This is a genomic window from Streptomyces saintjeani, assembly GCF_055409605.1.
Window position 1 is genome coordinate 2327780 of sequence record NZ_CP189624.1, and the last position, 55276, is coordinate 2383055.

The 55276-nt window shown below is 72.3% G+C and carries 54 protein-coding genes (2 of these 54 cut by a window edge); 21 read left to right on the forward strand and 33 right to left on the reverse strand.

What is annotated here, in order from left to right:
• Positions 1 to 174, forward strand: the final stretch of a protein-coding gene (locus ACQCO7_RS10360) for a S66 family peptidase (protein ID WP_464071544.1). The gene continues 873 nt to the left of window position 1, outside the view; 174 of the gene's 1047 nt are visible here — the last part of the coding sequence; its start codon lies beyond the left edge, outside the window; the stop codon is at positions 172 to 174.
• A gap of 113 nt (positions 175 to 287) precedes the next feature.
• Complete coding sequence (locus ACQCO7_RS10365) at positions 288 to 1568, forward strand: MFS transporter (protein ID WP_464071545.1); 1281 nt, start codon at positions 288 to 290, stop codon at positions 1566 to 1568.
• Positions 1569 to 1589: 21 nt separating this feature from the next.
• Here the strand turns inward: ACQCO7_RS10365 and ACQCO7_RS10370 are convergent, their stop codons facing one another.
• The 6 genes from ACQCO7_RS10370 to ACQCO7_RS10395 form a co-directional block, all read right to left on the reverse strand.
• Positions 1590 to 2690: a calcium:cation antiporter gene (locus tag ACQCO7_RS10370; protein WP_464071546.1), complete on the reverse strand. Its 1101-nt coding sequence runs from the start codon at positions 2688 to 2690 to the stop codon at positions 1590 to 1592.
• A 128-nt stretch (positions 2691 to 2818) separates the two neighbouring features.
• Complete coding sequence (locus ACQCO7_RS10375; RefSeq protein ID WP_464071547.1) at positions 2819 to 3799, reverse strand: TerC family protein; 981 nt, start codon at positions 3797 to 3799, stop codon at positions 2819 to 2821.
• A gap of 235 nt (positions 3800 to 4034) precedes the next feature.
• Complete coding sequence (locus tag ACQCO7_RS10380; protein WP_464071548.1) at positions 4035 to 5945, reverse strand: TerD family protein; 1911 nt, start codon at positions 5943 to 5945, stop codon at positions 4035 to 4037.
• A gap of 49 nt (positions 5946 to 5994) precedes the next feature.
• Positions 5995 to 6573, reverse strand: a complete 579-nt coding sequence (locus ACQCO7_RS10385; RefSeq protein ID WP_010352498.1) for a TerD family protein — start codon at positions 6571 to 6573, stop codon at positions 5995 to 5997.
• Positions 6574 to 6728: 155 nt separating this feature from the next.
• A complete protein-coding gene (gene uvrB, locus ACQCO7_RS10390) occupies positions 6729 to 8870 on the reverse strand; it encodes an excinuclease ABC subunit UvrB (protein ID WP_464071549.1) in 2142 nt (713 codons plus the stop codon).
• A 56-nt stretch (positions 8871 to 8926) separates the two neighbouring features.
• Positions 8927 to 9787, reverse strand: a complete 861-nt coding sequence (locus tag ACQCO7_RS10395) for an MHYT domain-containing protein (RefSeq protein WP_010352500.1) — start codon at positions 9785 to 9787, stop codon at positions 8927 to 8929.
• A 276-nt stretch (positions 9788 to 10063) separates the two neighbouring features.
• Here ACQCO7_RS10395 and ACQCO7_RS10400 point away from each other — a divergent pair, with 276 nt between their 5' ends.
• Together ACQCO7_RS10400 and ACQCO7_RS10405 are read left to right on the forward strand one after the other, a co-directional pair.
• Positions 10064 to 10933 (forward strand): glycerophosphodiester phosphodiesterase, encoded by an 870-nt coding sequence (locus ACQCO7_RS10400; protein WP_464071550.1) that lies wholly within the window; start codon positions 10064 to 10066, stop codon positions 10931 to 10933.
• A 59-nt stretch (positions 10934 to 10992) separates the two neighbouring features.
• Positions 10993 to 11547 (forward strand): methylated-DNA--[protein]-cysteine S-methyltransferase, encoded by a 555-nt coding sequence (locus tag ACQCO7_RS10405; protein WP_464071551.1) that lies wholly within the window; start codon positions 10993 to 10995, stop codon positions 11545 to 11547.
• 32 nt (positions 11548 to 11579) lie between these two features.
• On the opposite strand, the gene ACQCO7_RS10410 is transcribed toward ACQCO7_RS10405, so the two are convergent.
• On the reverse strand, positions 11580 to 12008 hold the full coding sequence (locus tag ACQCO7_RS10410; protein WP_464071552.1) for a VOC family protein: 429 nt from the start codon (positions 12006 to 12008) through the stop codon (positions 11580 to 11582).
• 100 nt (positions 12009 to 12108) lie between these two features.
• Here ACQCO7_RS10410 and ACQCO7_RS10415 point away from each other — a divergent pair, with 100 nt between their 5' ends.
• Both ACQCO7_RS10415 and ACQCO7_RS10420 read left to right on the forward strand, forming a co-directional pair.
• Positions 12109 to 13017: a pseudouridine-5'-phosphate glycosidase gene (locus tag ACQCO7_RS10415; protein ID WP_464071553.1), complete on the forward strand. Its 909-nt coding sequence runs from the start codon at positions 12109 to 12111 to the stop codon at positions 13015 to 13017.
• 65 nt (positions 13018 to 13082) lie between these two features.
• Entirely contained in the window at positions 13083 to 13973 is an 891-nt protein-coding gene (locus ACQCO7_RS10420) for a carbohydrate kinase family protein (RefSeq protein WP_464077188.1), read from the forward strand.
• A 770-nt stretch (positions 13974 to 14743) separates the two neighbouring features.
• On the opposite strand, the gene ACQCO7_RS10425 is transcribed toward ACQCO7_RS10420, so the two are convergent.
• Complete coding sequence (locus ACQCO7_RS10425; protein WP_464071554.1) at positions 14744 to 15538, reverse strand: methyltransferase domain-containing protein; 795 nt, start codon at positions 15536 to 15538, stop codon at positions 14744 to 14746.
• A gap of 222 nt (positions 15539 to 15760) precedes the next feature.
• Here ACQCO7_RS10425 and ACQCO7_RS10430 point away from each other — a divergent pair, with 222 nt between their 5' ends.
• On the forward strand, positions 15761 to 16888 hold the full coding sequence (locus tag ACQCO7_RS10430) for a magnesium and cobalt transport protein CorA (protein WP_464071555.1): 1128 nt from the start codon (positions 15761 to 15763) through the stop codon (positions 16886 to 16888).
• Positions 16889 to 17030: 142 nt separating this feature from the next.
• Here ACQCO7_RS10430 and ACQCO7_RS10435 read toward each other — a convergent pair whose 3' ends face one another.
• The 4 genes from ACQCO7_RS10435 to ACQCO7_RS10450 all read right to left on the reverse strand — a co-directional run bounded on the left by ACQCO7_RS10435 (position 17031) and on the right by ACQCO7_RS10450 (position 19058).
• Positions 17031 to 17450 carry a CBS domain-containing protein gene (locus ACQCO7_RS10435; protein WP_464071556.1) on the reverse strand — a complete coding sequence of 140 codons (420 nt, stop codon included), beginning with the start codon at positions 17448 to 17450 and terminating at the stop codon, positions 17031 to 17033.
• A gap of 145 nt (positions 17451 to 17595) precedes the next feature.
• Positions 17596 to 17991: a PPOX class F420-dependent oxidoreductase gene (locus ACQCO7_RS10440; RefSeq protein ID WP_464071557.1), complete on the reverse strand. Its 396-nt coding sequence runs from the start codon at positions 17989 to 17991 to the stop codon at positions 17596 to 17598.
• A 69-nt stretch (positions 17992 to 18060) separates the two neighbouring features.
• A complete protein-coding gene (locus ACQCO7_RS10445; protein ID WP_464071558.1) occupies positions 18061 to 18702 on the reverse strand; it encodes a nucleoside/nucleotide kinase family protein in 642 nt (213 codons plus the stop codon).
• Positions 18699 to 19058: a winged helix-turn-helix transcriptional regulator gene (locus ACQCO7_RS10450; protein ID WP_464071559.1), complete on the reverse strand. Its 360-nt coding sequence runs from the start codon at positions 19056 to 19058 to the stop codon at positions 18699 to 18701. The genes ACQCO7_RS10445 and ACQCO7_RS10450 overlap by 4 nt, the downstream gene beginning before the upstream one ends.
• Positions 19059 to 19159: 101 nt before the next feature.
• On the opposite strand from ACQCO7_RS10450, the gene ACQCO7_RS10455 reads away from it, so the two are divergent.
• The 3 genes from ACQCO7_RS10455 to ACQCO7_RS10465 all read left to right on the forward strand — a co-directional run bounded on the left by ACQCO7_RS10455 (position 19160) and on the right by ACQCO7_RS10465 (position 22381).
• Positions 19160 to 20341, forward strand: coding sequence for an NAD(P)-dependent oxidoreductase (locus ACQCO7_RS10455; protein ID WP_464071560.1), 1182 nt, complete (start codon positions 19160 to 19162; stop codon positions 20339 to 20341).
• Positions 20293 to 20772: an anthrone oxygenase family protein gene (locus tag ACQCO7_RS10460; RefSeq protein ID WP_464071561.1), complete on the forward strand. Its 480-nt coding sequence runs from the start codon at positions 20293 to 20295 to the stop codon at positions 20770 to 20772. Before ACQCO7_RS10455 ends, ACQCO7_RS10460 begins: the two co-directional genes overlap by 49 nt.
• 121 nt (positions 20773 to 20893) lie before the next feature.
• Entirely contained in the window at positions 20894 to 22381 is a 1488-nt protein-coding gene (locus ACQCO7_RS10465) for a glutamate synthase subunit beta (RefSeq protein WP_464071562.1), read from the forward strand.
• A 664-nt stretch (positions 22382 to 23045) separates the two neighbouring features.
• On the opposite strand, the gene ACQCO7_RS10470 is transcribed toward ACQCO7_RS10465, so the two are convergent.
• Entirely contained in the window at positions 23046 to 23582 is a 537-nt protein-coding gene (locus ACQCO7_RS10470) for a carboxymuconolactone decarboxylase family protein (RefSeq protein ID WP_464071563.1), read from the reverse strand.
• Between the two features lie 46 nt (positions 23583 to 23628).
• Between ACQCO7_RS10470 and pdxR the strand changes: the two genes are divergently transcribed.
• Positions 23629 to 25050: a MocR-like pyridoxine biosynthesis transcription factor PdxR gene (pdxR, locus tag ACQCO7_RS10475; RefSeq protein WP_464071564.1), complete on the forward strand. Its 1422-nt coding sequence runs from the start codon at positions 23629 to 23631 to the stop codon at positions 25048 to 25050.
• A 186-nt stretch (positions 25051 to 25236) separates the two neighbouring features.
• On the opposite strand, the gene ACQCO7_RS10480 is transcribed toward pdxR, so the two are convergent.
• Both ACQCO7_RS10480 and ACQCO7_RS10485 read right to left on the reverse strand, forming a co-directional pair.
• A complete protein-coding gene (locus ACQCO7_RS10480; protein WP_010352518.1) occupies positions 25237 to 25497 on the reverse strand; it encodes a DUF397 domain-containing protein in 261 nt (86 codons plus the stop codon).
• On the reverse strand, positions 25498 to 26358 hold the full coding sequence (locus ACQCO7_RS10485) for a helix-turn-helix domain-containing protein (RefSeq protein WP_050369890.1): 861 nt from the start codon (positions 26356 to 26358) through the stop codon (positions 25498 to 25500).
• A gap of 491 nt (positions 26359 to 26849) precedes the next feature.
• Here ACQCO7_RS10485 and ACQCO7_RS10490 point away from each other — a divergent pair, with 491 nt between their 5' ends.
• The 3 genes from ACQCO7_RS10490 to ACQCO7_RS10500 all read left to right on the forward strand — a co-directional run bounded on the left by ACQCO7_RS10490 (position 26850) and on the right by ACQCO7_RS10500 (position 30241).
• Positions 26850 to 27623, forward strand: a complete 774-nt coding sequence (locus ACQCO7_RS10490) for an ATP-binding protein (RefSeq protein WP_464071565.1) — start codon at positions 26850 to 26852, stop codon at positions 27621 to 27623.
• A 32-nt stretch (positions 27624 to 27655) separates the two neighbouring features.
• Positions 27656 to 28060 carry a hypothetical protein gene (locus tag ACQCO7_RS10495; protein WP_050369994.1) on the forward strand — a complete coding sequence of 135 codons (405 nt, stop codon included), beginning with the start codon at positions 27656 to 27658 and terminating at the stop codon, positions 28058 to 28060.
• Between the two features lie 309 nt (positions 28061 to 28369).
• A complete protein-coding gene (locus tag ACQCO7_RS10500) occupies positions 28370 to 30241 on the forward strand; it encodes an ABC transporter ATP-binding protein (protein WP_464077189.1) in 1872 nt (623 codons plus the stop codon).
• Here the strand turns inward: ACQCO7_RS10500 and ACQCO7_RS10505 are convergent.
• From ACQCO7_RS10505 to ACQCO7_RS10515, 3 genes are all read right to left on the reverse strand, one after another.
• Positions 30226 to 30399 carry a hypothetical protein gene (locus ACQCO7_RS10505; RefSeq protein WP_010352523.1) on the reverse strand — a complete coding sequence of 58 codons (174 nt, stop codon included), beginning with the start codon at positions 30397 to 30399 and terminating at the stop codon, positions 30226 to 30228. The two genes, ACQCO7_RS10500 and ACQCO7_RS10505, sit on opposite strands and share 16 nt — an antisense overlap.
• Positions 30400 to 30541: 142 nt before the next feature.
• Positions 30542 to 31183 (reverse strand): DUF899 domain-containing protein, encoded by a 642-nt coding sequence (locus ACQCO7_RS10510; protein ID WP_464071566.1) that lies wholly within the window; start codon positions 31181 to 31183, stop codon positions 30542 to 30544.
• A 133-nt stretch (positions 31184 to 31316) separates the two neighbouring features.
• Positions 31317 to 32645 (reverse strand): amidohydrolase, encoded by a 1329-nt coding sequence (locus ACQCO7_RS10515; RefSeq protein ID WP_464071567.1) that lies wholly within the window; start codon positions 32643 to 32645, stop codon positions 31317 to 31319.
• Positions 32646 to 32775: 130 nt separating this feature from the next.
• Here ACQCO7_RS10515 and ACQCO7_RS10520 point away from each other — a divergent pair, with 130 nt between their 5' ends.
• A complete protein-coding gene (locus ACQCO7_RS10520; protein ID WP_464071568.1) occupies positions 32776 to 33717 on the forward strand; it encodes an endonuclease/exonuclease/phosphatase family protein in 942 nt (313 codons plus the stop codon).
• 20 nt (positions 33718 to 33737) lie between these two features.
• Here ACQCO7_RS10520 and ACQCO7_RS10525 read toward each other — a convergent pair whose 3' ends face one another.
• From ACQCO7_RS10525 to ACQCO7_RS10535, 3 genes are all read right to left on the reverse strand, one after another.
• Positions 33738 to 35723, reverse strand: a complete 1986-nt coding sequence (locus ACQCO7_RS10525; protein ID WP_464071569.1) for an FUSC family protein — start codon at positions 35721 to 35723, stop codon at positions 33738 to 33740.
• A 135-nt stretch (positions 35724 to 35858) separates the two neighbouring features.
• Entirely contained in the window at positions 35859 to 36635 is a 777-nt protein-coding gene (locus tag ACQCO7_RS10530; RefSeq protein ID WP_464071570.1) for a nucleotidyltransferase domain-containing protein, read from the reverse strand.
• A gap of 42 nt (positions 36636 to 36677) precedes the next feature.
• Positions 36678 to 38561 carry a toll/interleukin-1 receptor domain-containing protein gene (locus ACQCO7_RS10535; protein ID WP_464071571.1) on the reverse strand — a complete coding sequence of 628 codons (1884 nt, stop codon included), beginning with the start codon at positions 38559 to 38561 and terminating at the stop codon, positions 36678 to 36680.
• Between the two features lie 37 nt (positions 38562 to 38598).
• Between ACQCO7_RS10535 and ACQCO7_RS10540 the strand changes: the two genes are divergently transcribed.
• Together ACQCO7_RS10540 and ACQCO7_RS10545 are read left to right on the forward strand one after the other, a co-directional pair.
• A complete protein-coding gene (locus ACQCO7_RS10540) occupies positions 38599 to 39297 on the forward strand; it encodes a hypothetical protein (protein WP_464071572.1) in 699 nt (232 codons plus the stop codon).
• A gap of 30 nt (positions 39298 to 39327) precedes the next feature.
• A complete protein-coding gene (locus tag ACQCO7_RS10545) occupies positions 39328 to 39729 on the forward strand; it encodes a RidA family protein (RefSeq protein WP_464071573.1) in 402 nt (133 codons plus the stop codon).
• A gap of 66 nt (positions 39730 to 39795) precedes the next feature.
• Here ACQCO7_RS10545 and ACQCO7_RS10550 read toward each other — a convergent pair whose 3' ends face one another.
• Positions 39796 to 40512 carry an aspartate/glutamate racemase family protein gene (locus ACQCO7_RS10550; RefSeq protein WP_464071574.1) on the reverse strand — a complete coding sequence of 239 codons (717 nt, stop codon included), beginning with the start codon at positions 40510 to 40512 and terminating at the stop codon, positions 39796 to 39798.
• Between the two features lie 5 nt (positions 40513 to 40517).
• Complete coding sequence (locus ACQCO7_RS10555) at positions 40518 to 41960, reverse strand: NCS1 family nucleobase:cation symporter-1 (protein ID WP_464071575.1); 1443 nt, start codon at positions 41958 to 41960, stop codon at positions 40518 to 40520.
• Between the two features lie 147 nt (positions 41961 to 42107).
• On the opposite strand from ACQCO7_RS10555, the gene ACQCO7_RS10560 reads away from it, so the two are divergent.
• Complete coding sequence (locus tag ACQCO7_RS10560; protein WP_464071576.1) at positions 42108 to 42794, forward strand: GntR family transcriptional regulator; 687 nt, start codon at positions 42108 to 42110, stop codon at positions 42792 to 42794.
• A gap of 7 nt (positions 42795 to 42801) precedes the next feature.
• On the opposite strand, the gene pip is transcribed toward ACQCO7_RS10560, so the two are convergent.
• From pip to ACQCO7_RS10585, 5 genes are all read right to left on the reverse strand, one after another.
• The gene (gene pip / locus ACQCO7_RS10565) at positions 42802 to 43752 is read right to left on the reverse strand and encodes a prolyl aminopeptidase (RefSeq protein WP_464071577.1); all 951 of its coding nucleotides are present in this window, start codon (positions 43750 to 43752) and stop codon (positions 42802 to 42804) included.
• A 37-nt stretch (positions 43753 to 43789) separates the two neighbouring features.
• On the reverse strand, positions 43790 to 44515 hold the full coding sequence (locus ACQCO7_RS10570) for a uracil-DNA glycosylase (RefSeq protein ID WP_464071578.1): 726 nt from the start codon (positions 44513 to 44515) through the stop codon (positions 43790 to 43792).
• A 108-nt stretch (positions 44516 to 44623) separates the two neighbouring features.
• Positions 44624 to 45064, reverse strand: a complete 441-nt coding sequence (locus tag ACQCO7_RS10575; protein WP_464071579.1) for a DoxX family protein — start codon at positions 45062 to 45064, stop codon at positions 44624 to 44626.
• A gap of 143 nt (positions 45065 to 45207) precedes the next feature.
• Positions 45208 to 45885, reverse strand: a complete 678-nt coding sequence (locus ACQCO7_RS10580; protein ID WP_464071580.1) for a class I SAM-dependent methyltransferase — start codon at positions 45883 to 45885, stop codon at positions 45208 to 45210.
• Between the two features lie 92 nt (positions 45886 to 45977).
• Positions 45978 to 46898 carry an acyltransferase domain-containing protein gene (locus ACQCO7_RS10585; protein WP_464071581.1) on the reverse strand — a complete coding sequence of 307 codons (921 nt, stop codon included), beginning with the start codon at positions 46896 to 46898 and terminating at the stop codon, positions 45978 to 45980.
• 89 nt (positions 46899 to 46987) lie between these two features.
• On the opposite strand from ACQCO7_RS10585, the gene ACQCO7_RS10590 reads away from it, so the two are divergent.
• A complete protein-coding gene (locus tag ACQCO7_RS10590) occupies positions 46988 to 47245 on the forward strand; it encodes a DUF6343 family protein (RefSeq protein WP_464071582.1) in 258 nt (85 codons plus the stop codon).
• 51 nt (positions 47246 to 47296) lie between these two features.
• Here the strand turns inward: ACQCO7_RS10590 and ACQCO7_RS10595 are convergent, their stop codons facing one another.
• The 5 genes from ACQCO7_RS10595 to rpsA all read right to left on the reverse strand — a co-directional run bounded on the left by ACQCO7_RS10595 (position 47297) and on the right by rpsA (position 52752).
• A complete protein-coding gene (locus ACQCO7_RS10595; RefSeq protein WP_464071583.1) occupies positions 47297 to 47683 on the reverse strand; it encodes a tetratricopeptide repeat protein in 387 nt (128 codons plus the stop codon).
• A 56-nt stretch (positions 47684 to 47739) separates the two neighbouring features.
• On the reverse strand, positions 47740 to 48339 hold the full coding sequence (gene coaE, locus ACQCO7_RS10600; RefSeq protein WP_464071584.1) for a dephospho-CoA kinase: 600 nt from the start codon (positions 48337 to 48339) through the stop codon (positions 47740 to 47742).
• An 80-nt stretch (positions 48340 to 48419) separates the two neighbouring features.
• Positions 48420 to 49358, reverse strand: a complete 939-nt coding sequence (locus ACQCO7_RS10605; RefSeq protein ID WP_464071585.1) for a PAC2 family protein — start codon at positions 49356 to 49358, stop codon at positions 48420 to 48422.
• 90 nt (positions 49359 to 49448) lie between these two features.
• The gene (locus tag ACQCO7_RS10610) at positions 49449 to 51029 is read right to left on the reverse strand and encodes a flavin monoamine oxidase family protein (protein ID WP_464071586.1); all 1581 of its coding nucleotides are present in this window, start codon (positions 51027 to 51029) and stop codon (positions 49449 to 49451) included.
• 217 nt (positions 51030 to 51246) lie between these two features.
• Positions 51247 to 52752, reverse strand: a complete 1506-nt coding sequence (gene rpsA / locus ACQCO7_RS10615; protein WP_409114537.1) for a 30S ribosomal protein S1 — start codon at positions 52750 to 52752, stop codon at positions 51247 to 51249.
• A gap of 402 nt (positions 52753 to 53154) precedes the next feature.
• Between rpsA and ACQCO7_RS10620 the strand changes: the two genes are divergently transcribed.
• Positions 53155 to 53973 carry a class I SAM-dependent methyltransferase gene (locus ACQCO7_RS10620; protein WP_464071587.1) on the forward strand — a complete coding sequence of 273 codons (819 nt, stop codon included), beginning with the start codon at positions 53155 to 53157 and terminating at the stop codon, positions 53971 to 53973.
• A gap of 6 nt (positions 53974 to 53979) precedes the next feature.
• Positions 53980 to 55276: the 5' portion of an ATP-dependent helicase HrpB gene (gene hrpB, locus ACQCO7_RS10625; RefSeq protein WP_464071588.1), read on the forward strand. Its footprint extends 1268 nt past the window's final position; the window shows 1297 of its 2565 coding nt (coding positions 1–1297); its start codon is at positions 53980 to 53982; its stop codon lies beyond the right edge, outside the window.

Sequence of the window (55276 nt, forward strand, 5' to 3'; positions counted from 1 at the left end):
CAGCACGCCGCCGACCAGCGCGCGGCGGTCGAGCGGGCGCTGAAGACGTACGCCCCGGACACGATGGCCGTCTTCGACGTCGACCTCGGCCACACGAACCCCCAAGTCGTCGTCCCTTACGGCGGTGTCGTACGGGTCGACGGCCTCGCGCGGCGCATCGTCGTGCACTACTGAGCCGCCGGGGCGCGCCCCCGATGCTCCGTGCGCCGCCGTGACGCACGGTGGTCACGGCTGGTTGACGCGGTATGCAGCCTGTACGCGCGGTGACATCACCGGCATCACCCTCCATGCCCCGGCTCGCCGCCGCCTCCCTCGCGGGGACGGCCATCGAGTTCTACGACTTCTCCGTCTACGCGACGGCGGCGGCGCTCGTCCTGGGGCCCCTGTTCTTCCCGACGTTCTCGCCCCTCGCGGGCGCGCTGGCGGCCTTCGGGACCTTCGGGGTCGGGTTCGTCGCACGTCCCCTGGGGTCGATGCTGTTCGGACACGTCGGCGACCGCCACGGACGGCGTCCGGTGCTGGTCGTGTCGCTGCTCCTGACGGGTGCGTCGACGGTCGCCGTCGGCTGCGTCCCGTCGTACGCCTCGATCGGGGTGGCCGCGCCGGTGCTGCTGCTCGTGCTGCGGTTCCTCCAGGGACTGGGGCTCGGCGGCGAGTGGGGTGGCGCGGTGCTGCTGACGGCGGAGCACGCGCCGGCCGGACGGCGCGCTCTCTGGTCGAGCTTTCCTCCGGTGGGAGGCGCTGTGGGGTTCGTGCTCGCCAACGGGGTGATGCTGGGACTGTCGGCGGGACTCTCGCAGGAGCAGTTCGCGTCCTGGGGATGGCGGGTGCCGTTCTGGGCCGCGGGGGTGCTCGCGCTCGCGGGACTGTGGCTGCGGTCGTCCCTCACGGAGAGTCCCCGCTTCCTGGAGATCGACGACCACGCGCGCGTGCCGCTCGTCGAGGTGTTCGTCCACCACTGGCGGCTCCTTGCGCTGACGGCCGGAGCGCTGGCCGCAGGGTACGCGGTCTTCTACACGGTGACGACCTGGTCGCTCGCCTACGCGACGGAACGGCTCGGCGTGAGCCGTACGGTCATGCTGACGTGCGTCATGGCCGCCGTCGTCGTGCAGGGGGCGCTCACCCCGTTCGCGGCTCACCTGGGAGACCGGTTCGGGAGGCGGCCGATGTGCCTGACCGGGTGCGTGCTGACGGTGCTGTGGATGTTCCCGGCGGTCGCGCTCCTGGCGACCGGTGAGCCGCTGCTGATGTTCCTCGGGGTGCTGGGAGCGCTGCTCGCGTTCACCGTGATGTTCGCCGTGATCGGCGCATATCTCCCGGAACTCTACGAACCGCGCGTCCGTTGTACGGGTGCGGCGGTCGGCTACAACCTCGGCGGGGTCCTCGGAGGCGCCCTCACCCCCCTCGTCGCGACGACCCTGGCCGAGGGCTCCGGCCGGGTGCCGTGGGGCGTGGCGGCGTACCTGACGGCGGTGGCGCTGGTGAGCCTGGGCTGCTTCGCCCTGCTGCCGGAGACACGGCCGGTGGCGGTCGTACGAGGGGCTGCGGTGGACCGCGTCACAGGTTGACCGCGTTACGGGCCGACCGCGTCACGGATTGACCGCCAGCTCCAGATACGCGGCGAACAGCACGAGGTGCACGCCCCCTTGCAGAGGCGTCGCCCGCCCCGGCACCACCGTCAGGGAGCCGACGACGACGGTCAGCGCGAGCAGGACCATGTGGGTCGAGCCGAGGCCGAGGACGAGCGGTCCGGAGAGCCACACGGAGGCCAGCGCGACCGCCGGGATCGTCAGGCCGATGCTCGCCATGGCCGAGCCGAGGGCGAGGTTGAGGCTGGTCTGGACGCGGTCGCGGCGGGCGGCCCGCAGGGCGGCGATGGTCTCGGGGAGCAGGACGAGCAGGGCGATGACGACGCCGACGACCGCGTGGTGCAGTCCGGCCGACTCGACGCCCGACTCGATCGTCGGGGAGACCCCTTTGGCGAGGCCGACCACGCCGATCAGGGCGAGGCCGAGGAGGCCGAGGCTGACGTACGTGGTGCGCGGGGACGGCAGGTCGGCGTGGTCGTCGGCGTCCAGGACGTCGCCGTCGTGGGTGACCGGCAGGAAGTAGTCGCGGTGCCGTACGGTCTGGGTCGCCACGAACAGGCCGTACAGGACGAGCGACGACAGCGCCGCGAAGGTGAGCTGGACCGTGGAGAACTCCGGCCCCGGTTTGCTGGTCGTGAACGTCGGCAGGACCAGGCTGAGCACGGCCAGCGTCGCGACCGTCGCGAGCGCCGCGCCGGTGCCCTCCGGGTTGAAGACGGCCGTGCCGTGCCGCAGCGAGGCGACGAGCAGGCAGACGCCGAGGATGCCGTTGCAGGTGATCATCACGGCGGCGAAGACGGTGTCCCGCGCGAGCGTGGAGCTCTTGTCGCCGCCGTCCACCATCAGGGTGACGATCAGGGCGACCTCGATGATCGTGACGGCGACCGCGAGGACCAGTGAGCCGAAGGGTTCGCCGACCCGGTGGGCGATGACCTCGGCGTGGTGGACGGCCGCGAGGACGGCTCCGGCGAGGACCAGGGTGACCAGCGCGACGACCGCGCCGGGCAGGTCACGGCCCCACGTGAACACCAGGAGGACGACCGCGAGGACCGGCACGACCGTCGTCCACCGGGCGGTGAGTGCCCGAAGCCCAGTGATCATGCGGCGATCGTCGCAGACGGGGTGAGGAGTCGCATGTGGAGGTTCCCAGGGGTCGGTCTCGCGTGGACGTCCGGACATGGAGCGGTGCCCGGCGTCGTCGCCGGGCACCGCTCACCGCCGTACGGGGATCAGCTGGTGACGCTGTCCTTCTCGGCCGCCTCGGCCGCCGCCTGCTTCTTGGAGGCCCGCAGGCTCGTGATCGTCGTGACGACCAGGACCCCGCAGATGACGCCCAGGGAGACCGGGATGCTGATCACCGGGACGTGGACCCCCGACTCGTGCAGCGCGTGCAGGACGAGCTTGACGCCGATGAAGCCGAGGATGACGGAGAGGCCGTAGCTGAGGTGGACCAGCTTGCGCAGCAGCCCGCCGAGGAGGAAGTACAGCTGACGCAGGCCCATGAGGGCGAACGCGTTGGCGGTGAAGACGATGTACGGGTCCTGGGTGAGGCCGAAGATCGCGGGGATCGAGTCGAGCGCGAACAGGACGTCCGTGGTGCCGATCGCGAGGATGACGACCAGCATCGGGGTCATGACCCGCTTGCCGTTCTCCTGGACCCACAGCTTCGTGCCGTGGTAGCGGTCGGCGACGCCGAAGCGCTTCTCGGCGGCCTTGAGGAGCTTGTTCTCCTCGAACTCCTCGTCCTCCTCGTCGGCGCGCGCCTCCTGGATGAGCTTCCAGGCGGTCCAGATGAGGAAGGCGCCGAAGATGTAGAAGACCCAGGAGAAGTTGGCGATGATCGCGGCGCCGGCGGCGATGAAGATCGCCCGCAGGACCAGGGCGATGAGGACGCCGATGAGCAGGACCCGCTGCTGGTACTGCGAGGGGACCGAGAACTTCGCCATGATCAGGATGAAGACGAAGAGGTTGTCGACGCTCAGCGACTTCTCGGTGATGAACCCGGCGAAGAACTCCCCGGAGGGCTCACCGCCGCCGAATATCGCGAGGCCGAGGCCGAAGAGCCCGGCGAGGGCGATCCAGACGACCGTCCAGATCCCCGCCTCCTTGATGGACACGTCGTGCGGTTTGCGGCCGATGAAGAAGTCGACCGCGATGAGGGCGCTGAGGCCCACGATCGTCAGGACCCACAGGGTCAAGGAAACATCCACTGCTGTGCCTCCGGCAGTACGTAACGGCAGATACTCAGCGTCGCGTCGCGCTGCCGGAGGTCTCTTCCACCCACTTGTGGGCCGACGCCCCGGGATCTGGCCTGATCCGTATTGACGGGTACGCCGCAGTTGTCAGGGAGTACTCCCCTCCGTACGGAAAACAGTACCCCAATCACCAAGGAAAGGTAAAGCGATTGGCAAAAGAAAGATCAAAAACGCAGGTCAGGGTGCTTTACTAGGGCTTGGTACGAGCTGCCGCGACCTGCGCGAGCACCTGCTGGAGCACCCCGCTGCCGGGCGGCACGAGCGCCGGTTCGTACGTCCACGCGTGCCCCACCCACGGGTCGGCGAGGTAGTCGTCCGGCACCGGCGTCAGCCGCAGCAGGGACCGCCACAGCGGGTCGAGCAGCGGGCCGTACGCGGTCGCGTCCTCCCGGTCGGCGACCATCATCAGGTGCACGCCGACGCCCGGGCCCTCGTCCGCGAGGTAGCGCAGCTGTGTCACCGCGCGGTCGTCGAAGCCGTGCGGGAAGTCGTTCACGACGAGCAGCTGGTGCGCGGGGTCGAAGTCCGGCGGCAGCGCGTCCGGGGCGCCGCCGCGCACCGCCATCTGCACCAGGTCGACGCGCTGTGTGAGCCGCCCGAGGACGTCCGCCACCCCGGCGGCGCCCACGGCGGGCGGCCCGGCCAGCACGCCCGCCCCGGCCAGCGGGGCCAGGGACGACGCCGCCGAACCGGCCGCGTCCACGACGTGCACCGTGAACGCGCCCGCCGGGTGCGCCGCGAGCAGCCGGGCCACGTGCGCGACGGCCATGTCCAGCGCGAGCCGCCGTACGTCGTACGCGTCGACGACCGCGCCGTCCGCCGCGCCGACCGCCCCGCTGTCGATCCACAGCCCCCGCTCCAGCGGCAGCCTGACCAGCATCGGGATACGCAGTTGCTCGCTCTCCGGGAGCCGCAGGTCGCCCAGGCGCAGGGCCATGGGGAGTTCCTCGGGGACCCGGTAGGCGTGCCAGACCGGGTTGTCCCAGCCCGCGTAGGACGGCGGCAGCGCGGGTTCGACGACCTCGGACTCGGCGACGAGCTGCGTCAGGTCCCGGTCGAGCACCTCGCGCGCCTGGTCCATCAGCTGCGTGTGCTTCGCGCGCGCCGCCTCCCGCGCGGCGTCGGCCTGCCCGCCCATACGCGCGCGCGGGTCAGCGAGCGCCTCGTCCAGCTCGCGCTCCATGCGCGCGTCCGCGAAGTCGACGGCACTGCGGTAGGCGGCCGTCGTGCGCGCGTAGTCCTCGAACATGCCCCACACCTGGTTGTAGAGCCGCTCCTCCATCGACCACCCGGTCGCGTCCCCCGCGACGGGCCGCGCGGGCTGTCCCGGCGAGGCCGGGGGCGCGGTCGGCGGGGGTGGCGGAGGGGTCGTACGGCGACGGGGGTGGGTGTAGTCGACGCCGCCGTCCTGCGCGCCGTAGAGTCCGGCGCCCTGCGGGGGTGCGGCGGGGGGTTCGTCGTAGGGGCTGCCGTACGGGCCTGTGGGCGCCGTCGGGCGGGCGTCGTACGGCGTCGCGTTCTGGTCCGGGGTGAGGGGGGCCGGGACCGGCGGGGCCGGGGTGGGGGCGGTGGTCTGCTGGATCGTGGACGCGACCTGGTGGGCCTGGGGCAGGCCCTGGTCGGTGAGGAGTTCGGCGAGGCCGCCCGCGTAGCCCTGGCCGACGGCGCGGACCTTCCAGGCGCCCTGGCGGCGGTACAGCTCCACGGCGACGACGGCCGACTCGGCGTCGAGGCCGGTGAGGGTGAACGTCGCGAGGTCGGTGCCGTCGGCGCTCGCGACCGCGACGAACGGCGCCGCCGAGGCGCCGAAGCGGACGGCCCCGGCGCCCGGCAGCGCGAGCAGCACGTGCACGCGGTGCGCGCGCTGCGGTACGGCGTCCAGGTCGACGGCGATGCGGTGCTCACGGGCGGCCTGCCGGGGGACCTCCAGGCCGGGCAGGGCGGGCGCGCCGGGGTGGGCGACCCACTCGGGGCCGGGGACGCGCCCCTGGTCGTCGCCCAGCGTCACCCCGGCCACGACCGGGGCCGCGGCCGAGACCCTGATCACCAGGCGGACCTGGGAGAGCGGATGGTTCTGCCCCCGCGTCAGCTCGGCCGTCATCGCCTGTCGTCCCCCTGTGTCGTGCTGTGTGGTTGTGGTGCCGCGGCCCTCAGAGGACCGGCTGGATGGCCGGCATGAGGTCCTGGAAGGTGCGGCCGTTGGCCGGGGTGCCGATGGCGGTCATCGACCAGCCCTGGCCCACGCGGTGCACCTTGGCCATGATCTGGGCCGTGTAGTTGCCGCCGCCCGCGAGGGTGTAGCGCGCCAGCTCCTGGCCGTTGGTCTCGTCGACCAGGCGGCAGAACGCGTTCTGCACCTCCTGGAAGGTCTGGCCCGTGAACGAGTTGACGGTGAAGACGATCTGGTCGATGTGGACCGGGACGCGCGAGAGGTCGACGAGGATCGCCTCGTCGTCCCCGCCCTGACCGACGCCGCCGACCAGGTTGTCGCCGGTGTGCCGCACGGAGCCGTCGTCGCTCACCAGGTGGCGGAAGAACACGACGTCGACCGGCTGCTGGTCCGCGAAGAGGACCGCGGAGGCGTCGAGGTCGATCTCGCGGGTGCGGGAACCGAACAGGCCGCGCCGGGGGGCCGCCTGCCAGCCGAGACCCATCCGCACCGCGCTCAGGCTGCCTCCGTCGTTCTTCTGAAGACTGATTGCCTGACCCTTGGTCATGTTGACGGTCACGAGCCGATTCCCCTCTCGAACTTCCCCTGTTCCCGCGGGCTCCGCGGATGTTCCAGAACCCTACGCAAAGCTACTGACAGTGCCGTACCCGGGAGCGCGTTTTGTGTCGGTCCTGCAACACAGCGCGTACCGCGCGGCGCTCCCGGATACGCGGGTCATGCCAGGCCCCCCTCCTTCATCTGGCGCAGTTCCTTCTTCATCTCGGAGACCTCGTCCCGCAGCCGGGCGGCGACCTCGAACTGGAGGTCGGCGGCGGCGGCGCGCATCCGCTCGGTCATCGCCTCGATCTGGTCGGCGAGGTCGGCGGCCGGAGTGTCCGTCGGGACGGTGTCCTTGGCCCTGCCCTTGGCGGACTTTGCCGCCTTGGCGCGGGCCTTCTCGCCGAGCGACGGCACGGGCGCCCTGGTGCCTCGGCCGTCCTTCTTCGCGCGGTAGCCGCTGCCGAGGAGCTGTTCGGTGTCGACCTCCTCGCGCGCGATCTGGGCGACGATGTCGTTGATCTTCTTGCGCAGCGGCTGGGGGTCGATGCCGTGCGCCGTGTTGTAGGCGACCTGCTTCTCCCGGCGCCGGTTGGTCTCCTCGATGGCGCGTTCCATCGCGGGGGTGATCCGGTCGGCGTACATGTGGACCTGTCCGGAGACGTTGCGCGCGGCGCGGCCGATGGTCTGGATCAGGGACGTGCCCGAGCGCAGGAAGCCCTCCTTGTCGGCGTCGAGGATCGCCACCAGGGAGACCTCGGGCAGGTCGAGGCCCTCACGCAGGAGGTTGATGCCGACCAGGACGTCGAACTCGCCGGCGCGCAGTTCGCGCAGGAGCTCGATGCGGCGCAGCGTGTCGACGTCGCTGTGCAGGTAGCGGACGTGGATGCCGAGTTCGAGGAAGTAGTCGGTGAGGTCCTCGGCCATCTTCTTGGTGAGGGTGGTGACCAGGACGCGCTCGTCCTTCTCGACCCGGTCGCGGATCTCGTGCACCAGGTCGTCGATCTGGCCCTCGGTGGGCTTGACGACGACCTCGGGGTCGATGAGGCCGGTGGGGCGGATGATCTGCTCGACGGCGCCGTCCGCGCGCGAGAGTTCGTACTTGCCGGGGGTCGCCGACAGGTAGACCGTCTGCCCGATGCGCTCCTGGAACTCCTCCCACTTCAGGGGGCGGTTGTCGAGCGCCGAGGGGAGGCGGAAGCCGTGGTCGACGAGGGTGCGCTTGCGGGAGGCGTCGCCCTCGTACATCGCGCCGATCTGCGGGACCGTGTTGTGCGACTCGTCGATGACCAGCAGGAAGTCGTCCGGGAAGTAGTCCAGGAGGGTGTTGGGCGGGGAGCCCGGTTCGCGGCCGTCGAAGTGCATCGAGTAGTTCTCGACGCCGGAGCAGGAGCCGATCTGGCGGAGCATCTCCAGGTCGTACGTCGTGCGCATGCGCAGGCGCTGGGCCTCCAGGAGCTTGCCCTGCTTCTCCAGTTCGGCGAGGCGCTCGCCGAGTTCCTTCTCGATGTCGTTGGCGGCGCGCTCCAGGCGCTCGGGGCCCGCGACGTAGTGCGTGGCCGGGAAGATGTGGAGCTGCTGGTCGTCGCTGATGATCTCGCCGGTGAGCGGGTGGAGCGTGGAGAGGGCCTCGATCTCGTCGCCGAACATCTCGATGCGGACGGCGAGTTCCTCGTAGACCGGGAAGATCTCGATGGTGTCGCCGCGCACCCGGAACGTCCCGCGCGTGAACGCGAGGTCGTTGCGCGTGTACTGGATGTCGACGAAGCGGCGCAGCAGGTCGTCCCGGTCGATCTCCTCGCCGACCTTCAGGCGGACCATGCGGTCCACGTACTCCTGCGGCGTACCGAGGCCGTAGATGCACGAGACGGAGGCGACCACGACGACGTCCCTGCGGGTGAGCAGCGAGTTCGTCGCGGAGTGGCGCAGGCGCTCGACCTCCTCGTTGATCGAGGAGTCCTTCTCGATGTAGGTGTCCGACTGCGGAACGTACGCCTCGGGCTGGTAGTAGTCGTAGTACGAGACGAAGTATTCGACCGCGTTGTTCGGCAGGAGCTCGCGGAACTCGTTCGCCAGCTGGGCGGCCAGGGTCTTGTTGGGCGCCATCACGAGCGTGGGGCGCTGGAGCTTCTCGATCATCCACGCGGTGGTGGCGGACTTGCCGGTGCCGGTCGCGCCGAGGAGGACGATGTCCTTCTCACCGGCCTGCACGCGCTGGGCGAGTTCGGCGATGGCCGCCGGCTGGTCGCCGCTGGGCTGGTAGGGGCTGACGACCTCGAAGGGCGCCACCGTACGTTCGATGCTGGAAACGGGCCGCATGCCATCCACCGTACGACCCCCCACTGACAACGGGTCCCCATCAGGGGTTTTCCATGTCAGCGGCGCTGCGGTTCACGGACCTCGCGGCGGGCGGTGCGGCGGGCCCGGACGCTGGGGCGGCGGCCGGTGTGGTGGCCGGCCGGGTGCGCGGGGACGCCGGGTTTGTGCTCGACGGGCGGTACGGCGGGTCTGCCCATGACCATCAGCGGGTCGAACACGACGACGACGGCCGCGAGCGCGAGGAACGCGAGGGGGCCGATCAGCATCGGGGCGAGCAGGGAGGCGGGCGAGTCGCCGGAGGTGGTGTCGCCGGGGTGCGTGTGGACGCTGAGGGCGGCCATGCCGGTGTAGTGCATACCGGTGACGGCGAGGCCCATGACGAGGCTCGCGCCCACGCTCCAGAGGAAGCCTCTGACCTGTCCGGCGGCCCACAGCGCCGCTGTCGCGGCCCCCATGGCGATCGCGACGGACGCCGCGACGGTGAACGTGTTGTACTCCAGGCGCCCGTTGAGCTGCATACCGGCCATGCCCAGGTAGTGCATGGAGGCGATGCCGAGGCCGGTGATCGTCCCTCCGGTGAACAGCGCGGTTCCCGAGGCCCCCTTGTAGCCGACGATGAAGATCCCGACGCCGACCATGAGGATCGCGACACCGAGGCTCGTGTACGTGAGGGGTTTGTCGTACCGGATGGGTGCACCCTGGACGGTGAATCCCATCATCGCGACGAAGTGCATCGTCCAGATGCCGGAGCCGATCGCCGCCGAGCCGAGGGCGAGCCAGCCGGGGCGCCAGGAGTGGGAGACGAGCAGGGCTCTGGTCGTACAGCGCAGACCGAGGGCACCGCCGAGGCAGGCCATGAAGTAGGCCACCATCGGGGTGACGAGTCCGTAGCTGAATCCGTCGACCGTGCCTTGCATGCGGGGTTGCCCTTCCGCCCTGTTGATTGATTTTCCCTGGAATGCGCCCCTTCCCAGGACCGCCGAGCGGTCAGGGTTGACGCAGAGAGTATGACCCCCACCGGAATGGTCGAACGATTTTCCGGCAAAGAAACACGCCCTTGCCCCACTTGTGCGCCCGTGGTGAGCACGTGCGGCTGTCTCCATTCATTCTGTGGCCATCCGCGGTCTCCTCCTACGCCGCCCCTGTGATGTCACAGTGAATCCCGACGTGATCACAGGAAGCGAGGAGTCGTCATGCACGCGCGTGTAGCCGCCGTTACCTCCACCGCTCTTCTGGGCACCGCCGCGGTCCTCTTGGCGCAAGCGCCGGACGCGAGCGCGGCAGCCCGTCCCGCACCCGTCGTCGTGGCCCACCGGGGCGCCTCCGCGCAGGCGCCCGAGAACACGCTGGCCGCCGTCGACAAAGCGGCCGAAATGGAGGTCGCCTGGGTCGAGAACGACGTCCAGCGGACAAAGGACGGCGAACTCGTGGTGATCCACGACGACACGCTCAGGCGCACCACCAATGCGGCCAAGATCTTCCCGGGCCGGGCGCCGTGGAAAGTGAAGGACTTCACCGCGGCGGAGATCGCCCAGCTCGACGCGGGGAGTTGGTTCGGGCCCGCGTTCGCGGGTCAGCGGGTGCCGACGTTGAAGCAGTTCGTGAACCGCCTCGACACCCACCGGCAGAAACTCCTCCTGGAGATCAAGAATCCGCAGCTCTATCCCGGTATCGAGCAGCAGATCATCAAGGTGCTCGGCAACGAGGGGTGGCTCGATCCCTGGCATCTGACCAGCCGTCTGATCGTCCAGAGCTTCGACGCCGCGAGCATCCGTACGGTGCACGGCCTCAGGCCGGCCGTCCGCACCGGGTTCCTCGGTACGCCCGCCGTGGCCGATCTGCCGTCCTACGCGCGGTTCGCCGATCTGATCAATCCCTCGCACACGACGGTGACGAGCGCGTACGTCTCCGCCGTGCACGCGCTGCGGGGGCCGCACCACCGGCGGCTCCAGATGTACGTCTGGACGGTGGACGACGCCGTCAACGCGCGCAAGGCCGCCGGGTACGGGGTGGACGGGATCATCACGAACAAGCCGGACGTGGTGCGGGACTCGCTGCCGTAGAGCGCGGGGGCTGCCGGCGTCCCGGGGGCGTTGTCAGTGGCGGGTCGTACGGTGGGGGCATGAGCGGTGACGGGGAGTTCGGGCAGCGGGTCGTGTGGACCGTCGTGGACAGCGGGATCGGGCCGCTGCTGCTGGCGGCGACCGGTCAGGGGCTGGTCAACATCGTGTTCCACGCGACGGACGCGGTGCGGGAGCGGGCGCTGGAGCGGCTCGGGGACCGGTTGGGGGCGGTTCCCGAGGCGGCGCCCGGCTCGCCCGTGCTGGCCGAGGCGGTACGCCAGGTCGAGGAGTACTTCGCCGGGCGGCGCCGGGACTTCGCGCTGCCGCTGGACTGGTCGCTGATCTCCGGCTTCAACCGGCGCGTGCTGCGCGAGCTGGCGGCCGGTGTGCCGTACGGGGCGGTTGTCGGGTACGGCGACCTCGCGCGGCGCGTCGGCCGGCCGGAGGCCGCGCAGGCGGTGGGGGCGGCGATGGGGTCCAACCCGCTGCCGGTCGTGGTGCCTTGCCACCGGGTCGTGGAGAGCGGCGGCGGGATCGGGGGGTTCGGGGGCGGGCTGGAGACCAAGCGGCGGCTGCTGGCGCTGGAGGGGGTGCTGCCGGAGCCGTTGTTCTGAGGTGAGGCGCCGGTGGTGCGGGCAGGGGGCCGTCAGTCGTAGTGCCGTGCCTCCACCACGTTTCCGTCGGGGTCGCGGAAGTAGAAGCTGCGCGGGGCCTTCCCGCGGGCCCCGAAGGAGCCGTGGGCGACGGGGGAGGTGGGGACGTCGAGGGACTCCAGGCGGGCGCGCAGAGCGTCGTAGGCGGGCGCCGGGAGGGCCAGGCAGACGTGGTTGACGGGGTGGCCGGCGCTGGCCGCGGAGTCGGGGAGCATGCGCATGTCGGGCGCGAGGGTGAGGGGCATCAGGTCGAGAAGGGTGTCGTCGTTGACCCGCACGGAGGGGAACGGGACCTCGCCCGCCGTGAACTCGGGGAGCCGTACGGGGTCGAGGCCCACCGCGCGCGCGTAGAAGCCGGCGGAGGCGACGGGGTCGCGTACCCAGAGCACGACGTGGTCGAGACGTGCGGAGTTGTCCGTCATGCACCCCAGGCTGGTGGTGTCTCCCACAGGCCGCAAGAGTTTGACCGGCCAGAACGATCGCCAGAGATGAAGGGGAGAACGACCGACAGGAGGCGGGCCCATGGTGCTGATGGTGTCGGAAGAGGTACGGGAGGCGCTCGCCGCGCGCAGGCCCGTCGTGGCACTGGAGTCGACGATCATCGCGCACGGGCTGCCCCGGCCGCGCAACCTCCAGGTGGCGCGCGAGCTGGAGGCCGTCGTCCGCGCGGAGGGTGCCGTACCGGCGACCGTCGCCGTGCTGGACGGGCAGCCGCGCGTGGGGCTCGACGAGAAGCAGCTGGAGCGGATCGCCGACAGTGACGGCATCCGCAAGCTGGGCCATCGTGACCTGCCGCTCGCGGTGGCCTCCGGCGCGAGCGGGGCGACGACCGTCTCCGCGACCGCGCAGCTCGCCGCGCTGGCCGGTGTGCGGGTGTTCGCGACCGGTGGGCTCGGCGGGGTGCACCGGGAGTGGACCCTCACGCAGGACGAGTCCGCCGACCTCGGGCTCCTCGCGCGCACGCGGATCACCGTCGTGTGCGCGGGCGTCAAGTCCATCCTCGACGTCCCCGCGACGCTCCAGCGCCTGGAGACGCTCGGCGTGGCCGTCGCCGGGTACGGCACGGACCGCTTCCCCGGCTTCTACCTGTCCGACTCCGGTCACCCCGTGGAGTGGACGCTCCGTACGCCCGGTGAGGTCGCCGAGGTGATGCGGGCGCAGGACCTTCTCGCCGGCCCGGAGTCCGCCCTCATCGTCGCCAACCCCGTCCCCGAGGAACAGCAGCTGGAACCGGGCCTCCACGCGCGCGTACTCGCCGACGCGCTCCAGGCGTGCGAGGCCGAGAACATCACCGGCCAGGCCGTCACCCCCTTCCTCCTCTCCTACCTCGTCCGCCACACCGACGGGACGTCCCTGGAGGCCAACCTGGCGGCCGTACGCGGCAATGTGCGGCTCGCCGGGCGCATCGCGGCTGCTTGGGCGGGGGATTGAGGAGGCGGGGCGGCGGTGGGCGCGGTGGGGCGGGGTCGGGGGCTTCGGCGGACGGTTTCGGTGGGCTGTTGGTTGTCGGGGACGTTGTCACCGATGTGGTTGCGCGGTATCGGGGGCCGTTGGACGTGGGGACCGACACCGCTGCTGTCGTGCGGCGGCTGCCGGGTGGGGCGGGGGCCAATGTGGCGTGTTGGGCGGCCCATTGGGGGTGCGGGGATGTACGGCTGCTGGGGCGGGTCGGGGTGGCCGAGGCGGGGTGGCACGAGCGGGAGCTGGTGGGGTGCGGGGTACGGCCGTACCTGGTCGTCGATCCGGAGGCCCCGACCGGGACGGTCATCTGTCTGGTCGACTCCGGTGCGGCGGCCGAGCGGACGTTCCTCACGGACAGCGGCGCGGCGTTGCGGCTGGCGCCCGGGGACTGGTCGGACGAGTTGCTCGACGGCGTCGTACGGGTGCACCTCTCGGGGTACCTGCTGTTCTCCGCCGACGGACGCGCGCTGGTCCGCGTCGTCCTCGCGTGCGCCCGCGCGCGGGGAGTGCCGGTGAGCCTCGATCCCGCCTCGGCCGGTTTCCTCAAGGAGCTGGGCGCCGAACGGTTCCTGGAACTCGTCGACGGCATCGACGTACTGCTCCCCAGCCGCGACGAGGCGTGCCTCCTGACCGGCCTGCGGGACACGGCCGACGCGGCGGTCGAACTCAGCCGCCGTATCCCCCTGGTGATCGCCAAGGACGGCCCGTACGGCGCCCTGGTGGCCCGTGCCGGTTCCCTCCTCGCGCGCGTACCCGCGGTGCCCGCACAGCCCCACGACACCACCGGCGCGGGCGACGCGTTCACCGGCGCTTTCCTCGCGACCCTGACGACGGGTGCCTCCCTGGAGGCCGCAGCGGCGGAGGGGTGCCGCGCAGGCGCACGCGCGGTGGAGGTGGTGGGCGCTCGGCCGCCGGGGCGGGGGTGAGGGGGCGGTACGAGGAGCTGGGAGCTTCCCGGTGTTCGCCGGGCGGAGGGGTGGCGGGGGCGCGGAGCGTGGACCGGGGGCCGGGGGTCAGGGGCCGTCGGAGGAGGACGGTGAGAGCCCGGAGCGTAGACCGCGGGTGCCGTCGGACACACACGCGCACGCGCACGCGCCGCACAGGCGGCAGGCGGCAGGCGGCAGGCGGCAGGCGGCAGGCGGCAGGCGGCAGGCGGCAGTACAGCCTCGCTCCCCCACGGCCCCCGCGCGCGTGCCGATCAGGGATCAGCACCCCCGCAGCAACCTCGCTCGGCGCACTGCCCCCGTACGTGTGCCGACCAGCGGACGGCGGCTTGGGCCTCCTCGGCCTCCCGCACCGCCCCCGCGCGCGGGCCGACCAGGACGTATCCACCGGACACTCACTCCCCCGAGCCCGGCCCCACCCGCGCGCCGACCTGTCGCCACGCCCCCGTCCGGCAGGTCGAGCAGCGCACCGCGGCACTCTGCTCAGCAGCCCTTCCGGCATGGCCGGCAACTCCTCGCGGCACCCCGCTCAACTCCCGTCCGGCAAGGCGCGTTGCCTGTCCGGCTGCGTGAGCCTCGGCGGTCCGGCAATGCCGGGCGAGGTGCCGGGCCGTATCCGTACGTGGCTGTACGCGCGGATACGACGGGCGACGCCGCACTGGCCCTCCCCACGGCGCCTGCTCTCCGCCGTTCCCGCACCACGATCTCCCCAACGGCCCCGCCCCTCCCCGAAGACACCCCTCGCGCCCGTCCTACCCCTTCCTCCCCCACGCCGAGATCATCGGTGCCGTCGCCAGGTCCATCTCCCCCGTCGCCACGTTCGCGAGGTGGTGGTCGATGTCCTCGTCCGTCGCGAGGCCCGCGGTGATGAGGTCGGTGCGGAGGTGGTGGATCGTCGCGGATTCGAGGGCGGCGCAGGCGGGGGAGGCGAGGGGGAAGTACGCGTCGGCCTCGACGCGGTGGAGGCCGGCGTCGCGCAGGAGGCGGGGCAGGCGGCGGCCGTAGGAGAGGTCGGCGCCGCGTTCGGCGAGGAGGGTGCGGAAGGCGTGGCGGAGACGGTTGGCCAACTGCTGGGCGGGGCCGTGTTCGTCGGGGCAGAGGAGGGGCTGGAGAGCAGGGTCGGCGTCCTCGATCAGCAGGCGTCCGCCGGGGCGGAGAGCCTTGATCATGGAGTGCAACGCCCGTTCGCGGTCCGGGACATGGACGAGTACGAGCCTGGCGTGGACGAGGTCGAACCCCTCCCCCGGCGGCTCCTCGGCGCCGACGTCGTGGACGCGGACCTCGATGGGCGGGCGCGCGGCGCGCGCGAGGTGGGTGGTGTCGATGTCGGTGGCGAGGACCCGGCCGGTGGGCCCGACCTTCTTGGCGATCCAGGAGGCGACGGAGGTGCCGCCCGCGCCGACCTCCCAGCAGCGCCAGCCGGGGCCGATGCCGAGCGCGTCGAGGTGGCGGAAGGTGGTGGGGTCGAAGAGCGTGGCGAAGGCGTCGAAGCGCTCTCCCGCCTCGGCCCGCCGGTTGTCGAGGAGATACCCGTCGGTTCGCGTCATGATCGGATCATCCCATTTACCCCGGTTCCCGGATGTGGGCGACGCGGCCGGAAATCCGCTCCCCGCATGGCTTCCCGCACCAGGGGAACAGAGTTGTCCACAGGGGGGAACAGGGCGGAATCAGAGTTTTCCACAGGCTTACCCGACCCTTGCGCCGACCTGGCACACTGACCAGCCAAGCGCGGGAAACGCGGCGTACGGGGAGCCGACGAGGAGATCCACATGACCATGGCGGGAAATCTGCGGAAGGTCACCGGCCTGGGCGGGGTCGGCGGCCTGCGCCGGGTGGCCCGGCTGGCGCGGCGGCGCGCGAAGGTCGATCTCAGCCATCACGCGCGCTCGCCGCTGGGCTCCTCCGTGGTGAACTGCGTGACCTACAAGGAGGGTGCCCGGGCGCCCTCCGGCGCCGATCTGGTGGAGACGGTGGAGCGGGTCCGCAAGCAGGGCCACGGCTTCGTCTGGCTGGGGCTGCACGAGCCGACGAACGCCGAGTTCGCGGGCATCGCCGAGCTCTTCGACCTGCACCCGCTGGCGGTCGAGGACGCGGTGGAGGCGCACCAGCGCCCGAAGGTGGAGCGGTACGGGGAGACGCTGTTCGCGGTCTTCAAGACGGTCTGCTACGTGGAGCACGAGCAGTTGACGGCGACCAGCGAGGTCGTCAACACCGGCGAGATCATGGTGTTCGTCGGCCCCGACTTCGTGATCACGGTCCGGCACGGGCGGCACGGCTCGCTGGGCCCGCTGCGCGAGGAGCTGGAGGCGGACACCGCGCAGCTCGCCAAGGGCCCCTCGGCGGTGCTGCACGCGATCGCGGACCACGTGGTGGACGACTACCTGCACGTCACGGACGCGATGCAGGCCGACATCGACCAGGTGGAGACGGACGTCTTCGCGGAGGACGGCGCGCGAGCCGATCCGGGCCGGATCTACCAGCTCAAGCGTGAGCTGCTGGAGCTGAAGCGGGCGGTGGTGCCGCTGGGCCGTCCGCTGCTGGACCTCGCGGACCGTCCGGTGCGGGTGGTCGACCCGGAGATACAGGCGTACTTCCGGGACGTCTCGGACCACCTACAGCGTGTCACCGAGCAGATCGCCGCCTTCGACGAACTCCTGAACTCGATCCTCCAGGCGCATCTGGCGCAGGTGACGGTCGCGCAGAACGAGGACATGCGGAAGATCACCGCGTGGGCGGCGGTGATCGCCGTGCCGACGATGGTGTGCGGGATCTACGGCATGAACTTCGACCACATGCCGGAGCTGCGCTGGAAGTTCGGGTATCCGCTGGTGCTAGGGGTGATAGCGACGGCGTGCCTGGCCCTGTACCGGGGCTTCCGGCGCAACGGCTGGCTCTGACGGAGGCAGGCCGGTACGCCGGAAGCGGGGTCGGTCCGGTCGGTCCGGAGACGCGGAGCGGTCCGGCCCGACCGGCGACACAGGGTGACCCGGTCGGGCCGGGAACCCGGCGATCCGCCCGTCCCCGGAAGCGCGGGCCCGGTCAGCCGCGGGCGTACACGCTCTCCGCCCACGACGCGATCTGGCTCTCCGTGAGGTGCTGCGCGAGATCGGCCTCGCTGATCATGCCGACGAGGCGCTTGTTCTCGATCACGGGGAGCCGGCGGATGCGGTGCCCCTGCATCTCCCGCAGCACCTCGTCGACGTCGGCTCCGGCGTCGATCCAGCGGGGCGTGCCCTGGGCCATCTGACCGGCGGTCACCTTGGCCGGGTCGTGCCCCATGGCGACGCAGCCGACGACGATGTCGCGGTCCGTGAGGATGCCGCAGAGCCGGTCGTTCCCGTCGCTGATGGGCAGCGCCCCGACGTCGAGGTCGCGCATCAGCTGGGCGGCGCGGTCGAGGGTCTCGTGCATGGGGATCCACTGGGCGCCCCGGTGCATGATGTCTCCGGCGGTGGTCATGGACTGCCTCCCTGGCCGGGCGGCCGGCACGGCGCGGACGCGCCGCTGTCCCGGCGCCCTACATTCTTGCCGCGCATCGGGCGGGCCGCATGTCCACGAGGCGGACCCGGCGACGCCGGGCGTCCCGCCCCCGCCGGGAAGCCCCTCAGGCCGAGAACCCCACGACCTTCTCCGGAACGACCCGGATGATCACCCTGGCCTCGTCGTCCTTCTCGGCGGGCGGGTCGATGCCCAGGTATCTGTGCGAGAGGTCGTGCGGGAGCCGCTTCCCGGGGTCCGGGAGGATCTCGGCGCGGCCCCGGATCTCGACCGAGACGTAGGGGTTCGCGAGGTCGAAGACCGTGAGGCTGATGCGGGGGTCGCGGCGCAGGTTGCGCACCTTCTGCCGGTTGTCCAGGGAGCTCAGCAGGACGGTGTCGTCCTCGCGTTTCATCCAGACCACCGAGTTGTGCGGGGCGCCGTCGGGGCCGAGGGTCGCGACGGACGCGAAGTTCTTGCCGTCGAGGAGGGCGCGGACGGTGTCGTCGAAGGAGATCGTCATACCGACACCCTATTTAGATGCACGCGCATCTAACAGCGCTTCGGCCGACTCTCCCTCGCTTGTTCGCTCTCAGCCGTTCCACGCGGGGTGCCGGGGATCGTCGGCCCGCACCAGGACGTCCGCGCTCGCCGCCGGGCCGGTCTCCCGCTCGTACCGTTCGAAGGCGGGCAGCGTCCACTGCTCGCCCTGCGGGGTACGGCGGCGCAGGGAGCCCGGGGAGAGGTGGATGTGGACGCTGAGGTCGAAGGGGAACCAGTGCCGCAGCAGGAGCGGGCCGTGGAGCAACAGGAGCCCGCCGGGCGGGAGTTCGACGTACGGGCTGCGGGTCGCGCGGTCGGTCGCCGGGTCCCACAGGTCGGGCAGGATACGGCCGGTACCGTCGGGTTCGAGGGGGCCGAAGACCTCGCGCCACAGCGCGCGGGTGTCGAACCAGCCGTCGTAGTAGGCGTCCACGTCGTGGTGGCCGTACTCGAAGCGGAGCGACGCGGGGCGCAGGAAGCCGTGGGTGTCGACGACGCGGGAGGGCCGGCCGCGCGCCCGCAGGCCCTCCGCGACCCGCGCCGCGAGGTCCCCGGGCCGGGCCGCCGGAGCACCGTCGAAGGCGATGCGTGGCCAGGGGCCGCCGTCTGTCGGTTTCAGATCGGACAGCCGCTCCGCCAGGAGGTCGGAGAGGCGGTCCCAAGTGATCGCTTCTAGTCGCACAGTGGTCATGATGCGTCAGAGGCGGCGGGGGGCGAGGCTTCGGGGAGGTGGGCCTCGCTCCACGCCCGGGCCGCGTCGAGGAAGGGCAGGAGGGTGCGGCCGAGGGGCGTGAGGGCGTACTCGACGCGGGGCGGGTTCTCGTCGTACGCGGTCCGTGTGACGTATCCGTCGCGTTCCATCGCGCGCAGGGTCTCGCTGAGGACCTTGGGGGTGGCCCGGATCGGCACGCGGAGTTCGGTGAAGCGGCGGGGGCCACCCTCAAGACAACGGATGACCATTCCTGACCACTTTCCTCCGACCCTGAACGGAACGTCGGCAGAGGGGCAGGCGGGATGGAACATGTCCGGGCGGAGTGCGTCGGTCATCCGTCGAGGTTAGCGCCGATACCGTTGCGGTGACCGGCACTTCATGGTCCATGCTCCGGGCCGGGCGGCGAGACGCGCCGCCGGTGAGGAGGCCGAGAGACATGGACGGGATCGTCGTCTTCGGGGCCGGCGGACGGGCCGGACGCGCGGTGTGCGCGGAGGCGCTGCGGCGGGGCCTCGCGGTGGTCGGGGCGGTACGGGATCCGGCGCGGCATCCCGGGCTCGGGGAGAGCGGGGTGACGGTCGTACGCGGGGACGTCACCGCTCCGCAGGGGGTGCTGGCCGGGCGGGCGGGCCGGTGGGGCGTCGTACACGCCGCGGCGAGCTTCGAGCCGGACTTCTTCGCGCGGGCCGTCGATGCGCTGCTCGCGGCGGAGGGGGTGCCGCGGCTGGTCGCCGTAGGACTGTTCGCGGATCTGCTCGGGCCGGACGGGCGGCCCGTGATGGAGGATCCGGCGGCGTTCCCGCCGGAGCACCTGCCGTTCGCACGGGCGCACACCGCCGGACTGACGCGGCTGCGGGCGGCCGGGGGCGGGACGGACTGGGCCGTCCTGACGCCGGGCGGCGAGCTGACGGAGGGTCCGGCCGAGGGGCAGTACGTCATCGGAGGGGACCAAGTGCCCGCGGGGGCGCCCGGGTTGACGTACGGGGATCTCGCGGTGGCCTTGGTGGACGAGGTGGTGGCGCCCACTGTGCGCGGGGGCCGGGGGGGCGGTCTGGGTGCCGGTGGGGGTGGCACGCGTGATGGCGTAGGCCGTACGCGTGCGCGCGGGGGTGGCCCGTCCGGCGGCGTCCGCGCGGGGTGGCTTCTTCCCCCGCACGTGTACGCGTGCGCGTGGGTGGACCACAGCCCGCCGATGAGCCGGACGGTGTCGCTGTGCCGTACGCGCGCGGTCCGCTGGGAGGGAACGCTTGCCGTGGGGCCGGGGCGGTCCGCCGTACGCGCGCGTGCCGTACTGCCCGTCGGCCAGAGCCGCCCACACCTCGGGCTCCGGTGCCGTACGCGCTCGTGCCGTAACGACTACGCGCTCCAGCTCCAGAAGTGGCTGGCTCCGGTGCCGTACGCGCGCGTGCCGTACTCCCCACGCCGATCCGCCCCCGGTGCCCGCCCCAGCAGCCGCCCCGCCGTCGCCCAGGCCCGTCGCCGTGCGTGTCGTCGATGTCGGCCGGGCATCACTTGTGGTGACGGGGCTGGTGGGGCAGGATCTCGGCGGCGAAAGGGGGTTCGACGTTCATGGTGGACGGGCCGTACGTGGCGATGGCGGTGGCCGGGGTGCTGGTGACCGGTGTCATGGCGGGCGTGTTCGCGGCGTTCTCGGTGCTGGTCATGCGGGGGCTCGGGGCGTTGCCGGCGGCGCAGGGGGTGGCCGCGATGAACGCGATCAACCGGGCGGCGCTGACCTCGGTGTTCATGTGGCTGTTTCTGGGGGCCGCGGCGGTGTGCGCGGTGGTCGCGGTGGTGACGTTCGTGCTGTGGCCGGAGCAGGGGCGGGTGGAGCTGCTGCTGGGCAGCGGGCTGTACCTGGTGGGCGCGTTCGGGGTGACGGTGACGGCGAACGTGCCGCGCAACGAGCGGCTGCTCGGGCTCGGCGCGGAGTCGGTGGAGGGGATCGCGTACTGGCCCGCGTACGTGCGCGAGTGGACGATGTGGAACCACGTCAGGACGGTCGCCTCGGGCGCGGCGGCCCTCGCGTACGCCTTGGCGTTGGCCTGAGCTTTCCGCTCTGCGTGAGCGGCGGGGGCGTCGTATCGTGGCGGAAAGGTGCCGTCGTACGTGCCGGCGTACGGCGCCCGCCGCAGGTGCGGACGTGCGGACTCCCCCGAGGACATCAGCCATGGCGGACCCCAAGGGATTCATGCGCACCCCCCGTCAGGACTGGCCGCGCAGGCCCGTCGCGGAGCGGGTGCGGGACTGGGACGAGGTGTACGTCCCCGGGGCGCTGCTGCCCATCGTGGGCGCGCAGGCGGACCGGTGCATGGACTGTGGGATCCCGTTCTGTCACGACGCCTGTCCGCTCGGGAACCTGATCCCGGAGTGGAACGACCTGGTGTCCCGGGCGGACTGGCGGGCGGCGGGCGAGCGGCTGCACGCGACCAACAACTTCCCGGAGTTCACCGGCCGGTTGTGTCCGGCGCCGTGCGAGGCGGGGTGCGTGCTCGCGATCGACCAGCCGGCCGTGACGATCAAGAACGTCGAGTGCGCGATCGCGGACCGGGCCTGGGAGGAGGGGCTGGTGGCGCCCCGGCCGCCCGACCGGCTCTCCGGGCGGACGGTCGCGGTGATCGGCTCCGGGCCCGCCGGGCTCGCCGCCGCGCAGCAGCTGACGCGCGCGGGGCACACGGTCGTCGTGTACGAGAAGGACGACCGGCTCGGCGGACTCATGCGGTACGGCATCCCCGAGTTCAAGATGGAGAAGCGGCACCTGGAGCGCCGTATCGGTCAGATGCGGGCCGAAGGGACGAAGTTCCGGACATCCACGGTCGTCGGGCGGGACGTTCCGGCGGACCGGCTGCGGGCTCGGTACGACGCGGTGGTGATCGCTACGGGGGCTTCGGCGTGGCGGGAACTTTCGGTGCCGGGTCGGGAGTTGGAGGGGATACATCAGGCCATGGAGTACCTGCCGCCGGCCAACCGGGTGTGCGAGGGAGATACGGAGGTCTCCCCGCTGTCGGCCGCCGGCAGGCACGTGGTGATCGTGGGCGGAGGTGATACGGGTGCGGACTGCCTGGGGACGGCGGTACGGCAAGGGGCCGCGTCGGTCACGCAGCTGGACATCTACGGCCGTCCCGACGGCGAGCGCGACCCCGACGCCGACCCGTGGCCGACGTACCCGAGGATCTACCGCCTCTCCGCGGCGCACGAGGAGGCGGCCGAACTCGGCACGGCACCCTCCGCCCACGCCGACGCGCGCCTCTTCGCGGCGTCCACACTCCACTTCACCGGCGACGAGGCGGGCCGGGTGAACGCCCTCCACCTCGTCGAGGTCGACGAACACCGCAACCCCCTGGACGGCACCTCCCGGTCCCTCCCCGCCGACCTCGTCCTCCTGGCCCTGGGCTTCTCCGGCCCCGACCTCTCGGACGGCCTGCTCGACCAGCTGAACGTGTCCCTGACCCCACGCGGCACGATCGCCCGCGGACGCGACTTCGCCACGAACGCCCCGGGCGTCTTCGCCACCGGCGACGCCGCGCGCGGACAGTCACTGATCGTCTGGGCCATCGCGGAGGGCCGATCGGCGGCAGCGGCCGTCGACCGCTACCTGACGGGCAACTCGACCCTGCCGGCCCCGATCGGCCCGGACGACCGGCCGATGATCGTGTGAGACCGGCGGGGCGTGCCCGGCGGAGCTCTGTCCGGCCCGGGACCAGGGCCTCGGTACAGCAGCCGGGGCATCCGTGCGGCCGAGGCGGGGGCCTCCCGGCGACGTCCCCTGCTCGGACGGCCCGGCGGGCGGGAGTCAGGGCTTCGGGTGCCTCGTGCGGGGGTTTCGTGCGGTCGGGGGCGCAGCGTCCGTGAGGGCGGGGACCTGTGCATCGGTTCCCCTGGGCCCGGCGCGGGTCAGCCAGGCGCGTGCGGCAGGGAGTGCACATCGGGACCTCGCGCGAAGGGCTGCCGAGGTCTCGTACGGAACTCCGTCAGGCTCCCCGCGCGAAACCCGCCTCGGAGTCCCCTCGCGTGCCCCTGCCGGCGTCACCCAGCGAGGGCCCGCCGGGCCTGTACGACGGCCGCCGAGGCCCGTGAGAAGCGGCTGGCCGGGGCCGCGTGCCGAGGGTGGGCGGCGCGCCCGCGCGGAAGCCGACCGGAGCGCTGTACCGGAAACGGACAGGTCCACCGGCAAGGCAACCGGAGTCCCGCACCGACAGCAGACGGCACATCCCGCACGGAAACCGGCCCAGCCCCCGCGCCGCAGGCCGAACAGCACGCCCGCGCGGAAGCCGGCCGCAGGCCCCTCGCCGAGGCCCGCCCCCGCCCCTCCCGCGGAGCGTTCAGCGTTCGTCCGTCCCCGCCACCTTGCCCGTCGCCAGGGCCACCCGGTTCCACGTGTTGATCGTGCAGATCAGGGCGATCAGCTGGGCGAGTTCGTGGTCGTCGAAGTGGGTGGCCGCCTCGGTGTAGACGGCGTCGGAGACGCCTCCCTGAGGGAGGGTCAGGGACTCCGTGAGGGCCAGGGCCGCGCGCTCCTTCGGGGTGTAGAAGTGGCGGGCCTCGCGCCAGAGGGGGACGAGGTGGAGGCGGTCCTCGTGCTCACCGGCCTTGCGGGCGTCGTTGGTGTGCATGTGGAGGCAGTAGGCGCAGCCGTTGAGGTGCGAGGCGCGGATCTGGACGAGTTCGACGAGGGCGGGGTCGAGTCCCTCGCGTGCGGCCATGCCGAGGGCCGCGATGGCGCGGTAGGTCTTGCGGGAGGCGGTGGCGAAGTCCAGCCGGGTGCGGGCGGTCTCTGCGGCGGCGACACCCGCCTCGATGTCGGCGGCGGTGATGCCGGTGTCGGTGGCCGTCAGCGTCTCTGTCGTCTGCGTCGTCATGCCTCGAATCTAGGCCCCGCAAAGCCCCTCTGTAGGGTGCATTTCCATGGCGAGTTCATGGGTCAATTCTGCCCGGCGCATCGGCTCCGACCTGCACCTCGACGTGTCGGGCCCGGGCGGGCGCCGGGCCGCTGTCGCCGGTGCGCTGCGGGACGCCGTACGCAGTGGCCGGCTCACGCCGGGAACCCGGCTGCCGCCGTACCGTTCGCTGGCCGCCGACCTCGGGGTGGCGCGGAACACGGTGGCGGACGCGTACGCGGAACTCGTCGCCGAGGGCTGGCTGACCGCGCGGCAGGGGTCGGGCACGCGCGTGGCGGACCGGACGGAGCCCCTGCGACACGCCGGGAAACCGGCGGTCGGCGGCCCTCCACGCGCGCGTGGCCCGCGATACGACCTGCGGCCGGGTACGCCGGACGCCTCGTCGTTCCCGCGCGCGGCCTGGCTGGCGTCCTACCGGCGGGCGCTGAACGCCGCGCCGGGCGACGCGTTCGGGCCGGGGGACCCGGCGGGGCGGCGGGAGCTGCGGGAGGCGCTCACGGAGTTCCTGGCACGCGTGCGCGGGGTGCGCACCGAGCCGGACCGGATCGTGGTCTGCGCCGGCTTCGCGCACGCGCTGCGGCTGCTGTTCGGCCAGGGCGGTGGCGGGGTGCTGCGCGGCCCGGTGGGCGTCGAGTCGTACGGGCTGGCCTTCCACCAGGACCTGCTCGCGGACGCGGGCGTACGGACCGTACCGCTGCCCCTGGACGACCACGGCGCACGCGTGGACGTGCTGGGGCGGGAGCGGGCCGTCCTGCTCACCCCGGCCCACCAGTTCCCGACCGGCGGCCCGCTGCACCCGGAGCGCAGGGCGGCGGTGGTCGACTGGGCACGCGCGCGCGGGGCGATCGTCCTGGAGGACGACTACGACGGCGAGTTCCGCTACGACCGCCGTCCCGTCGGCGCCGTCCAGGGGCTCGACCCGGAGCGGGTCGTGTACGTCGGCTCGGTCAGCAAGAGCCTGTCGCCGGCCCTGCGGCTGGGCTGGATGGTGCTGCCGGGCCACCTGGTCGACGCCGTGCGCGAGGCGAAGGGCGAGCGGGAGGCATGGTCGGGCGTCCCCGAGCAGCTCGCGCTGGCCGATTTCGTCGTGTCGGGGGCGTACGACCGCCATGTGCGCCGGATGCGGCAGCGGTACCGCGCGCGCCGTGACCGGCTCGTCGCGGCGCTGGCCGAGCGGGCGCCGCACATCCGGGTCAGCGGGGTCGCGGCGGGGCTCCACGCGGTGCTGCGGCTGCCGGACGGCACCGAGCGGGCGACGGTCGAGGCGGCTGCCGCGCGCGGGGTCGCGCTGGAGGGCCTCGCCGGGTTCCGGCACCCGGCGGCGGAGGGATCTCTGGGCGACGGTCTCGTGGTCGGGTACGGCACGCCGTCGGAGCACGCGTACGAGGGGGCGCTGGGGGCTCTGTGCGCGGTGCTGCCGGGGCCGTAGGGCGGCCACCGTTCCCGGTGGACGCCCCGTACCGCATGGGGTCGTGCGCTGTAGGTCACCCGCCTAGCGGGCGGTCGATACGGTCATAACTGATCAATGTGGGTCGAGCAGTCAACTTTAGAGAGGTGCGAGAAGCAAACAAGAAGAGAAGTCACCGAACATGATCCGAACCCGTGAACAAGATGTTCAGGAGAGCAGGAAGTCCGCCTCACCCGCCTTCGCGCCCTCGATGAACGCCGTCATCTCGGCCGGGGTGTAGATCAGCGCGGGCCCGTCCGGATCGGTGGACTGGCGCAGCGCGATCCGGCCGTCCTCCAACTTCATCGCCTCCAGGCAGTTCCCCCCGTTCCCGCCGCTCCACGGCTTGTGCCAGCCCTCGTTGCCCAGTTCCCGCGCGGGCATGCCGTTGTAGATCCGCGGGGCGGGAGAGGACGAGATGCGCTTCATTTACAGCTCCTTGCGGAGATCCCGGAGGATCTCCTTCGTGCGATGTGCCGTAGCGGCCTGCGCCGCCATGCGGTCCATGACCTCAAGGTGTGTCGCCACCTCCTCGCGCGCGTCGAGATAGACCGCGCCGGTCAAGTACTCGCTGTAGACCATGTCCGGAAGCTCCGGCATGGCGAATCGGAACAGCACGAAGGGCCCGTACGTACCCGGATGCGGCCCGCTCGCGAACGGAGCGATCTGAAGCACCACGTTGGGCAGCTTCGCGGCGTCGAGCAGCCTGTCGATCTGTGCACGCATCACCTCCGGGCCGCCGACCGGGCGGCGCAGCACCGTCTCGTCCATGACGACCCATATACGGGGCGCGTCGGGACGAGTGAGCAGTTCCTGGCGGCGCATGCGCAGATCGACGAGACGGTCGATGTCTTCCGGCCGGGTCCGCGCGATCGCGCCCGAGACGAGCACCCCGCGCGCGTAGTCCTCGGTCTGGAGCAGTCCGGGGACGAAGTGCGGCTCGTACTGGCGGATCAGGGCGGCGGCGCCCTCCAGGCTGACGTGCATGGAGAACCAGCCGGGCAGGACGTCGTGGTACCGCTGCCACCAGCCGGGCCTGTTGGCGTCCTCGGCGAGCCGCACGAAGCCCTCGGCCTCGTCGCCCGCGACGCCGTACGCCTTCAGGAGCAGTTGCAGGTACGGGATCTTGAGCGCGACCTCGGCGTTCTCCATCCGGCGGATCGTGGCGGGCGCGACGCGCAGGACCTTGGCGGCCTCCTCGCGTTTGAGCCCGGCGCGTTCCCGCAGATCCAGCAGGCGTCGGCCGAGGACCACCTGTCCCACGGTCGGCGCGGACCGCGGCTCACTCACGCTCCACCTCCACGAAACTCCACGAACGTCCCCGACTCTTCTCCTGACCCGCACGGCGGCCCGTCCGGCGGCCACACGGGCTGTCCGGTCGGAAAGATTCCCGACAGCCCTGCGGCGCCGTTCGGAGACCTCGCGGAGTTCTGTCCGGCCGCCACGCGCGCGTACGGCGATGTACGTCCGTGCGTGGGCGACGGCCCTCCGGTGTCCCAATCGGCGCCGCTCTACGTGCTGTTGCGAGCAGTGTGCCACGGCGTCCCACTGCGTCGCGCGGCACTCTGCAATTTTCAGAGTGACACTTGCCAAGTGTTCGCGGCGGGGCGATAGTGGCAAGCGTGATTCCGTCCGCGCCTTTAGGAACAGACGCCGCCGCAGGCCGCCCCGCCGGTCTCGGTGCCGCGCCGGGAGCAGGTTCTGACCAGACCTCTGCCGAGCGCAGGTTCCAGTTCGAGCTGGCCGCACATCCGGGTTCCCCGGCCCAGGCGAGACGCCTGGTGCGGGCCCGGCTGACCGGCTGGGCGGTGTGCGAGGACACGTGCGACTCGGCCGCCCTGGTCATCACCGAGCTGGTCACCAACGCGATCGTGCACACGGCCGGCGGGGTCGTCGTGTGCGAGCTCCAGGACGGCGCGGAGACGCTGCGCATCGCGGTGCGTGACGAAGGATGCGCGCCCGGTGAGCCTCGCCCGTCCCCCCAGCTCCCCGAGGAGGAACACGGCCGCGGCCTCCTCCTCGTCGACGCCCTGTGCCGCGCCTGGGGCGCCCAGGAGCACGGCCCCGGCCTCCTGGTGTGGGCCGAGCTCCCCCGGGGCGCCTCAGCCCCGCACAACGACCTCGGCTGGGGCGCCCGCCCCAAACCGACCCCCTCCGACGAGCCCGCCCCGCACGAGGGCGAGAGCGGCAAAGCGGCTCCCACGGGGGCGGGCGGGGACCTCGACGAGCGGGTGGTGGCTCAGCGGGCGGGGGCTTCGCGGTACGCCGTCGAGGCGCCGGCCCCGTCGTCCCACGTCGCGCAGGTTCAGCAGCGTGCCTCCGTGGATCCCGCGCACGCGCAGCGCCCCGCGCCCCCGCTTCCGCACCATCCGCCGCACACCCATCCCGAGCCCCATCCCCTTCCGGGGCATCCGAGCCGTTCGGGCAGACAGCACGCCCAGAGTCCTGACGGCGATTCCACCAGCTGGCGCTCGCACCCCGGTTCGGCCACCGCGACGTCGCAACCGGGTCTTCCCGGCACCGGCGAGCGGGGCCGGGAGCGGGGCAGGGCGTGAGCGCCCCGTCCGCCGAAGGTCCGGTGCTCACCATGAACACGCTCGTCCGAGTCGGCCGCCATCTGTCGCACACCCCCGGCGCCCCCGCGCGCCTGCCCGTACCCGACGGCATGACGGTCCCGCTGGGCTGCGACGCCGTCGCCGTACCCGCGCGTCTGGGCCCCCTCCTGATGCCGCGCCTCCCGCGCGTGGGGTGCGTGTACGCCGACGACACGCACTGGTGGTGGCTCGTCCCCGCGGACTCCGACTACGCCGTCGAGTGGCCCGCGCCCGCGCAGTACGCGACGGGGGCGGTCCTGCCCGACACGCCGCACACCCTCACGCTCATCAACCGGCCGACGGGGACCGTCCCGTACACGCCGCCGATACCGCTGTACCTGGCCCTGTGCCGGCTGACGGGGGCGACACCGACGTGGTCGCGCCCGATCAGCGCGTAACGCTCCGAGACAGCGGGGCGGCGCGTCCCATGGGCCGCGTGATCTCTTGAGGCTGCGTGTTCCGGCGCAGCCTCAAGCCCTCTCCCCTCCCCCACCCCACAGCGCACGCCCGCGCACAAGCACCACCCGCCGCGCGCCCTCCCCCGCCCCGCCCCCGCACGCCATAGTGGCCCTTCGTGCATATGCGGAACCGCCACCCGGGGGAGGCAGAGCGTGCGCAGACCGCGCGGGCAGCGGAAAGGCGGGCCTGAGGAACGCGAGGTGTCCGGTTCGGAGCGGCTGCTGTTCGGCGGCCCGCTGAGCTACGACATGGGCTGGAACCAGCACCGGGACGCGTTCCTGGAGCTGGGGTTCCGTTCGATGCTCAGCCGGCTCCCCTCACTGCTGACGGTCAGCCTCAGGCTGGCCAGACAGGCGGACCCGCGCGCGGCGAAGATCGTCGTGGCGGCGGAGCTGGCGAGGGGCGCCGCCCAGGCGGTGAGCCTGCTCGCGGTGAACAGCGTCCTGAGCCGGCTCATCGCCCAGGGCCCGATCGAGGCGAGGGTCCGCGACGCCGCGCCCGCACTGATCACGATGGCCGTGGTGCTGTTCGTCAGCGCGCTCCTGCGCGCGGCGTCGACGTACGCGACCGGCCGCCTGGAACCGAAGGTCGAGCGCGTGGCGACCGAGCTGTACCTGGAACGCGCCGCGGCCGTCGAACTCGCCGCGATAGAGGACCACGCCTTCCACAAGCTCCTGGACACGGCGCAGTACGGCGCCCAGTCCGCGCGCAGGATGATCGGCTACGGCACGCGCGTGGTGAACTCGGTGATCTCGCTGGCCGCGGCGGCGGGCGTCCTGACGGTCCTGCACCCGGTGCTGCTGCCGCTCCTGCTGACGATGACGCTGCCGAGCGCGTGGAGCGCGCTGACGAACGCGAGGCGCCGCTACGAGTCGTTCCACACGTGGGTGCAGCACGCGCGCGCGGGACAGCTGATCGCGAGCCTGCTGACGGAACCGGCGGCGGCCCCGGAGATCCGTGTGCACGGCGTCGGCCCGTTCCTGTTGCGCCACTTCCGGTCGATGTCGGAGACCGCGGAGGCGGAACAGGCGCGGCTGGCCGGCCTGACGGCCCGTACGGGGCTGATCGCGGCGGCGTGGACGGGCCTGGCGACGGTCGCGACGTACGCGACCCTGGGCGGCCTGCTGCTGGGCGGCGCGATGGCCCTGTCGGTCGCGGGGACGGCCGTGATCGCGATCCGCAGCGGCTCGGCGAGCCTGAACACGCTGGTCCTGGAGGTGAACCAGCTCCACGAGGAGGCCCTGTTCGTCGGCGACCTGCAACGGCTGTACGTCGAGGCGGCCGAGCGGGCGATCCCGGCGGGCGGGACGGACCTCCCGGAGGACCCGGGGGAGATCCGCTTCGAGAACGTCACCTTCCGCTACCCCGGCGACGACTCCCCGGACCACCGCCCGGCGCTGGACGACGTCTCGCTCACGCTGCCGCTGGGCCGCATCATCGCGCTGGTCGGCGAGAACGGCTCGGGCAAGACGACCCTGGTGAAGCTGCTGGCCGGGCTGTACCGGCCGGAGTCGGGGCGGGTCCTGTGGGACGGCGTGGACGCGGCCGGCGCGGACCGCCGTCAGCTCGCGGAGCGGATCGCGATGGTCGCGCAGGACTTCAAGCGCTGGCCGTTCACGGCGAAGGTGAACGTGGCGATCGGCCGCTCGGCCGCGCCGCTCACCGAGGAGCGGCTCGCGGAGTCCGTCGCGCAGGCGGGCGCGCAGGACGTCGTCGCGGACCTCCCGCGCGGTCTGGACACGCTGCTGGCGCGCCAGTTCAGCGGCGGTCACGAGCTGTCGGGCGGCCAGTGGCAGCGGCTGGGCATCGCGCGGGCGGCCTACCGGCGCGGGCGCATCCTGATCGTGGACGAGCCGACGGCCGCGCTCGACGCGCGCGCGGAGCTCGAAGTGTTCGAGAAGATCCGGGCGCTCGCCGACAGCGGCCAGACCGTCGTCCTGATCACCCACCGGCTGGCGTCGGTCCGCCACGCCGACCTCGTGCACGTCCTGGAGCAGGGCCGGCTGGTCGAGTCGGGCACCCCGGACGAACTCCTGGCGACGGGGGGCGTGTACGCCGAGCTGTACGCCCTCCAGGCCGAGCAGTTCACCGTACGGCTGCCCGCTCACTCTCCGGAGTGACCCCGCACGATCACCAGGAAGGCGTCACCGGCGAGGTCCATGACGACCTCCGCCGGCAGCCCTTCCGAACGCCTCGCGCGCGCGAACTCCTCCGCGGGCCACGACCCGCGCGGGCCGCCCGCGGGGAACCGTTCCAGCACGGTCCGCCCGTTCACCATGTCGTCCTCCAGGAAGCGTCTCCCGTACGGCCGTCCGTTTCCGGCCGTCGCTCGTACTGGAGTGAACGCTCCGCAGGGGCCGAAGGACTCGGCGTATGACAGTACTGAGACCTACCTGACACACCGTCCGCACGCACAGTGATCAGAAGTCGTACTCGTCGTGATAGAGAACGGCCGTTTCGGGCCCCCGTCCCCACACGGTCAGGTCGAGCAGCCCGGCCGCCGTACCGAGCCCGTCGAGTCCGCGCCCGAAGGCGGAGTACGTGTGGAAGACGCGGTCGGCGTCCCGCAGGAAGCAGCTCAGGCCCTGCCGTTCGACGAGTTCGCCGTCGGGCCGCGCGCGGGTCGCCTCGAAGTCGGCGTTGAAGTCGCTGTCGTAGGACGAGTACCAGGGCACCGTCCAGCCGAGCCGCGCCTTGAACGGCAGGACGCGCGTGTACGGCGCTCTGGAGACGACCGCGAACGCCGTGTCCCTCGCCTTGAGGTGGGCGAGGTGGCCGACCTGGTCGAGGAAGGCCGAGCAGCCCCGGCAGCCGGTCTCCCACTCGGGCGCGAACATGAAGTGGTGGACGACGAGTTGGGCGCGTCCCGCGAAGAGGTCGAGCAGGGTCGCCTTGCCGTCGCCGCCCTCGAAGACGTACTCCGCGTCGACCTCGACCATCGGCATCCGGCGCCGCTGCACGCCGAGCGCCTCACGCGCGCGGGCGAGCGCCTCCTCCTTCGCCAGCAGGTCCTCGCGCGCCGCGCGCCACTGTTCGCGCGAGACGATCTCCGGGAGCGACATCGCCCACCCCTTCACGTACGACGGTCCGTCGGAGGGGGTGACTGGAGGGCCGCGCGGAACTCATCGTCGTCCGCGAAGAAATTTTTGGGACCGCACGCATCAGGTGTCGCGCGGATAGCCGGTGTCGCTCGGTTCAGGTGTCGTAGTCCTGGACACGCCGCCCGTGGGCACGGTCGGTGAGGGCGGGCAGGCGGGCCGTCAGCTCCGTGACGACAGACCGCACGTCGACGGTGAGGAGTCGACGCTCGTGCATGAGGACACGGCCGTCGACGATCGTCGTCCGGACGTCGCACGCGCGGGCGCTGTGCACGAGGGTCGCGGCGAGGTCGTGGACGGGCTGGGTGTGCGGGCCGGTGAGGTCGACGAGGACGAGGTCGGCGCGCATCCCGGGGGCGAGGGTGCCGATGCGGTCGCCGAGCCCGAGGGCGCGGGCGCTCTGCGGGCCCGCGTGGTCGAGTGCCTGGCGGGCCGTCAGCCAGCGCGGGTCGCCGGTCGTCGACTTCTGCACCAGCGCGGTGAGGGCCATCGACTCCCAGACGTCCAGGGAGTTGTTGGAGGCGGCGCCGTCCGTCGCGAGTCCGACGGGTACGCCGATCTCGCGCAGCGCGCGCACGGGGGTGGTCGTCGGCCAGGCGAACTTGAGGTACCCGCGTGGGGCGGTCACCACGGACACGCGTCCTCGCGCGCGGGCGAGGACGGGGAGGTCGCGGTCGAGGATGCCGGTGCCGTGCGCGATCAGGATGTCCGTGTCGAGGATCCCGGTGCGCTCCAGGACGTCGATCGGGGTGGCGCCGTGGCGCGCGAGGCTCGTCTCGGCCTGGTCGCGGTTCTCCGAGGCGTGCAGGTGGACGGGGAGTCCGTGCTCCCGGGCGAGGGCCGCGGTGGCCGCGAGATCGGCTTCCGTGACGGTGTACGGGGCGTGCGGGGCCAGGGTGGTGGTGATCCGCCCGCCCGCCCCCTCGCGGTGCCTCAGGGCGAACTCCAGGGACTCCTCGCGGCCCTTCGGCCCCTGGGAGGAGAAGTACGCCTGCCCGAGGTGGGCGCGCATGCCGGTCTCCTCGACGACGGCGGCGACCGCGTCCATCGCGAAGTAGTGGTCGGCGAAGCAGGTGACGCCCGCGCGGATCATCTCGGCGCAGGCCAGGCGCGCGCCCAGTTCGACGTCCCGCGCGGTGAGGTTCGACTCGACCGGCCAGACGACGCCGTTGAACCACTCCTCGGTCGGCAGGTCCTCCGCGAGTCCGCGCAGGGCGACCATCGGCGCGTGCGTATGGCAGTTGATCAGCCCGGGGAGCGCGATCTGCCCGCGCGCGTCGATGCGGTGTGCGGCTTCCCCGGGCGGGTCGTCGCCGATCGACTCGATACGGCCGTCCCGTACGACGACCGTCGCGTCCGTACGGAAGGTGAGACCCGGTTCCAGAATCGTACAGCCCGAGATGACGAGGTCCGCGGAAGGCGTCATCCTGACACCGTACGACGGGGTCCTCGGCCTGCGTGAGCTGTGGCGGGCATCCTGTCCCGGCACCTGTCGCGGCGGCCTCCCCTGACGGCACCCTTGGGCCCTGGAAGCGCGCTCTGGAGGGAGCCCCGTCATGCTCCTCGGCACCTGGAACCTGGAGAACCTCTACCGGCCCGGCGGTCCGTTCGGGCCCAAGGACAAAGCCTCCTACGACACGAAGCTGGCCTCCCTCGCCGAGACGGTCGAGGCCCTCGCACCCGACGTCCTCGGCGTCCAGGAGGTCGGCGACCCCGACGCGCTGGACGACCTCCTGGGCGTGATCGGCGGCACCTGGCACACGGCGCTCTCCGAGCACCCCGACGGGCGCGGCATCCGCGTCGGCGTGATCAGCAGGACGCCCCTGGAGGTCGTCGCGGACGTCAACGCGTTCCCGCACGGTCTGCGGCCCGTCCAGGTCGACGACTCCGGGCTGACGGTCTCCGCGACGGGCCGCGGCCTCCTCGCGGTCCGCACCGGCGCCCTGCACCTCGCGGTGGCCCACCTGAAGTCCAAGCTCCTCACCTACCCGGGCAACCGTTTCTTCCCCCACGACGAGGGCGAACGGGCCCGCTACGGCGCGTACGCGCTGTACCGCCGCGCCTCCGAGGCGGTCACCCTGCGCGCCCTCGCCGACGACCTCCTCGCGGGCGACGGCCGCGCGCGGGACGTCGCCGTCGTGGGCGACCTCAACGACGAGGTGCAGGCCGCCACGACCCAGGTCCTGCTGGGCCCGCCCGGATCGGAGATAGGCACACCCGGCTACAACCTGCCGGACAGGGGCGACCGTGCGCGTCTGTGGGACGTCGCGCCGCTGATCCCGGCCGAGCGGCGCTACTCCCGCGTCAACTCCGGCCGCCGCGAACTCATCGACCACATCCTCCTGAGCCACCAGCTGGTCCACCGCGTGACCGAGGCCGACACCGGAACCCCGTCGGCCGACGGGGTGCTGCGGCTGCCGTCGGTGAACGAGGACCCGAGGGAACGACGGGACGCGCCGGGGTCGGACCATGCGCCGGTGTGGGTGCGGGTGGGGTAGGGCGCGCACGCGGGCGCCCCTCACACCGCCCGCGGCAACCTCGTCCGCCCCCGCGCCCCCGGCACCCGGTGCGCGTCCAATTCCGTCAGCAGTTCGTCGAGCAGTTCCCGGTGCCGTGCGCCCAAGTGGCCCGTGTCGTCGAGTTGGACGGCGCTGGCCGTCGTCGTGTCGACGAGGCGTTCCAGGAGGGCGGCGATCTCGTCGGTGCCGGCGGTGTGGCGGGCGAGGGCGGGGTGTTCGGCGGCGGAGAGGGCGATGGCGGTGCGGGCTTCGGCGAGGGTGCGGTACGCCTCGCGGCGGAGGGCCCAGCGGGTGGCGCGGTCACCGATGGGGGCAGGGGGCGCCTCGGAGGGGCTCTCGGCGCCGTTCGGGGTGTTCTGTGGGGTTCGGCGCACCTCGTGCGTTCCAGGGCGCCTCACGCGCTTCTGCGGCTTCCGGGCCCGGGGCTCCTCGCCGGTGTCGCTCAGGACGTACGCCAGGTACTCCTGCGCGGCCCGAGTCGCCAGCGCGAGCCGGGCGCGTACCTGGCCCCCGCGTTCGCCCGGCATCGGGAGGTGGCCGACGACCAGGACGAGGACGCAGGCGAGGAGGGTCTCGCCGATGCGCCCGGCGGACGCCTGGGGTTCGCCGCCGACCATGACGAGGGCGAGGACGAGGACGGTGACGACGGCGGTCTGCGCGGCGAAGTGGCGGGTGGCGACGGGGACGAGGGCCCCGCAGACGGCGACGAGGACGACGAGCCCCTCGGGCCGGGGCAGGAACGCGGCGAACCCGGCGAAGACGAGCGCCCCGAGGACCGTGCCGGCGGCCCGGTTCAGGACGCGCGAGACGAGCGGGCCGAGGTCGGGTTTGACGAGGAAGACGGCGGTGGCGGGCAGCCAGTACCAGTGCGTGTGCTCGCCGTACCAGTGGGAGTGGTGCAGGGCCTGCGCGATGGCGGCGCTGGCGCCGAAGCACAGGGCGACCCGCATCCCGTACTCCCGCCCGCCCGCGCCGAACGCGGCCCGCAGCAGATCGGCGGCCGTGCGCCTGCGCGCGTGCGGAGCGGCGCCGTGTCCCCGGTCGAACGCCTCGGCGGCGTGCAGCAGCGCGTCGTCCAGGGCGCGCAGCGCGGGAGCGGAGCGCGAGGGTGCGGGCAGCGGTCCGGTGTGCGTGTTCTCGCGGACGGCGGCGGCCAGGCGCCGGGGTCCTTCGGAGGCGCGTTCGGAGACGGGTTCCCCGGCCCAGGCGAGCGCGGTCGCGGCTTCCCCGAGGGGCAGCGCGGCGGCGTACTGCGCGTGCAGCCGCCGTTCCGTGGAGGAGCTGGCGTAGCGGCGCAGCCGGGGTCCGGCGAAGGCGTCCTGCGCGTGGTCGAGGGCGGCGGTGAGGGTGGCCCGGCGCGCGCCGGCGTCGGGGCCGCCGACGGCGTCGAGGAGGGCGGCGATCGCGTCGTACACGCCCGCGACGGCGGCCCGTTCGCCGTCGAAGCGGAAGTCCCCGGCGAGCGAGCCCGGCGTGGGCAGGGCGAGGCGCAGCAGGAGCAGCCAGCCCGCGCCCGCGAGGTACGCGAGGGCGCGCTGCCAGCCCGCCTCGTCGACCGGCATGCCCGCGCCGATCGCGGAGGCGACGAGGACCTGGGTGCCGGCTGCGGACGCGACGGGGCCGATGGCGCTCATGCCCCCGGCGACGAGGCCGAGCGCGGTCAGGGCGAGGGTGAGGACGACGGGTCCCGCGTGCGCGCCCGCGTAGGTGCCGCCGAGGAGTCCCGCCGCACCGGCGAGCGCGGGCGTCCCGAGCCGCTGTACGGACGTACGCCTGCTGCCCGGGCGGTCGTTGATCCCCGCGAGCATCGCGGCGATCGCGGCGACGACGCCGAGCGAGGTGCGTCCGGCGGCCACGGCGACCGCCAGCAGCGGTCCCGCCGCGAGCGCCCCGCGCGCGACCGCCGCCCAGGGGACGGGGCCGCGTTGCGCGCGCAGCGCGTGCGCGAGCCAGGGCGGAAGGGCGACACCGGCGCTTCGGGACACGGGGCTCCTGTCGTGACGGGGACGGGTGCCGTCGGGCGACGTCGGCCGGGGCTTCGGGCTGTCCCTCCACGGTACGGAACGGGTCGGCCGGTTGCGTTTCGTCGAGGTGAAGCGGGGTGTGATCAGCCGGTTTCTTTATGAACGCAACTCCCGCGCCGCCTCCGCCACCCGTTCCCCGAACAGCGCGCCCGCGCGGTCGATCGCCGCCCCGATGTCCCCCGCGTCCACGACGACGCCGTCGACGTCCCGCAGCCCCGCGCGCTCCAGCAGCCGCTTCTCGTTGGTGACCCACTCCCCGCGCGCGGCGAGCACGGCGTGCCCGGTCTGCGTGGCAGCCACGGCGATCGCCCCGATCGCCTCGGTCCACCGTCCCTCAGGCGCGTGCGCGGCGTGTGCGTAGGCGAGTGTGGCGCGGGCGGTGTCGTACCAGCGCGCGCCGGCGGCCGTGCGCAGCTTCTCGGGGTAGCCGTCGGGACGGGGCGCGTCCCCGCGCAGGACGCGGTTGACCGCGAGTTCGGCGACGACCAGGTACGTGGGGATGCCCGCGAGGTGGAACAGCAGCGGCTCGACGTCGTACCGCCCCTCCCGCGCGCGGGTCAGTTCCCGCTCCACGACGTCCAGATCCCGGTAGTGGACGTCGACGCGCCGCCCCTCGACGCTCAGCCACGCGCCCCCGTTGAACACACCCCCACCCCACCCGCCGACCTCGGAGACCTCCCCCGGCCACCCGACCGCCCGCAGATCCGCGGGGTCGAAGGCCCCCCGGTAATAGACCGCCAGATCCCAGTCGCTGTCGGGCCGTTGCGTCCCCTGCGCGCGTGAGCCGCCGAGCGCGACGGCCCGCACTCCGGGAAGCGCGGCGAGCCGGTCGGCGACGGTGTCGAGGAACTGGGCGTCGGTGAGATGGGCCATGACCGCAGGCTACGAACCGTCACCCCGCCGGCACCACGGGTTTCAGCCCGCCGCCGCCAGCCCGAACCCCGCCCCGGAGATCCCGCCGAGCCCCTCCACGATCCCCTTCAACGGCCCTCGCAGCGCGGCCAGTTCGGCGCGCATCGGCTCGCCCTGCACCCACCCGGCCTCGTGGTCGAGCGGGCTGACGGAGGCGGGCCGGGTCGCCTCGTAGGCCGTCAGGCGCGGGTGCCAGGCGGTGGTGAAGGGCCGGATGACGTCGTTGATCAGGCTGTACGACAGACTCTGCACGGTCGGTGCGCCCGTACCCGGCGTGAGGCCGATGCTGTACGTGTGCAGCGTCGCGCGGGTGAAGTCGATCACCGACTTGAGCGAGGCCAGCGCCTCGCGCAGGCTCCCCTCGCCGGGGGCGAGTTCCTGGACGCCGATCCGGGTGACGAGTTCGACCTGGATGTCGAACGCGGCCATCCGCTCGGACTCGCTGGGTGCTGCCACGGGGACCTCCCTCCGGCTGCCGGGAGCCCCCAGGGTATCCGGGCCGCGATCCCCGCACAGCGTGCGCAGAGCGGCCCGCCGGAGGGCCTCTGTGCGGGCCGGAGCGGGGTCGTGGTGGTGCCAGGCGTGCAGAGTGACGGGATGGAGCCGCCAGGCGCCCAGAACGCCGCCTGAGGCGTTCTGGGGGGTCAGCAGGCTCCGCGCGGACAGTTCGGCGATCCCCTGGGCGGCACGTCTGCGCGCGACCGCCCGCGGCACCCGGTCGACGGCGGCCAGCACCCCGGCCGCGTCCCGCGCGGTCACCGGCAGCGGATGCAGAGCGGCGGCGCACCGCAGGACGTCGGCGGCCTCGTCGCCGGCCACGTCCGCGACGACGCCGGCCGTGACGTCCCGTTCGGCCAGCGTGTCCAGGAGCGATCTCCCGCGCGTGTGCAGGAGGTCGTAGAGGGTGCGCGGATCGTGTCCCGCGCGCACGGCGCGTCCCAGGAGCGCGAGCGCGAGGGGATGGCCGTCGACCGCTTCGGCGAGGGCGTCCGCGTCCGTGTCGTCCGAGGCGCCGCCGAGCAGCACGCGCGCGTGGTGCGCGTCGAGCGGTCCCAGGTCGACGGCGGCGCCCTGTCCGCCGTACGCGTGGCTGCGGAGCGTGAAGAGTGTGTGCCCCAGGGGGTGCGGGGCGGTCAGCGCGGCGATCTCCGCCGGGCGTCCCGAGGGGACGTCGTCGACGATCCGCAGGAAGGGTTGGTCGGTGTCCGGGTCCGGTACCGGGGCGTCGTACGACCGTCCGTCCAGCCAGTGGACGCCGCCCGGGTAGGCCGCCGCGAAGCGCAGCGCGTACTCGCGCGCGAGCGCGGTCTTGCCGATGCCCGCCATGCCGCGGATCTGGACGGTCCGCGCCGGCACCCGGCCGGCGGTGAGGGGCGCCGCGTGGGCGTGCAGGGCGGAGTGGATGCGCCACAGCTCGGGGAGCCGGCCGAGGAACTCGGCGTGCGGACCGCGTACGGCGGTCCGGGGCAGCGGCATGGGACCGTCGAGGCGGGCCAGGTGGGCGACGACGTCCGCGACGAGCCCGGCGGGGTCCGCGGGGTCCGCGTGCCGTGCGTCGCGCAGTTCGACGGGGTGGATGTGGGAGGCGGTCGGCTCGGGGTTGACGACCATGACCCGGCGGCGGGGGTCGCCTTCGGCGAGGCCGGCGAGATAGGCGCAGGTCAGCTCCCACTGGCACGCCTCGCGTTCGGGATAGCCGGCGGAGTAGTAGGCCAGCAGGGCCTTGGAGCGCGCCAGTTCGCGGCGGATCGTTTCGCTGATCCCCTCGAAGGGTGCGACACCCGTCTCGTCGGTGAACACCCGCAGCCCCTCCCCGCGCAGCGCACGCGCGAGGGGACGGACCGACTCCACGTCCGCGCGGCTGTAACTGAGGAAGACGTCCCACACGGCGCCTTACCCTACTGTGAGCATCGGGGAGGCGATCATGGGACACAGGCAGCGCAGGCGACGGGGACCGAGCGGACCGTCGCAGATCACGGCGACACTGTCGATACCGTTCGTGGGCGAGATCTCCGGCACCTGGCAGCCGGCCGACGCGGAGCGCAGCGCGGCGTGGGAGCTGTACCTGGAGCTGGTGACCCGGGTCTCGGTGGAGGACCTGCATCCCGACGAGGGGTTCCTGCGCGAGGCGCTGACCTCCCTCTACACGTTCTTCGGCACCACCCGCGACATCCTGCGCCGCTACGGCCCCGACGTCGCCCCGCCGCTGGCCCCCGGCCACGTCAGTTTCGGCGTCCTCGCGGTGACCGTCCTCAACCGCGTCCTGCGCCCCCTCCTGGCCTCCTGGCACCCCCGCCTGGCCGCGTACGAGTCCCGGCGCCCCGAGGGCCGCGACCCGGTCGACTGGGAGCGCGCGTGGGACCAGGCGCCGGCCCTCCGCGCCCAGCTCACGGAGGTCCGCCGCACCCTGTCCTCCCTGGCCCGCACCCTCCAGAAGGTCGCCGACGTGAGCGACCTGATCGACCTCCCGGCTCCCCGTTCTCCGGGGCTGGGGGCAGACAGGGGCACCCCCCCCCGCAGGTTCGAGCGGATCCTGACGGCCCGGAGTCGTGAGACCGGCGCGCGGCCGGAACGTTTCCGCCGTACGAAACTCGGGTGCGGTCACGCGCTGCGGACCGGATGATCGTCAGTCGTCCGCCGCCGAGGAGATCCCATGATCCGCCGCGTCACCTCCCCGAACCTCTTCCGCCCGCCCACCTACTCCCACGCCTCGGTCGTCGAGGCCGGCACGAAACTCGCGTTCCTCGCCGGGTCGGTGCCGCTCGACGCGGCGGGCGCCCTCGTGGGGCCGGGGGATCCGGTGCGGCAGGCCGAGCGGGTCATCGCCAACCTGGAGGAGCAACTCCGTTCGGTCGGCAGCGACTTGGCGCACGTCGTGGTGACGGACGTGTACGTCGTGAGCCCTGACCCGTCCGTCCTGGCGGCGGTATGGACCGTGGTCGAGGCGTCCGGCCTCAGCACCGGCCCCCACTCCTCGACCCTCCTCGGCGTCGCCTGCCTCGGCTACCCGGGCCAGTTGGTGGAGATCACGGCGACGGCGGTGGTACCGGAGTAGGGGGCGCGCGCCGCCGAGCGCGCCGCCTCGCGCCGTACGACAAACACCCCAGCCCTCGCGCCTCCCCTACCCTCCCCTCCCCCAAACCCGCCTCTTGTCCAGCGGCCTCCCATAGCTCCCCGCCCGGCTCGTGTTCAGCCCCAGGGACACCAGGGACTCGGCCAGCTTCACCGCCGCGCCGACCCCGTCCACCACCGGCACCCCCAGCTTCTCGGCGACGACCCGCTGGAGCCCCGTCATCCCCGCGCACCCGAGGACCAGCACCTCCGCGCCGGCGGAAAGGGCCTGCTCGGCGGCGTCGACGAACGCCGACTCCGTGCGTGCGGGATCCGTGAGTTCGAGGACACCGAGCCCCGTGGAGACGACCGCGGCGCAGTTGCGGGCCACCCCCGCCAGCTCCAGGCTGTCCTCGATCTGGCCGCACGTCCGCTCCAGGGTCGTGACCACCCCGTACCGGCGCCCCAGCAGACACGCGAGATGTGCCGCCGCCTCCGTGATGTCGACGACGGGTACGTCGACGAGCTCCCGGACGCCTTCCCGGCCGTGTTCCCCGAACCCCGCCATGACGACGGCGTCGTACACGGGCCCGTCGTACGTGCGCAGCGCGTCGATGACGGCCGCGGCGGAGAGGTAGCTGTCGAGCCAGCCCTCCGCCGACGCGGGCCCCCACGCGGGGGTGAGACCCGTGACGAGGGTGCCCGGCGCAGCAGCGGCGCGGGCACCCCGTACGATCTCGGCGGTCATCTCCTGCGTGGTGTTGCAGTTGGTGACGACGATCCGCACCTGCGTCAGACCTCCTGCTCCGCGCGCTCACGCCGACAGATCACGAGGTAGAGGCCGGCGGCGAGGGCCGTGCCGATGAACCAGGAGTACGGCGCGACGTCGCTGAACGTCTTGACGAGCGCGAGGACCGCGGCGACGCCGGCGGAGGGCAGGAACGCCCACAGCGCCTTGGGGTTGACGCCGTGGCGGTAGTAGTACCGGGAGCCGGGGGTCGCGTCGAAGAGTTCGTCGACGTTCACGCGCCCGCGCTTGACCCAGTAGTAGTCGACCATGATCACGCCGAACAGCGGTCCGAGGAACGCGCCGAGGCCGCCGAGGAAGTAGTTGACGACGGTCGGGTTGGAGAAGAGGTTCCACGGCGTGACGAGCAGCGCGGCGACGGTGCTGATCATGCCGCCGACCTTGAACGTGATCTTCTGCGGCCAGACGTTGGCGAGGTCGTACGCCGGGGAGACGAAGTTGGCGACGATGTTGACGCCCATGGTGGCGATGGCGAAGGTGAGCGCGCCGACGATCAGGACCCAGGTGTTGCCGACCTTGGCGACGAGTTCGGCGGGGTCGGTGATGGCCTGGCCGTAGACCTCCAGGGAGCCGGCGGTGACGATCACGGAGACGACGACGAAGGCCGTCGAGTTGATCGGCAGGCCCCAGAAGTTGCCGCGGCGCACGGTCTTGAAGTCGGGCGCGAAGCGGGAGAAGTCGCAGAAGTTCAGCATCAGCGTGCCGTAGGTCGCGAGGATCAGGCCGATCGCGCCGAACCACTGCCGCCACTGCTCGCCGACGGAGACGGGGTGCGGGGTGGAGGTGAGGGAGATCGACCAGCCGGCCTTGGAGAGGACCCACACGGCGAGCGCGATCATCACGAGCCAGATCGCCGGTCCGCAGAAGTCCTGGAACTTGCGGACGGCCTCCATGCCCTGCCGGATGATCAGCGCCTGGACGAGCCACAGCGACACGAACGACACCCAGCCGAGCGCGTCGAGGCCGAGGAAGGAGTGCTTGGTCCAGGACTCGAGCCCGGGCCAGGCCGCGAGCAGCATGACGTTGACGGCGACGGAGGCCAGGTACGTCTGGATGCCGTACCACATGATCGCGATGACGGCCCTGATCAGCGCGGGGATGTTGGCGCCCCAGACGCCGAAGCTGATCCGGCTGACGACGGGGAACGGCACGCCGTGGCGCTGGCCGATCTTCCCCATCCAGTTCATGCCGATGTAGATCAGCACGAAGCCGACGAGGAGGGCGGTGAAGACCTGCCAGACGTTCATGCCGAGGACCAGCAGGCCCGCGGCGAACGTGTAGTTGCCGAGGTTGTGGACGTCGGACATCCACATCGCGAAGAGGTCGAAGACCTTCCAGTTGCGCTTCTTCGCGGGCGCGAGGTCTTCGTTGACGAGCCGGGGGTCGGGGGTGAACGCGGGCGTTTCGACGCTGCCGGTGAGGGACAAAGGGGCTCCAGAGGGGAGGACTCGGGGAGGCTGAGCGGGTTTTGGTATACCAAAGTGCGGACATGGTCGCGCCGCCGAGCACCTCTGTCGATGTCTCCACCGTTACGGCTGGGTAAAAGACCTCCCGGCGTCGGAGAAAATGTCCGCATGGGCTCCACGACGAAGACCGCCACGCCGGACACCGCGAACGGCGAACCCCTCGGCGCGGTCCGGGAACGCGTCCTCGCGACGCTGCGGCAGGACATCATCGCCGGGCGCCTCGCCCCCGGGGACCGGCTGGTGGAGCGGGAGCTGGCCGAGCGGTTCGGCGTCTCCCGCGTCCCCGTCCGCGAGGCGGTGCGCGCGCTGGTCGCCGAGGGCTTCGTCCACTTCGCGTCCGCGCGCCGGGCCGCCGTACGCGGTCTCACCCCCGACGACGTACGGGAACTCTTCGAGCTGCGCGAGGCGTTGGAGGTGTACGCGGCGGGGCTCGCGGCGGCGCGGGCGACGCCGGAGGCGCTCCGGGAGCTTCGGGGGCTCCTCGACCAGGCGGCGACGGCGACGGAGGCGGCCGACGCGGAGGCCGTCACCGACATCAACACGCGGTTCCACGACCGCGTGCTCGCGATGGCCGGCAACAGCCTCCTCAGCTCCGTGATGGAACCCGTCGACGGCCGCCTGCGCTGGCTGACCCGGCAGAACGAGGACTGGGCCCAACTCCTGACGGAGCACCAGGACCTGTACGACGCGATCGCGTCCGGCGATCCCGGGCGGGCCCGGAGCCACGCGCTGACGCACGTCCAGACCAACTACCGATCGACGGTACGGCGGTTGTTCGGGGACGACGGGGTGTAGCCGGCGTTCAGCGGTCCGCGTACCTGTCCGTCGCCGCCACCAGCGCGTCCACCATCGTGTCCGGGCCGATCGAGTGGCCGACCTCGTCGACGACCGTCAACTCGCTGTCGGGCCACGCGTGATGCAGGCGCCAGACGACGCCCGTGAGGTTGCCGAGGTCGAGGCTGCCCTGGACGAGGCTGCCGGGGATACCGGCGAGGAGGCGGGCGTCGCGCAGCACCGCGTCCGTGTCCATGAAGTGGTCGTTGCCGAAGTAGTGGGTCACCGTGCGGGCGAAGCCCATGCGGAACACCGGGTCCTCGTACCGCTCCACCGAGCGCGGGGGCGCCGAGGCCATCGCCGTCTCCCAGTCGGTCCAGGCGCGGGCCGCGCGCTCGCGGACCTCGGGGTCGGGGGACTCCAGGAGCCGGTTGCAGGCGGCGGCGAGGTTGCCGTCCCGGTCGTCCTCCGGCAGGCCCGCGAGGAACCGCGCGAACGCGTCCGGGAAGACCCGGCCGAGGCCCCGGGTGAGGAGGGCCACCTCCGCGTCGGAGCCGGTCGCCACGCAGGTCAGCACGAGTTCCGACACGACGCCGGGGTACGTCTGCGCGTACCGCAGCCCCAGCACCGACCCCCACGACACGCCCCACACCAGCCAGCGTCCGATCCCCAGCTCCCGCCGCAGCAGCTCCAGATCGGCCATCACGTGGTCGGTCGTGTTGACGCTCATGTCCGTGCCGTACTCGGCCGCGTGCGGGGTGGAGCGTCCGCAGCCGCGCTGGTCCAGCAGGACGACGCGGTAGCGCGCGGGGTCGAACAGGCGCCGGAAGTACGGCCCGCAGCCGCTTCCCGGCCCGCCGTGCAGCACCAGCGCGGGTTTCCCTCGCGGATTTCCGCACGTCTCCCAGTACAGGTGGTTGCCGTCGCCCACGTCGAGCATGCCGTGGTCGTACGGTTCGGTCTCCGGATACAGTCCCATCCCCGCACGCTATTTCGCCCGCCCCCTGGCCCTCACCTCATTTCAGCCCCGCCGCCCTCGCCGCCGTCCGCAGCACCTCCCGCAGCATCTCCGGGGTCAGCTTGCCGGTGAAGGTGTTGCGCTGGCTGACGTGGAAACACCCGAAGACCTGTACGCCGTCCAGCTCCACCCGCGCTCCGTGCCCGAACGCCGGTCTGGGCCTCGGCACCTCCCACCCCGCCGCCGCCAGCGCGGGCCACAACGCCTGCCATCCCCACGCCCCCAGCACGACGATCGCCCTGAGCCCGGGCCGCAACACCTCCAGCTCCTCCACGAACCATGCCCCGCACGCGTCCCGCTCCGCCGGCGTCGGCTTGTTCTCGGGCGGCGCGCAGTGCACCGGCGCGGTGATCCGTACGCCGTACAGCTCCAGCCCGTCGTCCACGGCCACGGCCTCCGCCCGCGAGGCGAGCCCGACGTCGTACAGCGCCTGATAGAGCACGTCCCCCGACCTGTCACCGGTGAACATCCGCCCCGTCCGGTTCCCCCCGTGCGCGGCGGGAGCGAGCCCGACGATGAGCAGGGGCGCGTCTCCTTTGCCGAACCCGGGCACGGGCCGCCCCCAGTACGCCCACTCCACGAAGGCCGCGCGCTTGGCATGGGCCACGTGCTCCCGCCAGCCGACCAGACGGGGGCAGGCCCGGCAGGTGGTGATCCGGGTGTCCAGGGCGGCGAGGGGGTCGGGAGGTGGCGTGGGCGCACTCTGCTGGTCCGGTTCCTCCATACGTCCACCGTAGAGCGGGCGCCCCGCTCTCGCTGTCGAGGGCTCCGCCTCGCGGTGAGGCGTGCGCTGCGGCTCCGTCGCCCTCGGCCTCCCGGCTCCCTCTCACGGTCAGCCCTGTCGGCGTACCAGCCCCGCCAGTTCCGTCACCGTCCCCCGCCGCACCCACGCGATGACCGCCAGCGGGACGAACACGATCAGTGGAGTCGCCGCGTTCTCCCCGTCGAAGACCGTCACCTGCGTGATGAACGCGCCCACCATCAGCGCGGCCAGGGAAGCCGCCCCCACCGACTGGAGTGCTGGGATCAACAGGGCGACGGCTCCGGCGAGTTCGAGGGCGCCGATCGTGTACATCCCCGGGGCTCCCCAGCCGATCCGGTCGAAGGACTCGACCGCCGTGGGGTGGGCGATGAGCTTGGGCAGGGCACTGGCGGCGCCGAAGAACAGGGCGAGGAGGATCTGGACGCCACGGAGGACGGCTCGGGCCCGCCGGGCTCGGGGAGCCGGCGTGGTGGAAGGGGCGGTCGCGACGGGCACGGTGGTTTCGGACATGGCGTTCTCCCTGGTGAACGGTCTCGTTACGGTCGAGAGGTAGACCGCACCCGGAGCCGTTTCTCATCGCCGCCCCGCCCTCTTTCTTCACGCCCTCGCCCCACCCTTCTTCACGCCACCACCGCCCTCGCTTTGCCCCCCTTTCACGCCACCACCGCCCGCACCCACACCCCGTCCTCCGTCAGCACCTCGTCCACCCTCAACCCCGCCTCCGCCAACGCCTCCCCGAACTGTTCCTCGTCCATCGGCCGTGCCAGAAACGTCTGTGTCCACACCGCGTCCGCGAACTCGTACTCGACATGCACCGAGTTGACCCCGTCCCCCACCGGCGTCGAGGACCGTATCCGCACCCGGAACCCGCTCGGATCGGCCCGCTCCCGAGGCACATCGGTGTGATAGCCGGCGCCCTCCCGCTGGATCAGGACACTGCCGCCCGGCGCGGCATGACGAACGCACGTACGGAGCAGCCCCCGCCGCACCTCCGCATCCCCCGCGTGCACGAGGAAGGAGGCGAGGAGGACGACGTCGAAGGTCTCGCCGAGGTCCAGTTCCTCGATGGAGCTGCGCACCGTCCGCACCCCGCGAATCCGCTCCAGCATCTCCGCCGACTCGTCGACCGCCGTGACCTGGAACCCCCGCTCCACCAGAGGGTGCGTCATCCTCCCCACCCCGCACCCCAGTTCCAGAATCCGCGCCCCCGCAGGCACGGCTCCCGCGATCACGCCCGGCTCCGCGCCCACCGGCAACCGCGAGTAGAGCTCCACCGCGCAGCCGTCCGGCGTGATCGCGCCGGGCCCCGTCCCCTCGTACCCATCCCGCATCCTCATCTCCATACCCCTCCAACTCCCCACCCCCGAACCCCAGTTCCCCACCCCCACCACTCCACCCGTTCGAGTGAACCCCCACCCCGCGCTCAACCTTCCAGCAGGAACCACCCCTCCCCGCCGTACCAGTGCCCACCCCCCTCAAGATGCTCCACCACGGCCCGCTCCACGGCGGTCCGCCGAGGCAGCTCCGCCAGCTCCACCTGCGTGGACCCGAACACGAAGCGCACCGGCGTCAGGTCGTGTTCCTCCTCCAGCGCGTGCACATGGAACCGCTCCTGGAAGCGGACGATGTTGGACTCGGCCGGCAGGTACCGCTTCAGCTGGGGATCGAGCAGCCAGGACCCGCACGTGGCGACCAGGTACGGCTCCTCGGGAAAGTGCGCGGCGAAGAACTCGCGCGCGAGCGCGAGGGACCGGTCGCAGGACTCGGGGCTGAGCGGCCCCATGAAGTCGGGGATGTGCAGCCCGAGTGCCGGATCCCCGGCAAAGAACCCGGCCGCGGCGACGGACTCTCCCAGCACCTGGGGAACGACCCCGCGCTGGAACTGCAACCGCCCCAACTGGTAGAGCTCCCCGCGCAGATGGAGGGAGAGCCAGCGCGCGGTCATGATCCCGCCGGTCCCGTGCCACCGCCGGTGGACGGCGACCCCGCGCCCGACGTCGGCGAGGGTCCGCCGGCTGACGTCGGAGGAGATCCCGCGCTCCTGGTGGTACGCGCGCACGAAGGGCAGCGCGGCGACGAAGACGTACAGCGGGAACCACCGGGCGACGGCCCGGGACGCGCCGGGATACCGGGGCAGGTCCACGCCGCCGGTCACGGTCCCCAGGTCCCGTACGAGGTCGGCGACCCCACGCTCCAGGGCCTCCCGGGCCGGGGCGTCGCCGAGGACCTTGCGGCTCAGCCGCAGAGGCTCCTCGATGTCCTGATGCGACACCCCGAGATCGAGCAGCGCCTCCACCAGCCCGTCGGCGTCGGCGAGCACGGACACACCGTCCCTGAGTTCCACGAACCCACCCCCTGTAGCTCCGGAAGAACCGGCTCCTCTGGAGAACGTCTCCACCGAAGAGTACGTTTCAGGAAGGAGTGGTGATCCCGATGCGTACGGGCAGTGAGCCGACGACCGCGCGCAGTGCGCTGCGGATGCGACTGTGGCTGAGCTTGTGGGGTCTGGCCTGGGCCGTCTTCGGTACGGCCGCGTTCGCGCTGGCGGGCCGCCCCGGCTGGGCCGCGGCCTGCGGTGCGCTCTGGCTGGTGATCATGATCGACCTGGCGCTGATCCTGCGGCACATCCGGCAGGGCCCGCACTGGCAGCCGGGCCGCGACGTACCGCCGTACCGGCCGCCGGAGCACTGAGATCCGTACGCGCCGGACACTCGCCACCGGCGTCGGGTCCGACCGCGGCCGTCAGCCCTGTGCGTCGAACCGCGCCGCCCGCAGATACTCCGGGTTCGGGTCCAGCGCGGCGGCCAGCCGGAAGTGGCGCTTCGCCTGGTCGTCGCGGCCCTGCCGCTCGTACGTGCGCGCGAGCGCGAAGTGGGCGAACGCGTTGTCCGGCTCGCGCTCCAGGACGATCGTGAACTCCAGCTCCGCCGGGCGCAGTTGCGCCGCCGCGAAGAAGGCACGCGCGCGCAGGAGGCGGGCGGCGGTGTTCTCGGGGTGCGCGGCGATGACCCCGTCGAGCAGCTTCACCGCACCCCGCGGGTCCCGCGCGGCGAGCAACTGCTCGGCGGCGCGGAAGTCGATGACATGCGTCTCCGGAGAACGTCCGGTCGAACCGCTGGTATCGGGCACGGAAAAGTCCTTCCCTCACTGACCGCGTTCAACGCCCCGCGCGGGGCCCGCTATTCCTACGACGCCGCACGCGCCCTCAGCTCGCCCCACACCTCGCGCACCCGGCGCTCCAGCTCCGCCAGCGGTACGTCGTTGTCGATCACGATGTCCGCGACCGCCCGGCGCTTCTCGCGGGTGGCCTGCGCGGCCATCCTCGCGCGGGCGTCGTCCTCGGTCATCCCGCGCAGCCGCACGAGCCGGTCGAGCTGCGTCCCGGGCGCGACGTCGACCACGATGACGAGGTCGTACAGCGAGGCGAGCCCGTTCTCCGCGAGCAGGGGGACGTCGTGCACGACCACCGCGTCCGCCGGAGCCGCCGCCTCCAGCTCGCGCGACCGGGCGCCGACCAGAGGGTGGACGATCGAGTTGAGCAGCGCCAGCTTCTCGGGATCGGCGAAGACGATCGCCCCGAGCTTCGGCCGGTCCAGACCGCCGTCCTCCCCCAGCACCCCCGCCCCGAACGCCTCCACGACCGCCGCGAGCCCGGCCGTCCCCGGCGCGACCACCTCCCGCGCGATCCGGTCCGCGTCGACCAGCACGGCCCCGGCCTCGACCAGCAACCGCGACACCTCGCTCTTACCGGCCCCGATGCCACCGGTCAGCCCCACTGTCAGCATGGTGAAAGCTTAGGACCCACCACTGACATCGGGACCTGACCGGGGGCCTCGGAACGACGGCGGCCCTGCCGGAGGGCGTCTCAGCCCTCGCCCTCCCGTTCCGCGAGGAACTTCTCGAACTCCCTGCCGATCTCGTCCGCCGACGGGATGTCGACCGGCTCCGCGAGCATGTTGCCGCGGGTCTCCGCGCCCGCGACGGCGTCGTACTGGTGCTCCAGGCCCTCCACGAGGGACGTGAGTTCCTCGTCGCCCTCGCGGATCTGGCGGTCGATCTCGGTCTGGGTGCGGTGCGCCTCCGTGCGGAGGGTGTGCGCGAGGGCGGGCAGGACGAGGCCGGTGGCGGCGGTGATGGCCTCCAGGACCGTGAGGGAGGCGTCCGGGTAGGAGGAGCGGGCGATGTAGTGCGGGACGTGCGCGGCGACGCCCAGGACGTCGTGGCCGGCCTCCATGAGGCGGTACTCGACGAGCGCCTCGGCGCTGCCGGGCACCTGCGCCTCGTCGAAGGGGCTGCGGTGGCCGGGGACCAGGTCCGTACGGTTGCCGTGCGGGGTGAGGCCGACGGGGCGGGTGTGCGGGACGCCCATGGGGATGCCGTGGAACGTCACCGACAGGCGTACGCCGAGCCGCTCCACGATCTGCTGGACGGCCGCGGCGAACCGCTCCCACTCGACGTCCGGCTCGGGCCCCGACAGCAGCAGGAAGGGCGCGCCGGTGGCGTCCTGCACGAGGCGTACGTCGATCGACGGCTCCTCGTAGTCCTGCCAGCGGTCGCGCTTGAACGTGAGCAGCGGGCGCCGCGCGCGGTAGTCGACGAGGCGGTCGTGGTCGAAGCGGGCCACCACCTGGTTCGGCAGTCCGTCGAGCAAGCCCTCCACGATCTGGTCGCCGGTCTCGCCCGCGTCGATGTACCCGTCGAAGTGGTAGAGCATGACAAGTCCGGCCGACTCCTGGGCGAGCGCCATGTCGACGACCGCCAGCCCCTTCGGCTCCCATGCGTACAAACCCTGTGGATCAAGCACTTGGACCGCTCCTCCTCGTGTTCGTACGGCACAACGTCCAGGAGGGCTAGGACATTCCCGGTCCCCGTGACCTCGGCCGGGTGAATCCCCTCAGGACGCGAGCACGCGCGCGTGGAGCGAGGTCACCGCCCTGCGCGCGGAGGTGAACGCGCCGTGCTGCCAGGCGTCCGTGTGGCTGAGCCAGTCGCCGGCGAACCAGACCCTGCCCGTGGGCTCGTTCAGCGGCTTGTAGCGGACGTCGTCGGGGCCTCCGGGGGTGGAGTGCCAGGCGGCCTCCAGATGGGGCGTCTGACGCCAGTGGTGCGAGAACGACGAGACGAGTTCGCTCCGGTACTTCTCGCCGTAGATCTTCACCCCCGCGGCCACCGCGCGCCGTTCGCGCTCCTCGGGCCGCAGGCGCGCGTACGCGTCGGCGTTCGCACCGTAGTTGTAGTAGCCGACCAGGACGCCGCGCTCGCCGCCGAACCCGTACGACGGGTGCCAGATGTGCACGACGTCCTGGTCGGTCTCGGTGATCCCGCCGTAGATCCGGTGGTCCAGTTCCCACCACCGCGACCGGTACTCCAGGCCGATCTTCCCGGCCGACGACGGGGTGATCGCCTCCAGCGCGGACTGCACCGCGGAGCCGAGGTTGTGCGGTACCCCGGCGAGGATGTTGGGCGGGAGCGCGGCGACGGCGTAGTCGGCGTCGACGGCTTTCGTACGGCCCGCCTGGGTGTAGGTGACGGTGACACCCCGGCCGGTGTCGGTGATCCGCGACACGACCGCTCCCGTCCGCACGCGGTGGGCCCCCACCGCGCGGGTGAGCGCCAGCGGTATCCGGTCCATCCCGCCGACCGGCTGGAACATCAGCATCGCCTGGTCGAACCCGAACTCGAAGGAGAAGTACCGGCCGACACCGCTCGCGAACACCTCTGAGGCGCTCGGCACGTCCCCCAGCGGCACTCCGGGTGTCCCGGCGGCGGCCGGTACGGTCGCGTATCCGCGCCGCTCCCCGCCGTCGTACGTCAGCCGGTCGCCGAGCTCCCCCCAGTCCTTGAGGAACTCGACCAGCCGTTCCCGGTCCGTGCTGGTCAGCCGCTCGTCCAGCGCTCCCTGGTCGGTGGCCTTGGCGAGCAGTTCGGAGACGTACCCGTACACGTCGGCCTTGGCGGTGCGGTGGCGGACCGGCGCGGTCATGCCGGCGGACTCGTTGTAGAGGTAGGCGTCCGCGTTGACGTTGGTGAACACCTCGACGGGGACGCCGAGTTCGCGGCAGTAGTCCAGGGTCACCATCCACTGGGGTATCCGCGCGGGTCCCGCGTTCAGGTACTGCCCGTCGGCGAACCGCGCGGTCTGCGTGTGGCCGTACAGGTCGGTCGTGCGGTCCCCGGCGCGCACGGTGAAGTTCCGGCCGCCCGTCCGCGCCCGCGCCTCCAGGACCGTGCAGTCGTAGCTGGCCTTGCCGAGTTCGTAGGCGGTGGTCAGTCCGGCGATCCCGCCGCCGATCACGACCACCTTGGCCGCGCCGCGTCCGGTGGTGCTCAGGTCCCCGCCCCTGGGCGGCCGGTACTCCTCGGCGCGCGCGGTGGGGGCGAGTCCCAGAGCCCCCATGGTGGCGAAGAGCGCTCCCGCTCCGCCGGTGATCCCCACGTCCCGCAAGAACGTCCGCCGGTCGCGTGTCCGTGCCATGACTGAGCCCCTTCCCGATCATGAACAACTGCCGGGAAGCGTCTCAACACCCAGTTACGGCACGGTGGTTGCCGCTGTGTCCGGTGGGTTTCGGAGCAGCCGGGAGACTGAGCGGACGGGAGACTGAGCGGACACAAGACTGAGAGGCCGCACCTCGAAAGGTACGGCCCCTCAGTCAACAACTACCGCTCAGTGAGCGCCGGTCGTGCGGTGAGCGTCAGCTCTGGCCGCCCGCCAGCTTCTCGCGCAGGGCAGCCAGCGCCTCGTCCGAGGCGAGCGCGCCGGACGTGTCCGCGCCCTCGGAGGAGTAGGACGAGCCACCGCCGCCCGCGGCCGGAGCCGCACCACCCGCGGCGTCGCCACCCTCGGCAGCGGCAGCGGCGTCGGCCTCGCGGCTCTTGATGACCTGCTGCTGGTGCTGCTCGAAGCGGGACTGCGCCTCGGCGTACTGGTTCTCCCACACCTCGCGCTGAGCCTCGAAGCCCTCGAGCCAGTCGTTGGTCTCGGGGTCGAAGCCCTCGGGGTAGATGTAGTTGCCCTGGTCGTCGTAGGACGCGGCCATGCCGTACAGGGTCGGGTCGAACTCGACCGAGGCCGGGTCGCTGCCGAAGGACTCGTTGGCCTGCTTGAGGGACAGCGAGATCCGGCGGCGCTCCAGGTCGATGTCGATGACCTTGACGAAGATCTCGTCGTTGACCTGGACGACCTGCTCCGGGATCTCCACGTGGCGCTCGGCCAGCTCGGAGATGTGGACCAGACCCTCGATGCCCTCGTCGACGCGGACGAACGCACCGAACGGAACGAGCTTCGTGACCTTGCCGGGCACGACCTGACCGATCTGGTGCGTGCGCGCGAACTGCTGCCACGGGTCTTCCTGGGTCGCCTTCAGCGACAGGGAGACGCGCTCGCGGTCCATGTCGACGTCCAGGACCTCGACCGTGACCTCCTGGCCGACCTCGACGACCTCGGAGGGGTGGTCGATGTGCTTCCAGGACAGCTCGGAGACGTGGACCAGACCGTCGACGCCACCCAGGTCCACGAAGGCACCGAAGTTGACGATCGAGGAGACGACGCCGGAACGGACCTGACCCTTCTGGAGGGTCGTGAGGAACGTCTGGCGGACCTCGGACTGGGTCTGCTCCAGCCAGGCACGGCGGGACAGGACCACGTTGTTGCGGTTCTTGTCCAGCTCGATGATCTTGGCCTCGAGCTCCTTGCCCACGTACGGCTGGAGGTCGCGGACACGACGCATCTCGACGAGAGAGGCCGGAAGGAAGCCACGGAGGCCGATGTCGAGGATGAGACCACCCTTGACGACCTCGATGACGGTACCGGTGACGATGCCGTCTTCTTCCTTGATCTTCTCGATCGTGCCCCAGGCGCGCTCGTACTGCGCGCGCTTCTTGGACAGGATCAGACGGCCTTCCTTGTCCTCCTTCTGGAGAACCAGGGCCTCGATCTCGTCACCAACCGCGACGACCTCGTTCGGGTCGACGTCGTGCTTGATGGAGAGCTCGCGGCTCGGGATGACGCCTTCGGTCTTGTAACCGATGTCGAGCAGGACCTCGTCCCGGTCGACCTTCACGATGACGCCGTCGACGATGTCGCCGTCGTTGAAGTACTTGATCGTCTCGTCGATCGCGGCGAGGAAAGCTTCCTCGTTACCGATGTCGTTGACCGCAACCTGCGGGGTGGTGGCGGTGGTCTCGGTGCTGCTCGTCATGTGGGAAAGGGCTCCGGTACGGACATTGAAGTCGTAGGTACTGCTTGCGCCAGGAGCCCGTTTCGCACACTGATGAAGGCCGGACAGCCAAGGAAGCGCCCGCCGGAGAACGGCGACGGCACCTCGAAAACCGAGGGGACAACCAACAGATGCGAGCGCAGCCTGCTAGGTCTGAGGAGCGCAGGCTCGCAGCGCAACTTGTAGCATACGGGGGCAGCCGGACGGGGTCAATGCGCGAAGGCGCACACCCGGGGCGGATCCCCGCATACCCGGCACAAGAAGCGTCTCTGGAGGCCAACGCAGGCCCGCGAGACCCCTTCCGTGACACCCGCGCGGGCGCCTGTGCCCGAAAAAGGGTGACGGAAGAGTACGACGAGGGAGCCGATCATCCAAGAGCCAACGGTGTCCGCTGTGGACCACGACCCCGAATCCGACTCCGAGGCCACGCGGCGTTCCGCGGACGTCACGGAGAGCGCCCGCGCGAACCGGGGGTGGTGGGACCGCAACGCGGACGAGTACCAGGTCGAGCACGGCACGTTCCTCGGCGACGACCGCTTCGTGTGGGGCCCCGAGGGGCTCGACGAGGTGGAGGCCGAACTCCTGGGCCCCGCCGAGAAACTGGCGGGCCTCACGGTCCTGGAGATCGGCGCGGGCGCTGCGCAGTGCTCGCGCTGGCTCGCCGCGCAGGGGGCCCGGCCCGTCGCCCTCGACATCTCCCATCGCCAGCTCCAGCACTCCCTGCGCATCGGCGGGGCCATCCCCCTGGTCTGCGCCGACGCGGGCGTCCTGCCCTTCGCGGACGGCTCCTTCGACCTCGCCTGCTCCGCGTACGGCGCCCTGCCGTTCGTCGCCGACCCGGTGCAGGTCCTGCGCGAGGTGCGCCGCGTGCTGCGCCCCGGTGGCCGCTTCGTCTTCTCGGTCACCCACCCGATCCGCTGGTCCTTCCCCGACGAACCCGGTCCCGAGGGCCTGACGGTCGCCGCCTCCTACTTCGACCGCACCCCGTACGTCGAACAGGACGCCGAGGGCAACGCCGTCTACGTGGAACACCACCGCACCCTGGGCGACCGCGTCCGCGACATCGTGACGGCGGGCTTCCGCCTCGTCGACCTCACCGAGCCGCAGTGGCCGGCCTGGAACACGTCCGAGTGGGGCGGCTGGTCGCCCCTGCGGGGCAACTTGATCCCGGGGACGGCGATCTTCACGTGTGAGCGGGACTGAGGTCCCGTGATCCGCTACGACGCCCTCGACGCCCTCCCGGTCCGCAGTGCGCTGCCGGCCCTCGGTGATGCCCTGGACGCGCGCGGGACGGCCGTTCTCGTGGCGCCCCCGGGGACGGGGAAGACGACGCTCGTACCGCTGGCGCTGGCGGGGCTGCTCGGGGAGGGGCCCGCGCGCACGGTCGTCGTCGCCGAGCCCCGGCGGATCGCCGCGCGGGCGGCTGCCCGGCGGATGGCCTGGCTGCTCGGGGAGGACGTCGGGAACAGCATCGGGTACACCGTGCGCGGGGAGCGGGTCGTCGGCCCGCGTACGCGCGTGGAGGTCGTGACGACCGGGGTGCTGCTGCAACGGCTCCAGCGGGACCAGGAGCTGGCCGGGGTGGACGTCGTCGTGCTGGACGAGTGTCATGAGCGGCATCTGGACGCGGACACCGCCGCCGCGTTCCTGTGGGACGTACGGGAGGCGCTGCGGCCGGAGTTGAGGCTGGTGGCGGCGTCCGCTACGACGGACGCGCAGGGGTGGGCCGAACTGCTGGGCGGGGCTCCTGTCGTCGAGGCGCGGGGCGTGTCGTACCCGGTCGAGACCGTGTGGGCGCCGCCCGCGCGCGAGGTACGGCCGCCGCACGGCACGTGGGTCGATCCGGCGCTGCTCGCGCACGTCGCGTCGGTGGTGCGGCGGGCGCTCACCGAGAGGGCGGGGGACGTGCTGTGCTTCCTCCCCGGCGTGGGCGAGATCGCGCGGGTGGCGGGACAGCTGGGCGGGGGCGTCGGGGACGTCGAGGTTCTCCAGGTGCACGGGCGCGCGCCGGCCGCCGTCCAGGACGCGGTGCTGGCCCCCGGTGCGCGGCGCAGGGTGGTCCTCGCGACGGCCGTCGCGGAGTCGTCGCTGACGGTCCCCGGGGTGCGCGTGGTCGTGGACTCCGGGCTGGCGCGTGAGCCGCGCGTCGACCACGCGCGCGGGCTGAGCGCGCTGGCGACCGTACGGGCGTCCCGGGCAGCGGGGCGCCAGCGGGCCGGCCGCGCGGGCCGCGAGGCGCCCGGCACGGTCTACCGCTGCTGGCCGGAGGCCGAGAACGCCCGTCTCCCGCGTTTTCCCGCCCCCGAGATCAAAGTGGCCGACCTCGCCGCGTTCGCCCTCCAGGCGGCCTGCTGGGGCGATCCCGAGGCCACCTCGCTGGCGTTGCTCGACCCGCCGCCGACGGGGGCAATGGCGGCGGCGCGCGACCTGCTGACGGCGATCGGCGCGGTCGACCCCACGGGCCGCGCCACCGCACGAGGCATCCGGCTGGCCCGGCTGGGCCTGC

Excerpts from the sequence above, each read along its gene's own strand:
- ACQCO7_RS10365 (WP_464071545.1), top strand. The coding sequence starts at position 288 with ATGCCCCGGCTCGCCGCCGCCTCCCTCGCGGGGACGGCCATCGAGTTC.
- ACQCO7_RS10370 (WP_464071546.1), bottom strand. The coding sequence starts at position 2,690 with ATGATCACTGGGCTTCGGGCACTCACCGCCCGGTGGACGACGGTCGTG.
- ACQCO7_RS10380 (WP_464071548.1), bottom strand. The coding sequence starts at position 5,945 with ATGACGGCCGAGCTGACGCGGGGGCAGAACCATCCGCTCTCCCAGGTC.
- uvrB (WP_464071549.1), bottom strand. The coding sequence starts at position 8,870 with ATGCGGCCCGTTTCCAGCATCGAACGTACGGTGGCGCCCTTCGAGGTC.
- ACQCO7_RS10395 (WP_010352500.1), bottom strand. The coding sequence starts at position 9,787 with ATGCAAGGCACGGTCGACGGATTCAGCTACGGACTCGTCACCCCGATG.
- ACQCO7_RS10400 (WP_464071550.1), top strand. The coding sequence starts at position 10,064 with ATGCACGCGCGTGTAGCCGCCGTTACCTCCACCGCTCTTCTGGGCACC.
- ACQCO7_RS10405 (WP_464071551.1), top strand. The coding sequence starts at position 10,993 with ATGAGCGGTGACGGGGAGTTCGGGCAGCGGGTCGTGTGGACCGTCGTG.
- ACQCO7_RS10410 (WP_464071552.1), bottom strand. The coding sequence starts at position 12,008 with ATGACGGACAACTCCGCACGTCTCGACCACGTCGTGCTCTGGGTACGC.
- ACQCO7_RS10415 (WP_464071553.1), top strand. The coding sequence starts at position 12,109 with ATGGTGCTGATGGTGTCGGAAGAGGTACGGGAGGCGCTCGCCGCGCGC.
- ACQCO7_RS10425 (WP_464071554.1), bottom strand. The coding sequence starts at position 15,538 with ATGACGCGAACCGACGGGTATCTCCTCGACAACCGGCGGGCCGAGGCG.
- ACQCO7_RS10430 (WP_464071555.1), top strand. The coding sequence starts at position 15,761 with ATGACCATGGCGGGAAATCTGCGGAAGGTCACCGGCCTGGGCGGGGTC.
- ACQCO7_RS10435 (WP_464071556.1), bottom strand. The coding sequence starts at position 17,450 with ATGACCACCGCCGGAGACATCATGCACCGGGGCGCCCAGTGGATCCCC.
- ACQCO7_RS10440 (WP_464071557.1), bottom strand. The coding sequence starts at position 17,991 with ATGACGATCTCCTTCGACGACACCGTCCGCGCCCTCCTCGACGGCAAG.
- ACQCO7_RS10445 (WP_464071558.1), bottom strand. The coding sequence starts at position 18,702 with ATGACCACTGTGCGACTAGAAGCGATCACTTGGGACCGCCTCTCCGAC.
- ACQCO7_RS10450 (WP_464071559.1), bottom strand. The coding sequence starts at position 19,058 with ATGACCGACGCACTCCGCCCGGACATGTTCCATCCCGCCTGCCCCTCT.
- ACQCO7_RS10455 (WP_464071560.1), top strand. The coding sequence starts at position 19,160 with ATGGACGGGATCGTCGTCTTCGGGGCCGGCGGACGGGCCGGACGCGCG.
- ACQCO7_RS10460 (WP_464071561.1), top strand. The coding sequence starts at position 20,293 with ATGGTGGACGGGCCGTACGTGGCGATGGCGGTGGCCGGGGTGCTGGTG.
- ACQCO7_RS10465 (WP_464071562.1), top strand. The coding sequence starts at position 20,894 with ATGGCGGACCCCAAGGGATTCATGCGCACCCCCCGTCAGGACTGGCCG.
- ACQCO7_RS10470 (WP_464071563.1), bottom strand. The coding sequence starts at position 23,582 with ATGACGACGCAGACGACAGAGACGCTGACGGCCACCGACACCGGCATC.
- pdxR (WP_464071564.1), top strand. The coding sequence starts at position 23,629 with ATGGCGAGTTCATGGGTCAATTCTGCCCGGCGCATCGGCTCCGACCTG.
- ACQCO7_RS10480 (WP_010352518.1), bottom strand. The coding sequence starts at position 25,497 with ATGAAGCGCATCTCGTCCTCTCCCGCCCCGCGGATCTACAACGGCATG.
- ACQCO7_RS10495 (WP_050369994.1), top strand. The coding sequence starts at position 27,656 with ATGAACACGCTCGTCCGAGTCGGCCGCCATCTGTCGCACACCCCCGGC.
- ACQCO7_RS10500 (WP_464077189.1), top strand. The coding sequence starts at position 28,370 with ATGGGCTGGAACCAGCACCGGGACGCGTTCCTGGAGCTGGGGTTCCGT.
- ACQCO7_RS10505 (WP_010352523.1), bottom strand. The coding sequence starts at position 30,399 with ATGGTGAACGGGCGGACCGTGCTGGAACGGTTCCCCGCGGGCGGCCCG.
- ACQCO7_RS10510 (WP_464071566.1), bottom strand. The coding sequence starts at position 31,183 with ATGTCGCTCCCGGAGATCGTCTCGCGCGAACAGTGGCGCGCGGCGCGC.
- ACQCO7_RS10515 (WP_464071567.1), bottom strand. The coding sequence starts at position 32,645 with ATGACGCCTTCCGCGGACCTCGTCATCTCGGGCTGTACGATTCTGGAA.
- ACQCO7_RS10520 (WP_464071568.1), top strand. The coding sequence starts at position 32,776 with ATGCTCCTCGGCACCTGGAACCTGGAGAACCTCTACCGGCCCGGCGGT.
- ACQCO7_RS10530 (WP_464071570.1), bottom strand. The coding sequence starts at position 36,635 with ATGGCCCATCTCACCGACGCCCAGTTCCTCGACACCGTCGCCGACCGG.
- ACQCO7_RS10540 (WP_464071572.1), top strand. The coding sequence starts at position 38,599 with ATGGGACACAGGCAGCGCAGGCGACGGGGACCGAGCGGACCGTCGCAG.
- ACQCO7_RS10545 (WP_464071573.1), top strand. The coding sequence starts at position 39,328 with ATGATCCGCCGCGTCACCTCCCCGAACCTCTTCCGCCCGCCCACCTAC.
- ACQCO7_RS10560 (WP_464071576.1), top strand. The coding sequence starts at position 42,108 with ATGGGCTCCACGACGAAGACCGCCACGCCGGACACCGCGAACGGCGAA.
- pip (WP_464071577.1), bottom strand. The coding sequence starts at position 43,752 with ATGGGACTGTATCCGGAGACCGAACCGTACGACCACGGCATGCTCGAC.
- ACQCO7_RS10570 (WP_464071578.1), bottom strand. The coding sequence starts at position 44,515 with ATGGAGGAACCGGACCAGCAGAGTGCGCCCACGCCACCTCCCGACCCC.
- ACQCO7_RS10575 (WP_464071579.1), bottom strand. The coding sequence starts at position 45,064 with ATGTCCGAAACCACCGTGCCCGTCGCGACCGCCCCTTCCACCACGCCG.
- ACQCO7_RS10580 (WP_464071580.1), bottom strand. The coding sequence starts at position 45,885 with ATGCGGGATGGGTACGAGGGGACGGGGCCCGGCGCGATCACGCCGGAC.
- ACQCO7_RS10590 (WP_464071582.1), top strand. The coding sequence starts at position 46,988 with ATGCGTACGGGCAGTGAGCCGACGACCGCGCGCAGTGCGCTGCGGATG.
- coaE (WP_464071584.1), bottom strand. The coding sequence starts at position 48,339 with ATGCTGACAGTGGGGCTGACCGGTGGCATCGGGGCCGGTAAGAGCGAG.
- ACQCO7_RS10610 (WP_464071586.1), bottom strand. The coding sequence starts at position 51,029 with ATGGCACGGACACGCGACCGGCGGACGTTCTTGCGGGACGTGGGGATC.
- rpsA (WP_409114537.1), bottom strand. The coding sequence starts at position 52,752 with ATGACGAGCAGCACCGAGACCACCGCCACCACCCCGCAGGTTGCGGTC.